At 55.7% G+C, this 57,671-nt stretch carries 55 protein-coding genes (2 of these 55 cut by a window edge); 13 read left to right on the top strand and 42 right to left on the bottom strand.

Translation table 11 applies throughout. The annotated features are described in order from the left end of the window. Window positions 1-509 carry the 3' portion of a tetratricopeptide repeat protein gene (locus SP99_RS01615; RefSeq protein ID WP_047957554.1) on the top strand. The gene continues 166 nt to the left of window position 1, outside the view, so only the last 509 of its 675 coding nucleotides appear in the window; its start codon lies off the left edge, out of view; the stop codon is at window positions 507-509. Window positions 510-589: 80 nt separating this feature from the next. Here SP99_RS01615 and gltP read toward each other — a convergent pair whose 3' ends face one another. After that, window positions 590-1,903, bottom strand: coding sequence for a glutamate/aspartate:proton symporter GltP (gene gltP, locus SP99_RS01610; RefSeq protein WP_045285544.1), 1,314 nt, complete (start codon window positions 1,901-1,903; stop codon window positions 590-592). Window positions 1,904-2,326: 423 nt separating this feature from the next. Between gltP and acs the strand changes: the two genes are divergently transcribed. The 3 genes from acs (at window position 2,327) to actP (ending at window position 6,382) form a co-directional block, all read left to right on the top strand. Then, a complete protein-coding gene (gene acs, locus SP99_RS01605) occupies window positions 2,327-4,285 on the top strand; it encodes an acetate--CoA ligase (protein WP_047957553.1) in 1,959 nt (652 codons plus the stop codon). Window positions 4,286-4,421: 136 nt separating this feature from the next. Then, a complete protein-coding gene (locus SP99_RS01600; RefSeq protein ID WP_025757861.1) occupies window positions 4,422-4,736 on the top strand; it encodes a DUF485 domain-containing protein in 315 nt (104 codons plus the stop codon). Next, window positions 4,733-6,382 carry a cation/acetate symporter ActP gene (actP, locus tag SP99_RS01595; protein WP_045285546.1) on the top strand — a complete coding sequence of 550 codons (1,650 nt, stop codon included), beginning with the start codon at window positions 4,733-4,735 and terminating at the stop codon, window positions 6,380-6,382. The genes SP99_RS01600 and actP overlap by 4 nt, the downstream gene beginning before the upstream one ends. Window positions 6,383-6,414: 32 nt before the next feature. Here actP and SP99_RS01590 read toward each other — a convergent pair whose 3' ends face one another. Together SP99_RS01590 and SP99_RS01585 are read right to left on the bottom strand one after the other, a co-directional pair. Further along, window positions 6,415-7,104, bottom strand: a complete 690-nt coding sequence (locus tag SP99_RS01590; RefSeq protein ID WP_025757859.1) for an LrgB family protein — start codon at window positions 7,102-7,104, stop codon at window positions 6,415-6,417. Then, the gene (locus SP99_RS01585) at window positions 7,097-7,507 is read right to left on the bottom strand and encodes a CidA/LrgA family protein (RefSeq protein ID WP_047957552.1); all 411 of its coding nucleotides are present in this window, start codon (window positions 7,505-7,507) and stop codon (window positions 7,097-7,099) included. The genes SP99_RS01590 and SP99_RS01585 overlap by 8 nt, the downstream gene beginning before the upstream one ends. Window positions 7,508-7,609: 102 nt before the next feature. On the opposite strand from SP99_RS01585, the gene SP99_RS01580 reads away from it, so the two are divergent. After that, entirely contained in the window at window positions 7,610-8,497 is an 888-nt protein-coding gene (locus SP99_RS01580) for a LysR family transcriptional regulator (RefSeq protein ID WP_025757856.1), read from the top strand. Window positions 8,498-8,578: 81 nt separating this feature from the next. Here SP99_RS01580 and SP99_RS01575 read toward each other — a convergent pair whose 3' ends face one another. From SP99_RS01575 to soxR, 4 genes are all read right to left on the bottom strand, one after another. Then, entirely contained in the window at window positions 8,579-10,225 is a 1,647-nt protein-coding gene (locus tag SP99_RS01575) for a Na+/H+ antiporter (RefSeq protein ID WP_025757855.1), read from the bottom strand. Window positions 10,226-10,375: 150 nt separating this feature from the next. Next, entirely contained in the window at window positions 10,376-11,725 is a 1,350-nt protein-coding gene (ghxP, locus tag SP99_RS01570; RefSeq protein WP_045285548.1) for a guanine/hypoxanthine transporter GhxP, read from the bottom strand. A gap of 295 nt (window positions 11,726-12,020) precedes the next feature. Next, a complete protein-coding gene (locus SP99_RS01565) occupies window positions 12,021-12,692 on the bottom strand; it encodes a glutathione S-transferase family protein (RefSeq protein ID WP_047957551.1) in 672 nt (223 codons plus the stop codon). Window positions 12,693-13,052: 360 nt separating this feature from the next. Next, window positions 13,053-13,511, bottom strand: a complete 459-nt coding sequence (gene soxR / locus SP99_RS01560; protein WP_025757852.1) for a redox-sensitive transcriptional activator SoxR — start codon at window positions 13,509-13,511, stop codon at window positions 13,053-13,055. A 98-nt stretch (window positions 13,512-13,609) separates the two neighbouring features. On the opposite strand from soxR, the gene soxS reads away from it, so the two are divergent. After that, entirely contained in the window at window positions 13,610-13,936 is a 327-nt protein-coding gene (gene soxS, locus SP99_RS01555) for a superoxide response transcriptional regulator SoxS (protein WP_013095071.1), read from the top strand. Between the two features lie 6 nt (window positions 13,937-13,942). Here the strand turns inward: soxS and SP99_RS01550 are convergent, their stop codons facing one another. Next, a complete protein-coding gene (locus tag SP99_RS01550; RefSeq protein ID WP_025757851.1) occupies window positions 13,943-15,508 on the bottom strand; it encodes an EAL domain-containing protein in 1,566 nt (521 codons plus the stop codon). Between the two features lie 339 nt (window positions 15,509-15,847). After that, window positions 15,848-17,248: a GGDEF domain-containing protein gene (locus SP99_RS01545; RefSeq protein WP_047957550.1), complete on the bottom strand. Its 1,401-nt coding sequence runs from the start codon at window positions 17,246-17,248 to the stop codon at window positions 15,848-15,850. A gap of 486 nt (window positions 17,249-17,734) precedes the next feature. On the opposite strand from SP99_RS01545, the gene SP99_RS01540 reads away from it, so the two are divergent. Continuing rightward, window positions 17,735-18,016 carry a YjcB family protein gene (locus SP99_RS01540; RefSeq protein WP_025757848.1) on the top strand — a complete coding sequence of 94 codons (282 nt, stop codon included), beginning with the start codon at window positions 17,735-17,737 and terminating at the stop codon, window positions 18,014-18,016. A gap of 61 nt (window positions 18,017-18,077) precedes the next feature. Here the strand turns inward: SP99_RS01540 and SP99_RS01535 are convergent, their stop codons facing one another. Both SP99_RS01535 and ssb1 read right to left on the bottom strand, forming a co-directional pair. Beyond that, window positions 18,078-18,713, bottom strand: a complete 636-nt coding sequence (locus tag SP99_RS01535) for a hypothetical protein (RefSeq protein WP_047957549.1) — start codon at window positions 18,711-18,713, stop codon at window positions 18,078-18,080. Window positions 18,714-18,829: 116 nt separating this feature from the next. Next, a complete protein-coding gene (gene ssb1, locus SP99_RS01530; protein ID WP_008503384.1) occupies window positions 18,830-19,354 on the bottom strand; it encodes a single-stranded DNA-binding protein SSB1 in 525 nt (174 codons plus the stop codon). 251 nt (window positions 19,355-19,605) lie between these two features. Between ssb1 and uvrA the strand changes: the two genes are divergently transcribed. Beyond that, window positions 19,606-22,428 carry an excinuclease ABC subunit UvrA gene (uvrA, locus tag SP99_RS01525; protein WP_047957548.1) on the top strand — a complete coding sequence of 941 codons (2,823 nt, stop codon included), beginning with the start codon at window positions 19,606-19,608 and terminating at the stop codon, window positions 22,426-22,428. A 35-nt stretch (window positions 22,429-22,463) separates the two neighbouring features. Here the strand turns inward: uvrA and SP99_RS01520 are convergent, their stop codons facing one another. The 8 genes from SP99_RS01520 to dnaB all read right to left on the bottom strand — a co-directional run bounded on the left by SP99_RS01520 (window position 22,464) and on the right by dnaB (window position 29,562). After that, complete coding sequence (locus SP99_RS01520; protein ID WP_047957547.1) at window positions 22,464-23,243, bottom strand: CBS domain-containing protein; 780 nt, start codon at window positions 23,241-23,243, stop codon at window positions 22,464-22,466. A 1-nt stretch (window position 23,244) separates the two neighbouring features. Continuing rightward, complete coding sequence (locus tag SP99_RS23000; protein ID WP_053060126.1) at window positions 23,245-23,778, bottom strand: CHAP domain-containing protein; 534 nt, start codon at window positions 23,776-23,778, stop codon at window positions 23,245-23,247. A gap of 97 nt (window positions 23,779-23,875) precedes the next feature. After that, window positions 23,876-24,229, bottom strand: a complete 354-nt coding sequence (locus SP99_RS01510) for an MmcQ/YjbR family DNA-binding protein (RefSeq protein ID WP_047957546.1) — start codon at window positions 24,227-24,229, stop codon at window positions 23,876-23,878. A gap of 2 nt (window positions 24,230-24,231) precedes the next feature. After that, on the bottom strand, window positions 24,232-24,648 hold the full coding sequence (locus SP99_RS01505) for a secondary thiamine-phosphate synthase enzyme YjbQ (RefSeq protein ID WP_045285553.1): 417 nt from the start codon (window positions 24,646-24,648) through the stop codon (window positions 24,232-24,234). 113 nt (window positions 24,649-24,761) lie between these two features. After that, window positions 24,762-25,475, bottom strand: a complete 714-nt coding sequence (aphA, locus tag SP99_RS01500; protein ID WP_047957545.1) for an acid phosphatase AphA — start codon at window positions 25,473-25,475, stop codon at window positions 24,762-24,764. 267 nt (window positions 25,476-25,742) lie between these two features. Then, on the bottom strand, window positions 25,743-26,936 hold the full coding sequence (gene tyrB, locus SP99_RS01495) for an aromatic amino acid transaminase (protein WP_047957544.1): 1,194 nt from the start codon (window positions 26,934-26,936) through the stop codon (window positions 25,743-25,745). A 117-nt stretch (window positions 26,937-27,053) separates the two neighbouring features. Next, entirely contained in the window at window positions 27,054-28,133 is a 1,080-nt protein-coding gene (gene alr / locus SP99_RS01490; protein ID WP_047957543.1) for an alanine racemase, read from the bottom strand. A 16-nt stretch (window positions 28,134-28,149) separates the two neighbouring features. After that, on the bottom strand, window positions 28,150-29,562 hold the full coding sequence (gene dnaB / locus SP99_RS01485) for a replicative DNA helicase (protein ID WP_025757838.1): 1,413 nt from the start codon (window positions 29,560-29,562) through the stop codon (window positions 28,150-28,152). Window positions 29,563-29,622: 60 nt separating this feature from the next. Here dnaB and SP99_RS01480 point away from each other — a divergent pair, with 60 nt between their 5' ends. Then, a complete protein-coding gene (locus tag SP99_RS01480) occupies window positions 29,623-30,606 on the top strand; it encodes a quinone oxidoreductase (protein ID WP_047957542.1) in 984 nt (327 codons plus the stop codon). Window positions 30,607-30,790: 184 nt separating this feature from the next. Here SP99_RS01480 and pspG read toward each other — a convergent pair whose 3' ends face one another. From pspG to SP99_RS01460, 4 genes are all read right to left on the bottom strand, one after another. Beyond that, complete coding sequence (pspG, locus tag SP99_RS01475; protein WP_025757837.1) at window positions 30,791-31,033, bottom strand: envelope stress response protein PspG; 243 nt, start codon at window positions 31,031-31,033, stop codon at window positions 30,791-30,793. A 136-nt stretch (window positions 31,034-31,169) separates the two neighbouring features. Beyond that, window positions 31,170-32,165 carry a tRNA dihydrouridine(20/20a) synthase DusA gene (dusA, locus tag SP99_RS01470; protein ID WP_045285556.1) on the bottom strand — a complete coding sequence of 332 codons (996 nt, stop codon included), beginning with the start codon at window positions 32,163-32,165 and terminating at the stop codon, window positions 31,170-31,172. An 82-nt stretch (window positions 32,166-32,247) separates the two neighbouring features. After that, complete coding sequence (locus SP99_RS01465) at window positions 32,248-33,558, bottom strand: conjugal transfer protein TraF (RefSeq protein WP_047957541.1); 1,311 nt, start codon at window positions 33,556-33,558, stop codon at window positions 32,248-32,250. Between the two features lie 172 nt (window positions 33,559-33,730). Next, a complete protein-coding gene (locus SP99_RS01460) occupies window positions 33,731-34,219 on the bottom strand; it encodes a cupin domain-containing protein (protein WP_025757833.1) in 489 nt (162 codons plus the stop codon). A 115-nt stretch (window positions 34,220-34,334) separates the two neighbouring features. Here SP99_RS01460 and zur point away from each other — a divergent pair, with 115 nt between their 5' ends. Continuing rightward, a complete protein-coding gene (gene zur / locus SP99_RS01455) occupies window positions 34,335-34,847 on the top strand; it encodes a zinc uptake transcriptional repressor Zur (RefSeq protein WP_025757832.1) in 513 nt (170 codons plus the stop codon). A 49-nt stretch (window positions 34,848-34,896) separates the two neighbouring features. Here zur and SP99_RS01450 read toward each other — a convergent pair whose 3' ends face one another. From SP99_RS01450 to SP99_RS01435, 4 genes are all read right to left on the bottom strand, one after another. Then, a complete protein-coding gene (locus SP99_RS01450; protein ID WP_014882139.1) occupies window positions 34,897-35,106 on the bottom strand; it encodes a CsbD family protein in 210 nt (69 codons plus the stop codon). 120 nt (window positions 35,107-35,226) lie between these two features. Continuing rightward, window positions 35,227-36,564 carry an MATE family efflux transporter DinF gene (dinF, locus tag SP99_RS01445; RefSeq protein WP_047957540.1) on the bottom strand — a complete coding sequence of 446 codons (1,338 nt, stop codon included), beginning with the start codon at window positions 36,562-36,564 and terminating at the stop codon, window positions 35,227-35,229. 62 nt (window positions 36,565-36,626) lie between these two features. Then, entirely contained in the window at window positions 36,627-37,235 is a 609-nt protein-coding gene (gene lexA / locus SP99_RS01440) for a transcriptional repressor LexA (protein WP_025757830.1), read from the bottom strand. 108 nt (window positions 37,236-37,343) lie between these two features. Next, window positions 37,344-37,712: a diacylglycerol kinase gene (locus SP99_RS01435; protein WP_047957539.1), complete on the bottom strand. Its 369-nt coding sequence runs from the start codon at window positions 37,710-37,712 to the stop codon at window positions 37,344-37,346. Window positions 37,713-37,866: 154 nt separating this feature from the next. Here SP99_RS01435 and plsB point away from each other — a divergent pair, with 154 nt between their 5' ends. Next, window positions 37,867-40,287: a glycerol-3-phosphate 1-O-acyltransferase PlsB gene (plsB, locus tag SP99_RS01430; RefSeq protein ID WP_025757827.1), complete on the top strand. Its 2,421-nt coding sequence runs from the start codon at window positions 37,867-37,869 to the stop codon at window positions 40,285-40,287. Between the two features lie 105 nt (window positions 40,288-40,392). Here the strand turns inward: plsB and gntU are convergent, their stop codons facing one another. The 5 genes from gntU to SP99_RS01405 all read right to left on the bottom strand — a co-directional run bounded on the left by gntU (window position 40,393) and on the right by SP99_RS01405 (window position 45,344). After that, window positions 40,393-41,733 carry a gluconate transporter gene (gene gntU / locus SP99_RS01425; RefSeq protein WP_045285558.1) on the bottom strand — a complete coding sequence of 447 codons (1,341 nt, stop codon included), beginning with the start codon at window positions 41,731-41,733 and terminating at the stop codon, window positions 40,393-40,395. Window positions 41,734-41,736: 3 nt separating this feature from the next. Then, complete coding sequence (gene gntK, locus SP99_RS01420; protein WP_008503362.1) at window positions 41,737-42,264, bottom strand: gluconokinase; 528 nt, start codon at window positions 42,262-42,264, stop codon at window positions 41,737-41,739. A gap of 126 nt (window positions 42,265-42,390) precedes the next feature. Next, window positions 42,391-43,386, bottom strand: coding sequence for a gluconate operon transcriptional repressor GntR (gene gntR / locus SP99_RS01415; RefSeq protein WP_025757824.1), 996 nt, complete (start codon window positions 43,384-43,386; stop codon window positions 42,391-42,393). Between the two features lie 101 nt (window positions 43,387-43,487). After that, complete coding sequence (locus SP99_RS01410; RefSeq protein WP_025757822.1) at window positions 43,488-44,183, bottom strand: pirin family protein; 696 nt, start codon at window positions 44,181-44,183, stop codon at window positions 43,488-43,490. A gap of 123 nt (window positions 44,184-44,306) precedes the next feature. Beyond that, window positions 44,307-45,344 carry an oxidoreductase gene (locus SP99_RS01405; RefSeq protein WP_047957538.1) on the bottom strand — a complete coding sequence of 346 codons (1,038 nt, stop codon included), beginning with the start codon at window positions 45,342-45,344 and terminating at the stop codon, window positions 44,307-44,309. 256 nt (window positions 45,345-45,600) lie between these two features. On the opposite strand from SP99_RS01405, the gene yhhY reads away from it, so the two are divergent. Then, a complete protein-coding gene (gene yhhY / locus SP99_RS01400; protein ID WP_047957537.1) occupies window positions 45,601-46,089 on the top strand; it encodes an N-acetyltransferase in 489 nt (162 codons plus the stop codon). A 48-nt stretch (window positions 46,090-46,137) separates the two neighbouring features. Here the strand turns inward: yhhY and ggt are convergent, their stop codons facing one another. Continuing rightward, window positions 46,138-47,883 carry a gamma-glutamyltransferase gene (gene ggt, locus SP99_RS01395; protein ID WP_176472248.1) on the bottom strand — a complete coding sequence of 582 codons (1,746 nt, stop codon included), beginning with the start codon at window positions 47,881-47,883 and terminating at the stop codon, window positions 46,138-46,140. Between the two features lie 123 nt (window positions 47,884-48,006). Between ggt and SP99_RS01390 the strand changes: the two genes are divergently transcribed. After that, complete coding sequence (locus tag SP99_RS01390; protein WP_047957536.1) at window positions 48,007-48,384, top strand: DUF2756 family protein; 378 nt, start codon at window positions 48,007-48,009, stop codon at window positions 48,382-48,384. Here SP99_RS01390 and ugpQ read toward each other — a convergent pair. The 9 genes from ugpQ to livH all read right to left on the bottom strand — a co-directional run. Beyond that, complete coding sequence (ugpQ, locus tag SP99_RS01385) at window positions 48,368-49,114, bottom strand: glycerophosphodiester phosphodiesterase (protein WP_047957535.1); 747 nt, start codon at window positions 49,112-49,114, stop codon at window positions 48,368-48,370. The two genes, SP99_RS01390 and ugpQ, sit on opposite strands and share 17 nt — an antisense overlap. After that, the gene (locus tag SP99_RS01380; protein WP_047957534.1) at window positions 49,111-50,181 is read right to left on the bottom strand and encodes a sn-glycerol-3-phosphate import ATP-binding protein UgpC; all 1,071 of its coding nucleotides are present in this window, start codon (window positions 50,179-50,181) and stop codon (window positions 49,111-49,113) included. Before SP99_RS01380 ends, ugpQ begins: the two co-directional genes overlap by 4 nt. Window position 50,182: 1 nt before the next feature. Then, a complete protein-coding gene (ugpE, locus tag SP99_RS01375) occupies window positions 50,183-51,028 on the bottom strand; it encodes a sn-glycerol-3-phosphate ABC transporter permease UgpE (protein ID WP_047957533.1) in 846 nt (281 codons plus the stop codon). Continuing rightward, complete coding sequence (gene ugpA / locus SP99_RS01370; RefSeq protein ID WP_023618241.1) at window positions 51,025-51,912, bottom strand: sn-glycerol-3-phosphate ABC transporter permease UgpA; 888 nt, start codon at window positions 51,910-51,912, stop codon at window positions 51,025-51,027. The genes ugpE and ugpA overlap by 4 nt, the downstream gene beginning before the upstream one ends. 156 nt (window positions 51,913-52,068) lie before the next feature. Further along, on the bottom strand, window positions 52,069-53,385 hold the full coding sequence (gene ugpB / locus SP99_RS01365; RefSeq protein ID WP_047957532.1) for a sn-glycerol-3-phosphate ABC transporter substrate-binding protein UgpB: 1,317 nt from the start codon (window positions 53,383-53,385) through the stop codon (window positions 52,069-52,071). Between the two features lie 692 nt (window positions 53,386-54,077). Beyond that, the gene (gene livF / locus SP99_RS01360; RefSeq protein ID WP_008500102.1) at window positions 54,078-54,791 is read right to left on the bottom strand and encodes a high-affinity branched-chain amino acid ABC transporter ATP-binding protein LivF; all 714 of its coding nucleotides are present in this window, start codon (window positions 54,789-54,791) and stop codon (window positions 54,078-54,080) included. A gap of 1 nt (window position 54,792) precedes the next feature. Next, complete coding sequence (gene livG / locus SP99_RS01355; protein WP_025757808.1) at window positions 54,793-55,557, bottom strand: high-affinity branched-chain amino acid ABC transporter ATP-binding protein LivG; 765 nt, start codon at window positions 55,555-55,557, stop codon at window positions 54,793-54,795. Next, window positions 55,554-56,831 (bottom strand): branched chain amino acid ABC transporter permease LivM, encoded by a 1,278-nt coding sequence (livM, locus tag SP99_RS01350; RefSeq protein ID WP_047957531.1) that lies wholly within the window; start codon window positions 56,829-56,831, stop codon window positions 55,554-55,556. The genes livG and livM overlap by 4 nt, the downstream gene beginning before the upstream one ends. Beyond that, window positions 56,828-57,671, bottom strand: partial view of a high-affinity branched-chain amino acid ABC transporter permease LivH gene (gene livH / locus SP99_RS01345; protein ID WP_025757805.1) — the 3' portion only. Its footprint extends 83 nt past the window's final position; the window shows 844 of its 927 coding nt (coding positions 84-927); its start codon lies beyond the right edge, outside the window; its stop codon occupies window positions 56,828-56,830. Before livH ends, livM begins: the two co-directional genes overlap by 4 nt.

Below are 57,671 nucleotides of genomic sequence, written 5' to 3'. Positions count from 1 at the left end.
CCGAGAAAGCCGCGAAAGGCGGGGATGTCGACGCCATGGGGTTGCTCTCGCAAATCCTCTTTACGCAGGGTAATTACGCGCAGGCCAAAGCCCTGGCCCAACAGGCGAACATTGCTGGCAGCAAACGCGGCGCGATCATGCTGGCGCGCATTCTGGTGAATACTCAGGCAGGCAAAACTGACTATCCCCAGGCCATCAAACTGCTGCAGACGGCCACCGAAGATATCGACAACGACTCGGCGGTCGATGCGCAACTGCTGCTGGGGCTAATTTATGCCAACGGCGTAGAGGTGGCACAGGATGACGTGCAGGCCGCCTCGTGGTTCAAGCGGAGTTCAGCCCTTTCGCGTACGGGCTACGCCGAGTACTGGGCAGGGATGTTGTTCAGACAGGGGGAGAAAGGCTTTATCACACCCAATAAACAGAAAGCACTGTACTGGTTGAACCTGAGCTGTACTGAAGGGTTTGATACGGGGTGCGAAGAGTTTGATGCGTTGAGCGGGGAATAATCTGCCGGGTGGCGGCTTCGCCTTACCCGGCCTACAAACCCCGTAGGCCCGGTAAGCGCAGCGCCACCGGGCTTTTTACCTTACCGATCGGCCGTCTTATCAAAACGACCCAGCACCTCGCGTTCATACGCCAGCGCTTTTTTACGATCGAATTTGTGTTCCCACTTGGCGATCACCAGCACCGCCAGCGCATTACCCACCACGTTCAGCGCCGTACGCGCCATGTCGAGGATACGGTCCACACCGGCGATAAACGCCAGACCTTCCAGCGGAATGCCGACGCTGCCCAGCGTCGCCAGCAGCACCACGAAGGAGACGCCCGGCACGCCCGCGATACCTTTTGAGGTAACCATCAGCGTCAGCACCAGCACGATCTCCTGCCACAGCGACAGGTCAATGCCGTACAGCTGCGCAATAAAGATAGCGGCGATACTCTGGTACAGCGTCGAACCGTCCAGGTTAAACGAGTAACCGGTAGGCACCACGAAGCTGGTAATCGAGGCCGGCGCACCATAGGCCTCCATCTTCTCAATAATGCGCGGCAGCACGCTCTCTGAGCTTGCCGTGGAGTAGGCCAGAATCAGCTCATCTTTGAGGATACGGATCAGGATCCAGATGCTCAGCCCGCACAGACGCGCCACAATCCCCAGCACCACCAGCGCAAAGAACAGGATGGCGAAATGCACCAGGATCACCAGCTTCGCCAGCGGCCACAGGGAGGCAAAACCGAAGTTCGCCACGGTGACGGCAATAAGCGCAAACACCCCGACCGGCGCGTAACGCATCACCATGTGGGTCACTTTAAACATGGTTTCGGAGATAGAGCGGAACACCGTTACCAGCGGTTCACGGTGCGTCGCCGGCAGCGAGGAGAGTCCCAGACCAAACAGCACGGAGAAGAAGATGATAGGCAACATCTCGCCCTTCGCCATCGACGCCACAATATTGGTCGGCACCAGCGACAGGATCGTCCCCATCAGGCCGTGCGCATGGCTTTGCACGTCAGCGGTTGTGCTTTGGTATTTCGAAATATCCACCGTTGCCAGTTGCGACATATCGATCCCGGAACCGGGCTGGAACACGTTCGCCATGGTGATACCGAGAACGATCGCGACCGTAGTGATCACTTCGAAATAGATAATGGTTTTCGCCCCGATGCGGCCTAACTGTTTTGCATCGCCAACGCCCGCAATACCGACCACCAGCGTCGAGATCACAATCGGTACCACAATCATCTTAATCAGATGAATAAAGATATCCCCTGCCGGAGAGAGCAGGTTGGCAATCAGCCATTCGCGGCTGTCGCTGTGATAGTGGAGGTAACTGCCCAGTAAGATGCCCAGCACAAGGGCTAGCAAGATCTGCCAGGCCAGGCTGACTTTAACGTTTTTCATAGAAACTGACTTCCTCAATGAAGCTCCTCAGTCACGCAATGTGAATGAATACGGAGACATACTGAAAGGGTATGCATTGTGTTGCGTTGGTTTATGGGATTTTTTAACGCGGCGTATGAGTATCATTTGCGCGGCCTGTTGCGCAAGCCTTAAAGAACGACGCATTTCACTCATAAAAGCGACGATGACGGGGGTTTGTTCTAATTCTGATAAATAACCGTTTGTTATAAAAACGCTTTTTTAAACATAAATGTGAATAATCGTCAGCATAAATTATTTTCCTTCAAACTTTCATTCGCTCATTTTTCAACCTGTTCAAACAATGCGTGATCTGCAGCCCAAATAATAAACAAAGCTTGTAAAGCCCCTACAATTAACGTTTTTGCGACATATTATTAACATCTTACAAGGAGAAAAAAAGCCATGAGCCAAATACACAAACATGACATTCCCGCAAACATTGCGGACCGTTGCCTGATCAACCCGGAGCAGTACCACGAGAAATATCAGCAATCTATCACCGCCCCGGACGCTTTCTGGGGTGAGCAGGGCCATATCCTGGACTGGATCAAACCCTATCAGAAGGTGAAGAACACCTCCTTTGCACCCGGCAATGTCTCCATTAAATGGTATGAAGATGGCACGCTGAACCTGGCGGCGAACTGCCTTGACCGCCACCTTGCCGAGCGCGGGAATGAGACGGCCATTATCTGGGAAGGCGATGATGCCTCGCAGAGCAAACACATTACCTATAAAGAACTGCACCGCGACGTGTGCCGCTTCGCCAACGTCCTGCTGGAAAGAGGCATTAAAAAAGGCGATGTGGTCGCGATCTATATGCCGATGGTGCCGGAAGCGGCGGTGGCCATGCTGGCCTGCGCCCGTATCGGCGCGATTCATTCCGTTATTTTCGGTGGCTTCTCGCCAGAAGCGGTTGCCGGCCGTATTGTCGATTCCAGTTCAAAGCTGGTGATCACCGCCGATGAAGGCGTGCGTGCAGGGCGCAGTATCCCGCTGAAGAAAAATGTCGACGAAGCGCTGAAAAACCCGAACGTTAAAACGGTAAGTAACGTTATTGTCCTGAAGCGCACCGGCGGCAAAATCGACTGGAACGAGGGGCGTGACCTGTGGTGGAGCGATCTGATTGAGAACGCCAGTGACCAGCATCAGCCGGAAGAGATGAACGCGGAAGATCCGCTCTTCATTCTTTATACCTCCGGTTCAACCGGCAAACCGAAAGGGGTGTTGCACACCACCGGCGGCTATCTGGTCTATGCGGCCACCACTTTCAAATACGTCTTCGACTACCATCCTGGCGACATCTACTGGTGTACCGCCGACGTGGGCTGGGTGACGGGACACAGTTACCTGCTGTATGGCCCTTTGGCCTGTGGCGCAACCACGCTGATGTTTGAAGGCGTGCCAAACTGGCCGACCCCGGCGCGGATGTGTCAGGTCGTCGACAAACATCAGGTCAACATCCTCTACACCGCCCCAACGGCGATCCGCGCCTTAATGGCGGAAGGGGATAAAGCCATTGAAGGCACAGACCGTTCTTCATTGCGCATTCTCGGGTCCGTCGGCGAGCCTATCAACCCGGAAGCCTGGGAGTGGTACTGGAAAAAAATCGGTAACGAGAAATGCCCGGTGATGGACACCTGGTGGCAGACCGAAACCGGCGGCTTTATGATCACCCCGATGCCGGGTGCCACACAGCTGAAAGCCGGTTCCGCCACCCGTCCGTTCTTCGGCGTGCAGCCTGCGCTGGTGGATAACGAAGGTCATCCTCTGGAAGGGGCCACCGAAGGCAACCTGGTGATCGTCGACTCCTGGCCGGGCCAGGCGCGTACCCTGTTCGGCGACCACGATCGCTTCGAGCAGACCTACTTCTCGACCTTCAAAAACATGTACTTCAGCGGCGACGGCGCGCGTCGTGACGAAGATGGCTATTACTGGATCACCGGACGCGTGGACGACGTACTGAACGTCTCCGGCCACCGTCTTGGCACCGCGGAGATTGAATCTGCCCTGGTCTCACATCCGAAAATTGCCGAGGCGGCCGTGGTGGGTATTCCGCACAACATCAAAGGCCAGGCAATTTACGCATACGTCACCCTGAACCACGGGGAAGAACCGTCGCCAGAGCTGTATACCGAGGTGCGCAACTGGGTCCGTAAAGAGATTGGCCCGCTTGCCACGCCGGACGTGCTGCACTGGACCGATTCGCTGCCGAAAACCCGCTCCGGAAAAATCATGCGTCGTATTTTGCGCAAAATCGCGGCGGGAGATACCAGCAATCTCGGTGATACCTCAACGCTCGCGGATCCTGGCGTGGTGGAAAAACTGCTCGAAGAGAAGCAGGCCATCGCAATGCCATCATAATGTTTTCTCCCTCTCCCTGCGGGAGAGGGCCGGGGTGAGGGCATCAGACCGCACCTTCCCCCCCTCACCCTAACCCTCTCCCCACAGGGGAGAGGGAACTAAAAACAAACCCACCTTACCTCTGGAGAACTCTGTGATGAATAACGATATTTGTCAGCAGATAGAGAATAGTGCGCACTACAGGGAGCTCGTCGATAAGCGGCAACGGTTTGCCTTCATTCTTTCCATCATCATGCTGATTATCTACGTCGGCTTTATTCTGCTGATCGCCTTTGCGCCGCACTGGCTGGGTACCCCGCTGCACGAGGGCACCAGCGTGACGCGCGGTATTCCCATCGGGATTGGCGTGATTGTGGTTTCATTTGTGCTGACCGGCGTCTACGTCTGGCGCGCGAACGGTGAATTCGATCGTCTTAATAAAGCGGTACTGCAAGAGGTAAAAGCATCATGAAGCGCGTCCTGACGGCGCTAGCCGCCACACTTCCCTTTGCCGCCCACGCGGCAGATGCCATTACCGGCGAGGTACAGCGCCAGCCAACCAACTGGCAGGCGATTGTGATGTTCCTGATTTTCGTCGTGCTGACGCTGTATATCACATACTGGGCGTCGAAACGCGTGCGCTCCCGTAACGACTACTACACCGCAGGCGGCAACATTACCGGTTTCCAGAACGGACTGGCGATTGCGGGAGACTTTATGTCCGCGGCCTCGTTCCTCGGGATTTCTGCGCTGGTGTACACCTCCGGCTATGACGGCCTGATCTACTCCCTCGGCTTCCTCGTCGGCTGGCCGATCATTCTGTTCCTGATCGCCGAACGCTTGCGCAACCTGGGCCGCTATACCTTCGCAGACGTGGCCTCATACCGTCTGAAGCAGGGGCCGATTCGCTCCCTCTCCGCCTGCGGTTCGCTGGTGGTGGTGGCGCTGTACCTGATTGCGCAGATGGTCGGCGCGGGTAAACTGATTGAACTGCTGTTCGGCCTGAACTACCACGTCGCGGTTGTGCTGGTTGGCGTCCTGATGGTGATGTACGTCCTGTTCGGCGGCATGCTGGCGACCACCTGGGTGCAGATTATCAAAGCGGTTCTGCTGCTGTTCGGCGCCAGCTTTATGGCCTTTATGGTGATGAAGCACGTCGGGTTCAGCTTCAATAACCTGTTTACCGAAGCGATGGCGGTCCACCCGAAAGGGGAAGCCATCATGAGTCCGGGGGGGCTGGTGAAAGACCCGATTTCTGCCCTGTCCCTCGGTCTGGGCCTGATGTTCGGTACCGCTGGCCTGCCTCACATCCTGATGCGCTTCTTCACCGTGAGCGATGCGCGAGAAGCGCGTAAGAGCGTCTTCTACGCCACCGGTTTCATGGGTTACTTCTATATCCTGACCTTTATCATCGGCTTTGGCGCCATCATGCTGGTGGGGGCGAATCCGGCGTTTAAAGACGCGGCGGGTGCGCTGATTGGCGGGAACAACATGGCAGCGGTGCACTTGGCTGATGCGGTGGGGGGCAACCTGTTCCTCGGCTTTATCTCGGCCGTGGCTTTCGCCACCATTCTTGCGGTGGTGGCAGGTTTAACCCTCGCAGGCGCGTCTGCGGTGTCGCACGACCTCTACGCCAACGTCTTCCGTAAAGGGGCAAGCGAACGAGATGAGCTGAAAGTCTCTAAAATCACCGTGCTGGTGCTGGGCGTGGTCGCCATTCTGCTGGGCATTCTGTTCGAGAAGCAGAACATCGCCTTTATGGTGGGGCTGGCCTTCTCCATTGCCGCAAGCTGTAACTTCCCAATCATTCTGCTCTCCATGTACTGGTCAAAACTGACCACCCGTGGGGCGATGATTGGCGGCTGGCTGGGGCTGTTGACGGCAGTGATCCTGATGATTCTGGGTCCGACCATCTGGGTGCAAATCCTCGGTCACGCCAGCGCCATCTTCCCGTACGAATACCCGGCGCTGTTCTCAATCGCCGTGGCGTTCATCGGTATCTGGTTCTTCTCGGCCACTGACAACTCGCCGGAGGGTAACCTGGAGCGTGAGAAATTCCGCGCCCAGTTTATCCGTTCACAAACCGGTCTCGGCGTTGAGCAGGGCCGCGCGCACTAAGCCATTCTCCCCGGTCGTTCTGGCCGGGGAGCTTAAAACATCACCCACGCCACCAGCGGCGCAATCAGCACCATCACCACGCCTGAAAGCATCATCACCAGGCTTGCCACTACGCCCTCCTGCTGACCCAGTTCATACGAACGTGCCGTGCCCGCGCCGTGCGACGCCGCGCCAAACCCTGCGCCTTTGGCCATCCCTTCCCGAATAGAAAGCCGCAGAAAGAGCATATCGCCGACCGCCATCCCAAAAACGCCCGTCACCACCACGAACAGCGCCACCAGATCCGGCTGCCCACCAAGCGGTTTCGCGGCCGCCAGCGCAAACGGCGTGGTCACCGAACGCACGGCCAGGCTGCGCTGAATTTCATCGGGCAGCGTAAACAGCCGTGCCAGCCAGACGGAGCTACAGACCGCCACCACCGTGGCGGTGAGCACGCCTGCGCTGAGCGACATCCAGTGGCGTTTGATGATCGCCAGGTTGTCGTAAACGGGAACGGCAAAGGCGATGGTCGCCGGGCCAAGCAGCCACAGCAGCCAGTGGGATTCACCAATGTAGTCCTGCCAGGAGATATGACCAAAGACCAACATCAGCACCAGCAGGATTGGTGTGAAGACCAGCGGCATCAGCGGCAGAGCATGAAAACGGCGATACAGCCGCTTGTTGGCGAAGTAGATCCCCAGCGTAGCAATCAGGCACAGGACGCTTATCTGAAAGTTAGTCATGTTTGTGCCTGCAGATTTCAAAGCGATAGACTTTATCCACCACCCAGGCGGTCGCCCCCAGCACCATCAGCGTACTCAGTGCGATGACCACGAAGATGCGCCAGCCGTCCACCATCAGCAGTTGGGCATAGTTCACCACCGCCACCACGGCAGGGACAAAAAACAGCAGCATCTCTGCTAACAGCCAGCGCGCGCCGGCGCGTACCCAGTTAAGGGGGATCACGCGACAGAGGATAAGCGTCAGCATCAGCAGCATCCCCACCAGGTTGGCAGGCAGCGGCAGATGGAGCCAGCCGACAAGATATTCAGCGAAAACGAACAATCCCGCGTAGAGCAGTACCTGAACCGGTACCTGGAGTCGTTGTACAACGGCAGGCGTAACACGGCTTAACGCCACGGCCATGGGGGTTTTCCTCAAAAATGAGACGAGGCGCCAGTATAGTGAGCGCACGGTGTGGACTGAAATGAATTAAAATCATCACAGGTATAGTTTCGAGGAATAATCATGGACATAAGAACGCTGCGCTATTTTGTCGAAGTGGTTCGCCAGCAAAGTTTTACCCGCGCAGCGGAGAAGTTGTTTGTTACCCAGCCCACCATCAGCAAGATGCTGAAAAACCTCGAAGATGAACTGAACTGTACCCTGCTGATCCGCGACGGGCGCAAGCTGTTGCTGACCGACACCGGACGCGTGGTGTTCGAACGCGGGCTGGCGATTCTGGCGGAGTTCCGCCAGCTGGAAGCGGAGCTGGATGATATAAATCACCTGACGAAAGGGGTGCTGCGCCTCGGCATTCCACCGATGGTGGGAATGATGATGGCCGGGCCGATAAGCCTGTTTCGCCAGCGTTACCCCGGCGTTGAGCTGAAGATTTCGGAGTTTGGTGGGTTAACCGTACAGCAGGCCGTCACCAACGGTGAGCTCGATGTGGCAATGACCGCCCTCCCCGTTGAGGAAGAGAGCGGTCTGGCGACGCTTCCGCTCTTTAGCCACCCGCTGTGCGTGCTGGTTCCCCGCTCCGGCGACTGGCTGAAGAGAGACTCGGTGAAGCCTGAATTGCTCGGTGAGCACCCTCTGTTGATCTACAACGAAGACTTCGCCTTAAGCCGACAGCTGATGACGCTGTTTCAACACCATAACGTTAAGCCGCGCATTGCAGTGCGCAGCGGCCAGTGGGATTTCCTGGCGGCGATGGTGCAGGCAGGCGTAGGCATTGCCATCCTGCCGCAGCCGATATGCGAACGTCTGGATAAAAACACGCTGCGCTGGATCCCTCTGGAGAGCGACCTGCACTGGCAACTGGGGATGATCTGGCGTGAAGGGGTCTATTTGTCCCAGAGTGCGCAGGCGTGGTTGCAGTGTTGTGAGGGGTTTTGGGTGCGGTCTGAATAGTGCCGGGTGGCGGCTTCGCCTTACCCGGCCTACGGTTCGGACGTAGGCCCGGGAAGCGCAGCGCCACCGGGCAAAAGCGTGCTACTGATTCTCTATCAACAGCGCTTCCAGCAGGTCCAGATCGTGTAACAGCTTTTGCAGCGTCTCGTTGCTGATCTGGCGCGTGGCGCGCAGATGGTACAGCTCGGCACGCTCTGAGCGCAGCGCCGCCAGGCGGAACCGGCGCTCCAGGTTCTCCTCCTGCAGCGAGCTTTCCACGTCGTTACGCCCATCGGCGCGGCGACGCAGGTTACCAATCACCCGGGAACTGACTTCCGTCAGCAGCTGATTGTCGATGTTCTCTTCCGCATCCGCAGCCAGACGCTCTTCCATTTTTTGAATCGCGACAATCGCCACTTCAGCGGTGGCCGCACGCGCGATACGCTCCTCTTTGTGCTGCTGAGTCGAGTCCCCCGCGTCAATATGCTGCAGCAAAATCGGCAGCATAATCACGCCGACAAACAGGGAGAACAGGATCACGCCCGCCGCCAGGAACACCAGCTCGTAACGCGCCGGGAAGACATCCCCCGTGGGCAGCAACAGCGGAATGGAGAGCACACCGGCGAGGGTGATCGCCCCGCGCACGCCGGCAAAAGAGGCAATCAGCAGCTCACGCGTGGTCCACGAGCCGAACTCCATCGGTTTTTTCTTCAGGAAGCGCACGCTGAACTTTTTCATCGTCCACAGCCAGCCGAAACGCACCAGCATCAGCGCCAGGTAAATCAGCACGATGTCGGTAAACAGCATCCAGACCTCAACGTTCGGGTCGGCTTCGGCCGCCACCAGCGAGGATTCCATAATGCCCGGCAACTGCAGGCCCAACAGCAGGAACACCATGCCGTTAAAGACAAATTCCAGCATGGCCCAGGTGCTGTTGGCACGCAGGCGCATGGCCAGCGGCGCGCGGCGCATCACGCCGGAGCGGGTGATGGTCATCCCTGCCGCAACCGCCGCCAGAATGCCCGACACGCCAATATGTTCAGCAATCAGATAAGAGGCAAACGGCAGCAGGAACAGCAGCACAATCTGCGTCGCCGGCTCATCGCCGCCCCAGCGGCTGAGGAAGCGCAATGAGCGGCCGTACAACCAGCTCACCACGAAGCCTGCCAGGATCCCGCCAATGGCCACCTTAAAGAACTCCAGGGTCGCGCCGCCGACGGTAAAGACCATCGTCCCCATCGCCACGGCCACGGCAAATTTCAGGGCGACCAGACCGGAGGCGTCATTCATCAGCGCCTCACCCTGTAAAATCCCCATGATTTTCTTCGGAATACGGCCTTCACCCACAATGCCGGACAGCGCCACGGCATCGGTTGGCGACAGCACGGCGGCCAGCGCAAAAGCCGGAATTAATGGGATGCCTGGTACGGCCCAGTAGATGAGAAAACCAATCCCGACCACGGTGACCACCACCAGCGCCAGCGCCAGGCCCAGGATCTCTCGTCCGTGCTCAAGGAACTCACGCGTCGGCGTTTTCCAGCCATCGGCAAACAGCAGTGGCGGGATAAACAGCACGAGGAACAGTTCGGGGTCAAATTCCACGTGCAGGCCAAACGTCGGCCACGCCAGCAGCGCGCCGATGGCAATTTGCATTAATGGCAGGGGGACCTGAAAGGGCAGTACGCGTGTAACCACCCCGGATAGCGAGACCACAAGGGTCATGATGAGTATTGTGAAGAAGATTTCCATGCGTTCCCTGTTTGCTGTGTTGCTTATTTACTACGGAAGGCGTCGTGCCTTTTATTCTATCTTCCCCAGAGTAACGTAAAAGGCAACAGGATGAGTCCTGAAAATAAAAACGGGCGGCCTGAGCCACCCGTTTTCGCATCAAAGGACAACTCAGATTGCCCAGCCGCCCGCGTAGAACGCCACCAGCGCAACGGCAATAACCACGGTACCCACGTTCAGCTTGCGCCACTCACCGGAGACCACTCGGCCAATCACCAGCGACGCGAAGCCGATCATAATGCCGGTCACGATGTTACAGGTCAGCACGATAAACACCGCGGTAATCAGACCTGACATGGCGTCGACGAAATCCGCGAAGTCGATTTTCGCCACGTTGCTCAGCATCAGCAGGCCAACGTACATCAGCGCTGGCGCGGTCGCGTAGGCCGGAACCAGATAGGAGAGTGGCGAGAGGAACAGGATCAGCATGAACAGCACGCCAACGGTGATCGCTGTCAGGCCGGTTTTACCGCCTGCCGCCGTGCCCGCTGCGGACTCGATATACACTGCCGCAGGCGCCGCGCCCACCAGGCCAGAGAAGACGCTGCTCAGGGAGTCGGTGGTCAGCGCTTTGCCACCATCAATAATCTGGCCGTCTTTATCCAGCAGGTTTGCCTGCCCCGCAACCGCACGGATGGTCCCGGTCGCATCAAACACGGCGGTCATCACCAGCGCCAGCACGCTTGGCAGGATCACCGGGTTCAGCGCGCCAACGATATCCAGGCTGCCAATCAGGGAATTGCCTTTATCATCGCTCAGCGACGGCATGGCGAAAATGCCGGAGAAGTGAACATTCGGATCGAAAATCAGGCCGACAATGGAGACGCCGATAATCGTCAGCAGAATGCCGCCCGGGACTTTCAGTTTTTCCAGACCGATAATCACCGCCAGGCCGATCAGCGACATAATCACCGGGAAGCTGGCGAAATGACCCAGCGCCACCGGCAGACCGTCCAGCGGGTTCTTGATGACCAGACCGACGCCGTTGGCGGCGATCAGCAGCAGGAACAGGCCGATACCGATGCCGGTACCGTGCGCCACGCCCTGCGGCAGGTTGCGCAAGATCCAGCTACGGATACCGGTCGCTGAAATAACGGTAAACAGCACGCCCATCAGGAACACGGCACCCAGCGCAACCGGGACGCTGATCTGCTGGCCCAGCACCAGGCTGAACGCGGTAAACGCGGTCAGAGAGATGGCGCAACCAATCGCCAGCGGCAGGTTCGCCCACAGGCCCATCACGATAGAGCCGACACCGGCCACCAGACAGGTCGCCACAAAGACCGCCGCGGGCGGGAAGCCCGCTTTGCCCAGCATGCCCGGCACCACGATGACGGAGTAAACCATCGCCAGAAACGTTGTCAAACCGGCAACGATTTCCTGGCGCACGGTGCTGCCGCGAGCCGAAATTTTAAACATGGCGTCAAGTGAACCGCCAGTACGCGCAGATGGCGTAGACATAGAAAACATCCCCTGAGAGTTTTTTAGGAAGTCTGTAAGCAAGGTGGAGACGCCGCTGCCAGCTAAACGTCAAATCCTTGTGTTGCGTTTGCGACGAAAGGGCGTCGCAAAAAAAAGCAAACGTTTAGCTCCGCACTTACAAACGGGTGGTCAAATTAAGGCAAACGATTATCCAGCCTAATACCCGCCCTTTTCAACTGAACTTTATCGTTTTTCGCTAAAATTCACTTATGACGCTGAAGAAATAAACAGAGGATGCGCAAACGTTATCGTTTATGCGCAATGTGTTTACATTTCAATCCTCACCCGGGATAGATAGCGGGCCACCCTTCTCCAGGGTTTTTTGCCAGCCCGGGCTGTTCTCCACCTTTGTCTTCCATGCCTGAATATGCGGCAGGTTGTTAATACCGCCGCGTGCCAGCAGGGCAAAGATCGGAAAGCTCATCTGAATGTCGGCCATACTGAGCGCTTTCCCGGCAAACCAGCTGTTTTCAGCAAGATGTGATTCAATAAAGCGCGCATGGGTTTCCAGCTGACGGTTGAGATACGCTTTCTGCACCCCTTGCCCCAGCGCTTTCCCCAGGGTTCTGATACCAAACGGCACGGGTGGCTTGCCGAGACTATTAAAGACCAGCTTCATTAACAGCAGCGGCATCAGCGATCCTTCCGCGTAATGCAGCCAGAAGCGGTACTGCACCTTATGGGCCGGATCTAAAGGCTTAAGCCGGGACTCGGGATCGTACGTTTCCTGCAGGTATTCCAGAATGGCGCCGGACTCGGCAAGGATCAGTCCGTTATCTTCAATAACCGGTGATTTGCCCAGCGGATGCACCTTTTTCAGGGAGGCCGGTGCCAGCATGTTCTTTTCCCGCTGGTAGTGAACGATCTCATACGGCAGCGCGAGTTCTTCCAGCGCCCAGATCACGCGGTGCGAGCGCGACTGGTTGAGGTGGTGTACCGTGAGCATGGTTTTCTCCTGTTATTCATACTTTTTAACTATAGAAAATCGAACAACACCGCGAAAAAAATTCGGCTAAAAAAGCGTGGGGGCGGCTGGCGAAAAAACGGGTCTTGCATAGAATTAAAGTGTCAGCACAATCCGGAACCTCCCCAACCAGCTCGACACGAGGGGTGCTGATGTCGGGGGAAACCCTCCCGTGAACCAGCGGGATAGAGTGAAAGACAAAGACCGGGAAAAACTAAAGCGCCCTTATGTGGCGCTTTAGTTCTTTATTATGCTTTTTGCCGGGTGGCGCTTCGCTTACCCGGCCTGGGTTCTCGGTTTTGCAGGCCGGGTAAGGCGCAGCCGACACCCGGCAAACCGATCTCAATCCTCTTCCAGCAACCGCGCCCCCGTCCCCTGCTCGCCCAGCCTGTCTCCCGGGTTACGCAGCGGACAATCGCTACGCGACAAACACCCGCAGCCAATGCAGCCATCCAGTTCATCACGCAGGGCGACCAGCGTATGGATACGCCTGTCCAGCTCTTCACGCCACTGGGATGACAGCTCTTTCCACTCTTTCGGGCTCAGCGTATGCCCTTCCGGCAGTACGCCAAAGGCTTCGCCAATCGTGGCCAGGGGAATACCGATTCGTTGCGCAATTTTGATAATCGCCACGTAGCGGAGCACGTCGCGGGTGTAGCGCCGCTGGTTTCCGGCGTTACGAATGCTTTTAATTAACCCTTTGCTTTCATAGAAGTGGAGCGCCGACACGGCAACACCGCTTCGCTTAGCCACTTCACCGGGGGTTAAAAGCGCTTTTATTCGCGGCAATCTCTTTTCCATAAAACCTCTTTACCTCAAGTTAACTTGAGGAATTATACTCCCCCGCAGAGAAAACGACGAATTAACCGAGATAGTTGTATCTACAGAGGGGCAACCTTATGTCGCATCAGCAGATTATTCAGACGCTTATTGAATGGATTGATGAACATATCGACCAACCGTTGAACATTGATGTGGTCGCTAAAAAGTCGGGCTATTCGAAATGGTATTTACAGCGAATGTTCCGCACGGTTATGCATCAGACGCTGGGTGAGTACATCCGTCAGCGCAGACTGCTGCTGGCGGCGCAGGCGTTACGCTCAACGCAGCGGCCGATATTTGATATCGCGATGGATCTTGGCTACGTGTCGCAACAGACCTTTTCCCGCGTATTTCGCCGTGAGTTTGACCGCACGCCGAGCGATTATCGCCACCAGTTGAACTAAGTACGATCAATGCAAAGGTTGCTGCTGCCAGGTCATAAATTCCTGGGGCGGCATCGCTTTCGCGAAGTGCCATCCCTGACAGTACTGGACGCCGCGCTTCAGCAGCCAGCTTACCTGCTCTGCCGTCTCAACCCCTTCCGCAATGGTTTTAAGCCGCAGACTCTGAGCCATCTCGATGATGTGTTCGGCGATCAGGTGGCTGGTGCTGTTGGTGGTTAAGGTATCGATAAACGATTTATCGATTTTCAGAATATCCACGTTCAGCGAATAAAGGTTATGCAGGTTCGAGTAACCGGTACCGAAATCATCGATCGCGACTTCATAGCCCGCCTGACGGAAAGCCTGAATCACCGGCGTGGTTTTGGGGACATCGATAAAACCGCGTTCCGTCACTTCTATTTTGATTTGCTGGGCACGGACGGCGTAGTGGCGGGCCTTGTCAGAAATCATAGCAATCAGCCGCGAGGAGTGAAAATCCGTGGCCGACAGGTTAATTGAAATATAGAGATGCGGATGCCCGGCCAGGAAATGGCCCAGATCGCTGAACACCTCCTCAACGACATAGTCCGTGATCCGCTCGCTCATGCCCTCTTTTTCCGCCAGCGGGATAAATTCCGCCGGGCTCATCACCTGCCCGTTAAAACCCGGCCAGCGTAACAACGCTTCCGCGCCCACACACTGATTATTCTTAATATCAATAATCGGCTGATAGTGTACGCAAAGCTGACGCTTGTTCAGCGCCCGGTGCAACAAGCGCCCTGGCGAATTAAGCTCACGATGGGTACGGGACCATACCAGCAAAATAATCATGCTGCAGATCATGCCCAGCGGCAGCGTCAGCGTCGCCTGATGATAAAGCGTTTCATAAAAGCGTTTATTCGATGTCGACACAATCGCCGCAATCGGTCTTTTGGGCGATTTTACGACCGTATAAAAACGGTTATCTTTTTGAAATACCGATTCCTTATCCCGAATCATCGAATTTAATAACGACACGTTGGCTTTCTGGCTAACGGAAAAGAACGCATTGGTAACCGTGTCGTATACTCCCCATGAAAGGGAATGATCTTCGGACATGACTTCGCTGTATGAAAGTGGATTAACCACCACCACATAATTTCCGCGCTGCATATATGTCATTTTATAGCCAGTATAAAATGGGGTATCGCGATAATAATAGATAGCGACGTCAGGTTTCCGGGTGTAATTAGCAACGGGAATGGCGTAGGGATGATCCGGTGTAAAAACGGTCGAACAAAGAAAATTCTGACCTTCCGCATAAATTAAATCGGCAACAAACAGGCGGCCACGAACCACGTTCAACATATATTGACGGTGTTCCGGCGTACAACGCTCACCCTGATATTTTGTAGCCTCAATCCGGGCCAGATCAACCTGCTGAATAACCAGCTCGGTTTTGTCTAAAGCCAGTTCAGCAAAGGTGCGTAGCTGGGCGCTTGTTTCTGATACGGCTCTTAGCTGGGCAAACCATAGCGCAAGCATCACCGGCAGCATAACTACCATGATGATCCCTACCACCCTGAGCATCTTGCGCCGTGCGCTACGATTCATTTCCCGCCCTATATCCCTGCATGTTGTACGCCTGTAGTAATGAAGGCCGGATGCTTTGTTAAACAGGTGATTACGTTGCATGAATCATGCGAAGTTAGCAACTGACTTTTAGTATTAAAAATCTTAAATTTCGTTATGACGATAATATTTTCCCGTAAGTGAAACTGTAAGTATTCGTTCCGTTTCAATTAAGGAAAATAATTATCCAGCCCGTAAGCGCGGTGGGAAGATAACACAACAGACGATCGTTGATTAAGCCAAACTTGTGACAGCACGAAAAAAACACAACCCCATCATGACATTTTATGCTATTTGTTTGGGCGTATTTTGTGCATTGATTTATAAATAATCAGCCACCACCGTTTTTCCTCGCCCCGAATGCTTGGCCTCATATAATGCTTTATCGGCACGCCTCAGTAAGGCCGAAGTATCCCGCTGTCCCCCACAGACTTCGACAACGCCAGCACTAAACGACAGCGACAGCTTTCTCTCACCCACAACCAGCGGGTGAGTTTGCAGAAAGGTGCGCAGCCTGGCGGACAACTGCGCAGCGCCATTGCCGTCAGAGTGCGCCAGCAAAAGCAAAAACTCTTCTCCTCCCACGCGCCCTAACGCTGACTCTGAGGGCGCTAACTCACGGATCGCGTTACAAAAGTGAAGGAGCGCCGCATCGCCCACCGGGTGACCCCACTCATCGTTGATCTGCTTGAAAAAATCCAGGTCAAACATCAGGACACAAAAGTGGCTGTTAACCTCCTGCCGGGTACTGGCCGCCAGCGCAAGCTCCAGCTGCTGCAAAATCGCCGAACGGTTAAAGCAGCCGGTAAGATCGTCGGTGGTGGCTTTTACCTCCAGCTCCTGCTCAGCTTTTTTCCGCTCGGTAATGTCCAGCCCAATATTGAGGATAGAGTTGTCCGGCAACAGAATGTTGGACCACAGTACCGTCAGCCGGGTGCCGTCTTTGCGCAGCGGATGCCATTCATACATATCTTTAAGCGGTGAGACATTGACCGACTCCCTGACCCGCCGCCGCTCTTCAGGGTCGGGATAAAACAGCGCAAGCGGATCGGCATATTCAGCGATCTCCGCCATCGTCCAGCCGAACACTTTTTCACATTCGGCATTCCATAGCACGCAGCGGTTAAATTTATCGAAAGAGTTCATCAACACCGGGGCCCGTTCAAACAGGGTCTTATATTGCGTCACGACGCGCTGCATTTCCTGAGCGGTTTTCTCCCGGGCAATAATTTCCGCGAAATAGTCTTTTAATTTTTCGACCAGCACCACGACGATATTTTTCAGAACCGGCAGAGAATAGAGTCGTTCATCAAACCCTAAAAAGAAATAGCCGCTGCAGTGCCAGTTATGGGTCGAAAGTTTGCACAGTACCCCGCTTTGCAGCTGCGCATAACCGGGATGCTGAGGAGGAAATAACGCGCGGCCAATATTTTCTTTCCAGTAAACCACCCGCCACGAACGATGATGCCGCTCAAGCAGAGTGCCCGCGAGGAAATCGGCGACCTCGAAGGGATGGCAGGTCATCTCCCCGGCGCTGACCACACGCTGCAGGCCGTCATCACCATTTACGCTGACCCAGGCAAGGCTTGCGCCCAGGGCGCGGCTGATGGTCTCCAGCATGTCGGCCAGTGAACATTGGGCATGAAGCTGGGGCATCAGCTTTGCCAGCGCATGCAGCGCCTGCATGCTGTCATTAATAATCTCACGTCGGTTTTCTTTCATTTTTTTCGCTGTTTATCAGGCGATAAACCGGACGCAACTTTCTTCAGATTCGAAATGTCGTCATACCAACGCCACAAGCTGGAACTCAGCGCAGCGAATTAAAACAACGTTGTGTGTAATTAAATACGTACAAATAAATAAAAAACAATAAAATTCAAAAACCTGAAAGGTTAGCTGCGAGTAAAATTAATTGTCCACTCAAGCATAAGCCATAGGGATATGGCTGTAAACGTTATACAACGCGCCCTCTTTTGCATCGATTTTGCTATCTCAATGAATTCATTATAAAGAGTACGGGGAATGAGAGCTTAGCCTGCAAAGATATATTTTCTCCCAGCCGAATACGGTTACAGGCAGCGAGGAATCCCTCTTTTTCATCAGCCCGGGACTGGCGAATAAAACAGCAAACGTGATATAGTTCACACATCTTATGTAACGAAAAAATCTGTTTCATTCAGTTCGTCTGTTTTGTAGAGGATGGGTTTTATGGCAACCATTACTACCAGCATGGTTCTCTTGCGCTGGCCTTTGTTGAGTGCGGTACTGATGTTTTTAGCCAGCACGCTGAACATTCAATTTCGTAAATCTGACTACACGGGCCTTGCTGTCATCAGTACGCTGTTAGGACTGGGCGCGGCCTGTTGGTTTGCAACAGGTCTGCTTGGCATTACCCTGCTGGATATGGCCGCCGTCTGGGAAAATATCAAAGTGGTGATGGTTGAAGCGATGAGCCACACGCCACCAGACTGGCCGATGGTCATTACCTGATGGTCGTTTTATAACAAGATGTTAAGAGCCTCTTTTACGAGGCTTTTTTATTTTCAGGGCTTCAGTCCATAACAGGCAGCGGGAATTTACTGATAATCGCCAGGCGGTTCTGGTGGTGTTCTTCATCTCCCCAAAGCCAGTCAACCTGGTTGCCAATATCGCTGTCCCTCTTAATTGGCCTCATTTCACAGGTGATCATGTCGTAGGCATACAAATGATGACCGCTGGCGATGGCGTCGTACAGCCGAGATTGCCAGAAGCTCATACCGTCACGCGTCTGGTGACGATCTGTGATAATGACGTTGTATTTTTCCAGTAAGTATTGGGAAAACACTTTGCCAGGCAGATCGCGTAACACGCCACGATGCGACGGTTTGGGCGACCGCCATATCAGGATTTGCGTTACCGGCATGTAGTTTAAGAAGGCATCTTTCTGATAAATCACGCGATTGTAGTAAACAATCTCTTTGGTGATTTCATTAACTAAGGCCAGTTCAAAATGCTCGTTAGGAATACCCGCAATACGATTTTCAGCCCTGACAAAATGATAGCCTGGAGGGAATGGGCCAAAACTCAGCTCATCATCGACTGATGCTCGAAGGGAAATCTCATTCAGCAACGTCGTATTATGGCTGTCCACAGTCAGCATTGAGAATGTTTTCTGGACGTCAGCAGGATCAAAGAGTTGTTGTGGCATAGCACCTCGCGGACGATATTATTCAGACAACATTTACACCGTTATGCATGTAATTATCAACCACCGGGTAATATAAGAAGCCCTGCGACAGCAGGGCTTTTGTTAGAGGCTGGAAATCAGAACGGAATGTCGTCGTCGAAATCCATTGGCGGTTCGTTAGACGGCGCCGGCGCAGACTGCTGCTGCGGACGAGACTGTGCGCCGCCGCTGAACTGGTTGCCGCCCTGTGGCTGCTGAGGCTGACCCCAACCGCCCTGCTGCTGGCCACCACCTGCTGGTGCGCCACCGCCCTGACGGCCACCCAGCATCTGCATGGTGCCACCGACGTTAACCACCACTTCAGTGGTGTACTTCTCAGCACCGGACTGATCGGTCCATTTGCGGGTACGCAGCTGGCCTTCGATATACACCTGAGAACCTTTACGCAGATACTCACCGGCCACTTCTGCCAGTTTGCCAAACAGCACAACGCGGTGCCATTCGGTCTGCTCTTTCATCTCACCGGTCGCTTTATCACGCCAGGATTCGGAAGTAGCCAGCGTAATGTTGGCAACTGCGCCACCACTCGGCATGTAGCGTACTTCCGGGTCCTGGCCCAGATTACCGACGAGAATCACCTTGTTTACGCCTCTGCTGGCCATGTTCGTGTCTCCTGAATACGTTTCTTAATAGTGTAAACGCGCGAGTGTACCATTTCCATGCTGCATTTTGATAGCTGCGAGATGGATTCCAGAGTTCTCGTGCGAACATAACATTGTTACACAGTCAGTCAGAAAATGCATTCCAATACTGTATATTCAAACAGGTCAAATTGTGTCATAATTAGCCGTTTCTGACAGCCGTTTGTCCTTCAAACAAACCAGGCAATCCGTGTTCCAACCGGGAAAGGTGAATGGATAAGATCGAAGTTCGGGGCGCCCGCACCCACAATCTCAAGAATATCAACCTCATAATCCCTCGCGACAAACTCATTGTCGTGACCGGGCTTTCGGGGTCTGGCAAATCCTCACTGGCTTTCGACACTCTGTATGCCGAAGGACAGCGTCGTTACGTTGAATCACTCTCTGCGTACGCGCGTCAGTTCCTGTCGCTGATGGAAAAACCGGATGTCGACCACATTGAAGGCTTGTCTCCTGCTATCTCTATTGAGCAGAAGTCCACCTCGCATAACCCGCGCTCAACGGTCGGTACCATTACCGAAATTCATGACTACCTGCGTCTGCTGTATGCCCGCGTGGGTGAGCCGCGCTGCCCGGACCACGACGTCCCGCTGGCGGCACAGACCGTGAGCCAGATGGTGGATAACGTGCTGTCGCAGCCGGAAGGCAAACGCCTGATGCTGCTGGCGCCGATCATCAAAGAGCGTAAGGGCGAGCACACCAAAACGCTGGAAAACCTGGCAAGCCAGGGCTATATCCGCGCCCGTATTGATGGCGAGGTGTGTGACCTGTCCGATCCCCCTAAGCTGGAGCTGCAGAAGAAGCACACTATTGAAGTGGTGATTGACCGCTTTAAGGTGCGTGACGATCTCGCCACGCGTCTGGCGGAATCGTTTGAAACCGCGCTGGAACTCTCCGGCGGTACCGCCGTGGTCTCCGACATGGACGACCCGCAGGCGGAAGAGCTGCTCTTCTCCGCCAACTTTGCCTGTCCGATTTGCGGCTACAGCATGCGCGAGCTGGAACCGCGCCTGTTCTCATTCAACAACCCGGCGGGCGCCTGCCCGACGTGTGACGGCCTGGGTGTGCAGCAGTATTTTGACCCGGATCGTGTGATCCAGAATCCGGAGCTGTCGCTTGCGGGCGGCGCGATCCGCGGCTGGGATAAGCGTAACTTCTACTACTTCCAGATGCTTAAATCGCTGGCAGAGCACTATAAGTTCGACGTGGAAGCGCCGTGGGCCAGCCTGAGCCCGAACGTGCACAAAGTGATCCTGTTCGGTTCCGGTAAAGAGAACATCGAGTTCAAATATATGAACGATCGCGGCGACACCTCCGTACGTCGCCACCCTTTCGAAGGGGTGCTGCACAATATGGAGCGCCGCTACAAAGAGACGGAATCCAGCGCGGTACGCGAAGAGCTGGCGAAGTTCATCAGCAACCGCTCCTGCGCCACCTGTGACGGCACCCGTCTGCGTCGCGAAGCGCGCCACGTGTTTGTGGAAAACACCGCACTGCCGACCATCTCAGACATGAGCATCGGTCACGCAATGGACTTCTTCAACAATCTGAAGCTCTCTGGCCAGCGCGCGAAAATCGCCGAAAAAGTGCTGAAAGAGATCGGCGATCGTCTGAAGTTCCTGGTCAACGTTGGCCTGAACTACCTGACGCTTTCCCGCTCGGCAGAAACGCTCTCCGGCGGTGAAGCCCAACGTATCCGTCTGGCAAGCCAGATTGGCGCAGGCCTGGTCGGCGTCATGTACGTGCTTGATGAGCCGTCCATCGGCCTTCACCAGCGCGACAACGAGCGTCTGCTCGGTACCCTTATTCATCTGCGTAACCTCGGCAATACGGTGATTGTGGTTGAGCATGATGAAGATGCGATCCGTGCTGCCGACCATGTTATCGACATCGGCCCGGGCGCGGGCGTACACGGCGGCCAGGTGGTCGCGGAAGGCACCCTGAAAGACATTATGGCAGTGCCAGAATCGTTAACCGGCCAGTACATGAGCGGCAAGCGCAAGATTGAGGTGCCGAAGCAGCGCGTGGCGGCGAATCCGGAGAAAGTGCTTAAGCTCACCGGCGCGCGCGGCAACAACCTGAAAGACGTCACCCTGACGCTGCCGGTTGGCCTGTTTACCTGTATTACTGGCGTATCCGGTTCCGGTAAATCGACGCTAATCAACGATACGCTGTTCCCGATTGCGCAGACGGCGCTGAACGGCGCGACGCTGGCCGAACCGGCACCGTACCGTGATATCCAGGGGCTGGAGCATTTCGATAAGGTTATCGACATTGATCAGAGCCCGATTGGCCGGACCCCGCGTTCCAACCCGGCGACCTATACCGGCGTCTTTACGCCCGTACGTGAGCTGTTTGCAGGCGTTCCGGAAGCGCGTTCGCGCGGCTATACGCCAGGTCGTTTCAGCTTTAACGTTCGCGGCGGCCGCTGTGAGGCGTGTCAGGGCGACGGCGTGATCAAGGTGGAGATGCATTTCCTGCCGGATATCTACGTGCCGTGCGACCAGTGCAAAGGCAAACGCTATAACCGCGAAACACTGGAGATTAAGTACAAAGGCAAAACGATCCACGAAGTGCTGGACATGACCATCGAAGAGGCGCGTGAGTTCTTTGATGCCGTACCTGCGCTGGCGCGTAAGCTGCAGACGCTGATGGACGTCGGTCTGACCTACATTCGTCTGGGGCAGTCCGCCACCACGCTGTCAGGGGGTGAAGCGCAGCGCGTGAAGCTGGCGCGTGAGTTGTCCAAACGCGGTACCGGTCAGACGCTGTATATCCTGGATGAGCCGACCACCGGTCTGCACTTTGCCGATATCCAGCAGCTGCTCGACGTTCTGCATCAGCTTCGCGATCAGGGCAACACCATTGTGGTCATTGAACACAACCTGGACGTGATTAAAACCGCGGACTGGATTGTCGATCTCGGCCCGGAAGGCGGCAGCGGCGGCGGTGAAATCCTTGTCTCCGGCACCCCAGAGACCGTTGCAGAGTGCGAAGCCTCGCACACCGCGCGCTTCCTCAAGCCATTGCTGTAATCAGTTGCATAACCACAGCCGGAAGGCTGTGGTTATCAAACCCGACTTTTCTCTTCTATCATCGTATTGGTAATCCATCCCAATGCGGCAGCATCTCTTTCTCCGTTCAATGTCACAATGACATCCTGACATTCTCTGTCCTGATCGATCTGTTTTTTTGCTTCCAGCAACGTCGCTTTTGCCCCTACCACGCCAAAACGGGTGAAAAGAATGCCATAGGTCGGATCATTGATTAAATCTTGCAATGTGGGATCCTGGAGGGTTCTGTTACGAGCAATAAATTCGGTGATCATACTTTGGTGGATAATATATTTTATCACACCGTTTTCATCCAAAATGGGTAGACGCGTAATGTTTCTATCTTTCATTTTCCCGTCTAATAAATCATGATACAATTTTATGTCGGCATAGTTAACGTTCCTTTGCATAACCACAAACTTTTCATCCATGGGATACATAACCTGACTAACAAAAATAGTTTTTAATTTATCATCCCCAGCTAAGGCTATCGCAATATCCTGTGCGTGTTCTGTGACAGCTTTCAAGCTATCACGAGAAAAGTAGAATGCAATTATAGTACTAATCCATGCAGAAATTACTGGCAAGAAAATCATAATAAGATCTTTAACCAAAGGAAAGATATCTTTTAGAGAAGCGTCGCTATCATGTTTATAAAGAACTATTAACGCAATAAACAGAAGAAAAATAATAATTCCTAATCCGCCAGAAAGAACAAGCCCTCCTATCCTTTGCCGGGGTAACGAAGCCTCGCTCTGCGATGCAGCGTCTACAGGAGTAGATGGCGAATTGTCCATGTTACACCACCTGGATGCCAGGGATACGGATATAACACCTGACGAGTGAAGGGTGTCTTGTCTTTTCCCACACACCATCACCAGAAGTGCTGTCTCTGTCACCGAGTCCGTTAGTGTTACCTTCTACGGTAAGAATATCATCATTAATAGCCAATTGATCCCTTTTCACAATTCCAATATGAGAGAAATCATAGACAACAAAATCGCCCTTCTGAGCATTATGTCCTTTTGAAAGAACAGTGAGTCCTTTTTGCTGCGCCCATTTCTCCCAACCAAATGCGCTCGCATCACGGCAGCGCCATTTATCCGCCAGAGAAAATGTCGCAATATTCAACCGCTGTCGAACCTCTTCCTCCTTCAACCACTCCTGCATAATCCAACAGGTAAATGCAGCACACCATGGCCATGCACCAGGTTGCAACCAGGTGGCCCCTTGATATTCCACTATTCTGGCACCTGTGTTATTTACGACACCTTCACGGGTACCTATTTCTTTATCAGCAATGTCTACGAGCCTATTAATTATCGAGTCCATAATTACCTCCACTATGACAGTAGAGGTAATTATATGAGGGTGGCGGCTATCGTCTTTCACCCAATTTTATTAATTACATCCATTCATCATACGACTTCTATATGGATATTTTACGCTGAACGTCCTCAGGCAACATATCAACCGCCTGCTTATAAGACGCGTCAACCAGATAGTATATTTGTGAGCCTGGCAGCGACCCGTCAAGATAGACGGTACTCCAGTGAGCTTTATTGAGATGCTTGCTTGGCCGCACGTCATGGTGCTGCTGGCGTAACAAATCGGCCAGTTCCGGGCTGGTTTTCAGCGACGCCGCTGGACGCCCCTCAACCTCTTTCACCATCGCAAACAGGACGTCCCCCACTTTAATCTGGGTGGCTTTCCAGTCGCTATGAACGCTCTGCTCCGCGCCTGGTTTACTCATGCAGTACTGAAGTAGCTCCGAAATTGTCATCTTTATTCCCCTTGTAGCGTGGCGATAATTTTACGCGAACCACCGTGAATACGATGCTCTCCCAGCCAGATCCCCTGCCATGTTCCCAGCATTAGCCGCCCATGGTGTACCGGCAACATCAGCGATACGCCCAGCAGGGAAGATTTGATATGTGAAGGCATGTCATCGTCGCCCTCATAGTCGTGCTCATAAGGCGCGTTGTCCGGAACGGTCTTCAGAAAATGGTGCTCCATGTCAGACCGGACGGTGGGATCGCAATTTTCATTAAGCGTGAGAGAGGCAGACGTGTGCTGAAGCAGCAAATGCAGCAAACCCGTTTTGACCCGCGACAGGTCGCGGATTTGCCCGATGACTTCATCCGTCACCAGGTGAAATCCGCGTGGTTTAGCGCTTAACGTCAGGGTCTGTTGATACCACATGTGCTGCTCCGTAATGAAAGATGAATCTTTCTAAGTGTGCAGCAAGAAGACGAAAGGTAAAACCCGCAGCAGCGAGATTTGACTAAAAAAGAGTCAAAGCCGCTGCCTGGGGCTTAATACTCCGAGTTGACGATCACCTCTTCGCCAAACTTTCCGGCCATCGGCAGCGGTCGATAGGTCGAGTTAGAAGCGCGTAACACTCTGATCCCTCTGGCCCCGACGTCATGCGCAGCGGTAATGTCGTTATCTGAATCACCGTAGAACAGTTTGATATTTTTCATTTCCAGCCACTGGGTTTTGGTGTTTTGCCCTTCTTTGTCACCCGCAAAGATCACCGGGTTCATGTTGGCCGCCGGGATCATGAAATCATCCTGCAGGGTTTTAGAGACGGTTTCCGTTTTGGTCTGACTACGTCCGGTGACAAAGTAAATGCTGTCGCCGCGCTTCACGTGCATGGCGATAAGCGCGCGGGCCACCTCTTTCGGGATGCTGAATTCGTCCCAGCCGTTGTTCATTTTTTCCCAGAATTCGGGGTTTTTCAGATACGCTTCGCTGTCGGGAGAATACATTTTTTTGCCGCGCCAGAATCCCGGGCTGGAGAACAGAACGGTATCGTCAATATCGAAGCCCACGGCCATTGGCGGACGCCCCATCAGGCTGTTCTCGATCTGGGCCACGGAAACCCAGTGAATGGGTGCCTGTTCAGCAAGAATGGCAGCGGTGGTGCCGGTGTAAAGCGGCGTCGGGGCGGAAGCGCGCGCGACGACAGCACTGTTAAGCGAGAACAATAAGCAGGCGGCGCTGAGCGCCAGTGTGATCTTGCGCATATTTTCCCCTGAATATTCAGTTCGTTATCGTTTTATTTTGAGCGAATGGTCAAAAACTTTCCGACCATAACCCCAGCGGGAGGTGAAGGAAAGGAGTTTTTACTTATGAAGTCGAATAAAAAGAAGACGATCACAAAGCACAGAAGAGGCGTGTAGGCCCGGTAAGCGCAGCGCCACCGGGCGAAATTTTACACTGGTGCAAACAAAAAAGCCGGGTGGCGGCTACGCCTTACCCGGCCTACACAGGGCATACACGTAAGTAAATACTCACATTACAGCGGCAAATGCCTGCGCTACACGATGCACGTTGCTGGCATTGAGACCTGCCACGCACATACGCCCGCTGGCAATCAGATAGACGCCAAACTCTTCACGCAGGCGATCGACCTGAGCGGCGCTCAGTCCGGTGTAGCTGAACATCCCGCGCTGTTTCAGCAGATAGTCAAAGTTATGCCCCGGCACAGCCTCTTTCAGCACGTTAACCAGTTCCTGACGCATCGACAGAATACGCTTACGCATGGATTCCACTTCAGCAAGCCAGTTAGCTTTCAGCTGCTCATCACCGAGAACGGTCGCCACCACCTGCGCACCAAAGTTTGGCGGGCTGGAGTAGATACGGCGCACCGTCGCCTTCAGTTGCCCCAGTACACGGCCCGCCGCTTCGGCGTCTTCGCACACCACGGAAAGGCCACCGACGCGCTCGCCGTACAGGGAGAAGATTTTCGAGAAGGAGTTACTCACCAGTGCAGGCAGCCCGGCGCTGGCAACGGCGCGGATCGCGTAGGCATCCTCTTCCATCCCTGCGCCAAAGCCCTGATAGGCAATATCGAGGAACGGGATCAGATTGCGCGCTTTCAGCACCTCAATCACTGCATCCCATTGAGCATTTGTCAGGTCTGCACCGGTCGGGTTATGACAGCACGGATGCAGCAGGACGATACTGCGCTCCGGCAGCGTATTCAGTTTTTCCAGCAGCGCCTCAACGCGCACGCCGTTGGTTTCGCTGTCGAACCACGGGTAGGTCGCCACCTTAAATCCTGCGCCTTCAAAAATCGCTACGTGGTTTTCCCACGTTGGGTCGCTGACCCACACTCCCGAATCCGGGAAATATTTTTTCAGAAAGTCGGCACCCACTTTAAGCGCACCCGACCCGCCCAGCGTCTGGATGGTCGCCACCCGTTTTTGCGCCAGCACGGCGTGATCGGCACCAAACAGCAGCGGCGCGATGGTGTTGCGGTAGCTGTTGAGCCCTTCCATCGGCAAATATAGCGACGCACCGTGCGGCGAGGCGTTCAGACGCGCTTCGGCTTCAGCGACGGCTTTCAACTGAGGAATAATGCCATCCTCGTTGTAATACAGGCCAATGCTGAGGTTCACTTTATCGCTGCGAGGATCTTCTTTGAAACGCTCCATTAAGGAGAGAATGGGGTCGCCGGCGTAGGCGTCAACTTTCTGAAACACGCGATGTCTCCGGAATTCGATGAGGCAGGGAATTCAACAATAAACCGGAAGTGGGAGAAGATCGAGTGGATGTTAATAAAGTTGAAGTGAGGTTATTGGCCTCACTTCATTGTCGGTTCAATCGATGTATTTCATCGCCACCCTTGATGTCAGGCGCGTGATAAGTTCGTAAGCACTCACTTTTGTCATTTCAGCAATGCGTTCAACAGGCAACCCTTCGCCCCACATCACCACATCGTCGCCGGGTTTATCCTGGGCGTCGGGCCCCAGATCGACGCAGATCATGTCCATCGCCACCCGACCCACAATCTTCACTTCGCGGCCGTTGACCAGAACCGGCGTACCGGACGGCGCGGCGCGCGGATAGCCGTCGCCATAGCCCATCGCCACGACGCCGAGACGGGTATCACGCTCGCTGGTCCAGGTGCCGCCGTAACCTACCGGCTCACCCGCTTTGTGTTCGCGCACAGCAATCAGATTAGACACCAGAGACATCACCGGCTGGAAACCCAGGTCCGGTCCCCAGGGTTTGTTCTCCAGCGGCGACACGCCGTAAAGAATGATGCCCGGGCGAGCCCAGTCGAGGTGCGACTGAGGCCACAGTAAAATTCCGCCGGATGCCGCAATGGATCGCATCCCGGGCTTGCCTTCGCAGAAGGTGGTAAAGATATCCAGCTGCCGCTCGGTCTCACCGCACTCGGGCTCATCGGCGCGGGCGAAGTGGCTGACAATATTCACCGGTTGACGCACGTTTTTGCACCGGCACAAACGCTGGTAAAACGCGTCCGCGTTCTCCGGACGCACGCCCAGACGGTGCATACCCGTGTCGAGCTTCATCCACACGGTGACCGGCTCGCTTAGCTCGGCGGTTTCCAGTGCGGCGAGCTGCTCTTCGTTATGCACCGCCGTGTGAAGATGCTGGTCAGCAATGGTCGGCAAATCTGCGGCTTCGAAAAAACCTTCCAGCAGCAGAATCGGTTGCGTGATCCCCCCCGCGCGCAGGCGGAGAGCTTCTTCAAGACGGGCGACGCCAAAGGCGTCGGCATCGGGGAGCGTTCGCGCGGTCTCGAGAAGACCGTGTCCGTAAGCGTTCGCTTTCACGACTGCAACGAGCTTGCTGGCGGGTGCCAGTTCACGCAGACGTTGCAGGTTGTGTCGCAGAGCGCGGCGGTTGATGACGACTGTTGCCGCTTGCATTTGAATTCCTTAGAAATTACTCATCATCATATTGAGGACCGGCATAGTTGTCGAAACGCGACCACTGGCCGTTAAAGGTCAGACGCACCGTCCCGATCGGGCCGTTACGTTGTTTACCAATAATAATTTCGGCGATCCCTTTCAGGTCGCTGTTCTCGTGATAAACCTCATCACGGTAGATGAACATGATTAAGTCCGCATCCTGCTCGATGGAGCCGGATTCACGCAGGTCGGAGTTGACCGGACGTTTGTCGGCACGTTGTTCCAGGGAGCGGTTAAGCTGCGACAGCGCCACGACCGGCACGTGCAGCTCTTTGGCTAACGCCTTGAGCGAGCGGGAAATCTCGGCGATTTCCAGCGTACGGTTGTCGGAAAGCGACGGCACGCGCATCAACTGAAGGTAGTCGATCATGATAAGACCAATGCCGCCGTGCTCGCGGGCGATACGGCGCGCGCGGGAACGGACTTCCGTCGGCGTCAGGCCGGAGGAGTCATCAATATAGATGTTACGTTTTTCCAGCAGAATGCCCATGGTGCCGGAGATGCGCGCCCAGTCCTCATCGTCAAGCTGACCGGTACGGATGCGGGTCTGGTCCACGCGCGACAGCGATGCCAGAGAACGCATCATGATCTGCTCGGAGGGCATCTCAAGACTAAAGATGAGTACCGGCTTGTCCTGCAACATCGCCGCGTTTTCGACGAGGTTCATCGCAAAGGTCGTTTTACCCATCGACGGACGCGCGGCGACGATAATCAAATCTGACGGCTGCAGGCCGGCGGTTTTCTTGTTGAGATCGTCATAGCCGGTGTTCACCCCGGTCACACCGTCATGCGGCTGCTGGAACAGCTGTTCGATACGGGCGACGGTGGCGTCAAGGACATCGGCGATATTTTTTGGGCCTTCGTCTTTATTGGCGCGGCTTTCGGCGATTTTAAAGACGCGGGACTCCGCGAGGTCGAGCAGATCTTCGCTGGTACGGCCCTGCGGATCAAAACCGGCTTCGGCGATCTCATTCGCCACCGAGATCATCTCGCGGACAACCGCACGTTCGCGCACAATGTCGGCGTAGGCGCTGATGTTCGCCGCACTTGGCGTGTTTTTCGATAATTCTGCCAGATAGGCGAACCCGCCGACGCTGTCCAGTTGACCCTGACGCTCCAGCGATTCCGCGAGCGTGATCAGGTCAATCGGGCTGCCCGACTCCTGCAGACGCGCCATTTCGGTAAAGATATGACGGTGCGGACGGGTGTAGAAATCTTCAGACACCACGCGCTCAGCGACGTCGTCCCAGCGTTCGTTATCCAGCATTAAACCGCCCAACACCGACTGTTCCGCTTCAATCGAGTGCGGCGGGACCTTTAACCCTGCGACCTGGTAATCACGCTCGCGAGGTTCAGTCTGTTTGTTGAAGGGTTTGTTTCCTGCCATAGTGAATGGAGTTACCGAGATAAAGAGTGGGTCGAAAGATTACCACATTCTGGAGGAAGCATGGCAACACGTATTGAATTTCACAAGCATGGTGGCCCTGACGTACTCAAAGCGGTGGAGTTCATCCCCGCCGCGCCTGGCGAAAATGAAGTGCAGGTCGAAAACAAAGCCATCGGCATAAATTATATCGATACCTATATTCGCGGCGGCCTCTACCCGCCTCCGTCACTGCCGAGCGGGCTGGGTACCGAGGCGGCCGGTATCGTCAGCAAAGTGGGCAGCGCGGTTAAGCATCTTAAGGAGGGCGATCGCGTGGTGTATGCGCAATCGGCTCTTGGGGCTTACAGCTCCGTCCATAACGTCCCGGCGGATAAAGCCGCCCTGCTGCCCAACGCCATCACCTTTGAGCAGGCGGCGGCCTCGTTCCTGAAGGGGTTGACCGTTTACTACCTGCTGCGCAAAACCTATGAAATAAAACCCGACGAGCAGTTCCTGTTTCATGCCGCGGCGGGTGGCGTCGGGCTTATCGCCTGCCAGTGGGCAAAAGCACTGGGCGCGAAACTGATCGGTACCGTGGGCAATGCGCAAAAAGCGCAGCGCGCGCTGCAGGCGGGCGCCTGGCAGGTCATTAACTACCGTGAAGAGAGCATTACCGAACGGCTGAAAGAGATAACCAACGGCAAAAAAGTCCGCGTCGTGTATGACTCTGTAGGGAAAGATACCTGGGAAGCCTCGCTGGATTGTCTGCAGCGTCGTGGGCTGATGGTCAGCTTCGGGAATGCGTCAGGCGCGGTGACCGGGGTAAATCTCGGCATTCTGAATCAGAAAGGCTCGCTGTACGTCACGCGCCCATCCCTGCAGGGTTACATCACCAACCGGGAAGAGCTGGAGGAAGCCAGTAACGAGCTGTTCTCGCTGATCGCCAGCGGGGTGATAAAAGTGGATGTGGCAGAGGCGCAGAAATATCCGCTAATCGATGCGCAGCGCGCACATGAGGTGCTGGAGAGTCGGGCCACGCAGGGGTCGAGTTTGCTGATTCCCTGAGCCCTGAAAAGAAATTGGGCTTCCTTAAGGAAGCCCTTTCTTTTTTTAGTTCGGCTGTATGTAGGGTACAGCTCGATGAATTCTTTAGCGGCAGCCATAGTGACAGATTCGATAAGTAAATCCTATTCTGTTCTAAGCCCTGCTGCCGGAAAAGTTACAAGTATGTGACGAACCCCTCAATACCTTAGTAACGAAAGCGGTTATTGCGCTGATAAGTGGGCAGTTTTGGTGATTTTATCGCCCGTATCACCCACACCACCGCAATGGCCAGCAGTAACCACGGCAACAGCTTGATCGTCAGGGCAAATAACCCGCCGATAACCATCACCACCGTCGCCACGACGATAGCCGCCAGAATGCCGAGCAGCGACACACCTGTCGCTAACAGCATGACAAAAAAGCCAATCACAAAAAGTAGTTCCAGCATGGTGCTCTCCCACGAGTTCCTGAGTAATGCAACAGGCATTACAAAATCCATGCCAAATCTAATCTCTTGTTCTTAAAGCAAAACGCCCCGCGAGACGTCGCAGGGCGTGGTGAATTTGACGAACTTTTAGCGAAAATTATCGCTTATCAGCCACCAGTCGCAGCGCATGCTCCAGCACATCGATATCGGCGCCGGCTTTATGTGCGTTCTCGCTCAGGTAGCGACGCCACTGACGCGCGCCCGGAATCCCCTGGAACAGGCCGAGCATATGGCGGGTAATGTGGCCGAGATATGTGCCGTTGCTCAGCTCGCGCTCAATGTAAGGATACATGGCACGCACGACGGCAACCGGGTCAGTGTCTGCGCCTGCGATACCAAAGATTTCCCGATCGACCGACGCCAGAATGCCCGGATTCTGATACGCCTCGCGCCCGACCATCACGCCATCCATATGTTCAAGGTGCGCTTTCGCCTCTTCCAGCGACTTAATGCCGCCGTTGATCGACATCGTCAGGTGCGGGAAATCACGCTTCAGCTGATACACGCGAGGATAGTCCAGCGGTGGAATTTCACGGTTCTCTTTTGGGCTAAGGCCAGAAAGCCAGGCTTTACGCGCGTGGATGATAAACATCTCGCATTCGCCTTTCCCGGAAACCGTATTGATAAAATCGCACAGGAATTCGTAGCTGTCCTGGTCGTCAATGCCGATGCGGGTTTTGACCGTCACCGGGATGGAGACCACGTCGCGCATCGCCTTGATACAGTCTGCCACCAGCTGAGCGTTCCCCATCAGGCACGCGCCGAACATGCCGTTTTGCACGCGATCGGACGGGCAGCCGACGTTGAGGTTGATCTCGTCGTAGCCGCGCGCTTCTGCCAGCTTCGCGCACTGCGCCAGCGCGGCCGGATCGCTGCCGCCCAGCTGCAGGGCAACCGGATGCTCTTCCTCGCTATAGGCCAGATAGTCGCCCTTGCCGTGAATGATTGCGCCCGTGGTCACCATCTCGGTGTACAGCAGCGTATGGCGGGAGAGCTGACGCAGGAAGTAGCGGCAGTGTCTGTCCGTCCAGTCGAGCATCGGCGCAATGGAAAAACGGTGTGCGGGAAAAACAGTCTGTAATTCTGACGACATGGCGAAGTTTTAAGCATCTGGTGGAAAAGGGGCGCTACTATAGCACAAAGAAAAGCCGGAGGCGCAGCGCCTCCGGTGGACTTTAGAACGTCATGCTCAGCTGAGCCCCTGCCCCCCAGGTCTCGTCTTCGCCGTACAGACCCATCAGGTCAACATGCACGGTGCTAAACGGCGCGAAACCGACACCGCCGGTAAAGACATTGCTGTCGTTACCCTTCACGTCTGCGCGATAACCCGCCCGCACCGCCAGCCAGCTCAGCGGCGTGACTTCGGCACCGACACCAACATACTGTGACGTATCTTCGCTCTTGAAGCCCTTGGTTTCCGTCAGATCACCATCGGCGGTCAGCGTCACCAGATCGTTGTGCCAGGCGGCCCCGGCGGTCACCAGCGGACGGATCTGGTAGGTGTCTTTATAGCTCACCACTTCTCCCGTACGCCCGTTGCGGATACGGATATCTTTGGTGTCGATATCACGCGACATCAGGTTTTGTCCGCTCACGCCGACGGTCCAGTTTTCGCCGAAATCGGCCGCAATCCCGGCATCCACGTTGAAGCCCGTATCGTCTGTACGGTAGCGGCTGTCGTTCCACTTATTACTGTCGTAATCGTAGATTGAGGTCGTGTAGTTATAGACCCAGGTTTTTTGCAGTTTTGGCGTCACGCCCACGGAAACCGGAACGCCGCCAAGATCGAACTGACGGGCAATGGCAACGCCATAGTCGGACACAATTGCCGCCCGGCCAGAGGCCGTTGAGTTGAGGTTTTTGGTGATTTGGTCCGTGCCGTTCAGCGCAGCATCCAGCGCGATGCCGGCCGCGACCGCATCACTGTTTTGAATACCGCGGAGGTAATCAATATCCTGCTGGTCGATCGACGAACTCACCCGACCATGGGCGTAGCCTTTCGCCATAAACGCCACAGAAAGGACATCGTTAGGGATACTCACGGCAATGCCTGCCCCTGCCGTAGCGCGTGCGGTCTTGCCCTTGAGATAGTCCAGCTCATCGGCAAGATCTTTTGCCGCGCCCTGGAACTGGTTAATAGAACCTAATGGATTGGTGATAATTTCAACCGGTGTAAGATTATCCACCACATCCTTATAGTGATTAATTTTGTCGTTGATATTATCAATCTCGTCCTGAAGATTGTCTTCATCCGTGATCTGCGCGCCAACCGAAGGCAATATGACCGTCACATCATCGTCCGGTTTTGCCTTTGCCAGCAGCGCGGGGTTGATTAACGCCCCACTGCCATAGCTTCCCGAAGCCACGCCGGTGCCACCCATTGCGTCGCTGCGTGATTCTGTCCAGGTATTGGCTGCTCCCGCCTGATTTGCCATAAACAAGGAGACAGCAATGCTAACCACCGAAAATTTAAAATTTTTTTTCACAGTATGCCCGTTATAGTCTGTTATGAAATAACCCCTGTCTGTTATCACCCAAACAGGAACGAACTATTGCTGTGAATAAGTAGTAAAAGACCCGCTAATTCTTTCCCTAAGTAAAACTTCCTTACGGCCTGTTGTAATTTGTGACGGCCCTCAATATTTATAGAAGAGGAAATTATTTTTTCCCAGGTTTTCCATCATGCGGCCCAAAAAACTGGGGAGGATGGTCTACCCAGCGATCTTGCCGCGTGGCGGCGTACTCGGGGTTGAGTGGATAGTAGATACGGTTGTGCTTCTTGTTAGCCTCGCCAACGACCAGTAACCGAACCTCTTCGTCCGTGTTATTGATAAAGGTATGACAGATGCCGGTTCCGGCAGGAAAGCCCACGCTGTCGCCAGGCTCCAGCTTCCACAAGTAGCCATTAATCCAGGCTTCAGGGTAGCCTTCAATCACGTAAATGAACTCTTCTTCATCGCTTTCCGCGTGGGGATAGGATGTCCTGCGTCCTGGCGGCAAACGCTCATGATGGATGCCAATGCGCCCGAGCCCGAGCTTGCGGGCCAGCGGCGCACCGATGGAAAACAGCTCATCGCTGTCGGGGTAAGTCGAGTCATCCGCACCTTCAACATCACGCCAGTGCCGAATACAGTCAGGTCTTTTCATTGTTTATCTCCCGGTTTGCGATGGGTCAGGTATAGCACAGACTGGCCGATCTCGGTGTTTTTAGCAGAACATGATAAAGTGAGGGTTTTCCGTCCTATAACATCCGGGGTGCTAAATGGATAAGTCCACAAAAGAGCTGTTAGCGCAGGCCGAAAAGCTGTGCGCGCAACGCAATGTGCGCCTGACTCCGCAGCGCCTTGAAGTGTTGCGCTTGATGAGTCTGCAACAGGGTGCCATCAGCGCCTACGATCTGCTCGACCTGCTCCGCGAAAGCGAGCCGCAGGCAAAGCCACCGACGGTCTATCGCGCGCTGGATTTCCTGCTGGAACAAGGGTTTGTGCATAAAGTCGAATCCACAAACAGCTATGTGCTGTGTCATCTGTTCGATCAGCCTACCCACACCTCGGCGATGTTTATTTGTGACCGCTGCGGCGTGGTGAAAGAAGAAGGTGCGGAAGGTGTGGAAGACATTATGCATACGCTGGCCGCTAAAATGGGCTTTGCCCTGCGCCATAACGTAATTGAGGCACACGGTCTGTGCTCAGCGTGTGTAGAAGTGGAAGCCTGTCGACATCAGGACGCATGTCAGCACGACCACTCGATTCTGGTAAAGAAAAAGCCGCGTTAGCAGCAAAAGAAAAGGCGGCTTTTAAGCCGCCTCAGTGGGTTATTCAGCGTTACCAGCGGTAATCGTTACGGGTTTCCCAGTCTTTGACTTCGTTTTCCGCCTGGTCTTTTGCGTAGCCGTAACGCTCCTGAATTTTACCGACAAGCTGGTCGCGTTTACCTTCAATGACGGTCATATCGTCATCCGTCAGCTTACCCCACTGTTCTTTCGCTTTACCTTTGAACTGCTTCCAGTTGCCGCCGATTTCGTCTTTATTCATCATCGTGTCCTCTTCGTTAAGCGTCGGGTCGTAACGTCCGTTACGTTCTTTTCTGCTGGACGTGATAATTATTGTAGTTAAGGATTCCGCTGTTAGTTTCATATTCGGAATCTTTAACCGTCACGATATATCGTGGCGTGAGGGGAACCAGGTATTGTTTTGCCAGTGTCGGCGCCAGATAAACGCCAGCGATAACCCGCGCAGCGAGAGAAAGACGGCCAACGCCAGCCATAAACCGTGGTTACCAAGCCACGGAAGCGTCAGCAGCGTCAGGCCAAACCCGGCCGCCGCGACAGCCATGCTGTTACGCATTTCGGCTCCGCGCGTCGCGCCGATAAACATGCCGTCCAGCAGATAACACCAGACACCCACCACCGGCAAAATGACCTGCCAGATGAGATAATGGCTCGCCAGTTCGCGCAGTGCCGGCAGAGAGGTGAGTAACGCGATAATCTGTTCGCCAAAGCAGGCGTAAATCAGCGCGAATGCCAGCGCCACCAGACCCGACTGTCGACAGGCCGCCCGCCAGACATCCTGCAGATGCCCGCTTTCGCGTGCGCCATACGCCTGCCCCGAATGCGCTTCAACCGCATAGGCAAAGCCGTCCAGCGCATAGGCGGTAAAGGTCAGCAGCGTCATCAGGACGGCATTAACCGCAACAATGTCCGGCCCAAGCCGTGCGCCAAAGACCGTCAGTGCCCCAAAGCAGAGTTGAAGCAGCAATGAACGCAGCATGATGTCACGGTTGAGCGCCAGCAGTTTGCGAACATTGCCGCGCCAGGCGGTTTTGAGCAGCGCAAGGGAGATCCCGCGCATCACCAGCACACGCCAGACCATCCACAGACCAATAATAAAGGTCCCGTATTCGGCAATCGCCGTCGCCAGGGCGGCCCCCTGCACGTTCATCTGCAGCCCCATTACCAGCCAGACATCCAGCACAATGTTGAGCAGGTTCCCCACCACCAGCAGAATGACAGGCGCACGGGCATACTGGACGCCCAGGAGCCACCCCAGCAGAACCAGATTAGCCAGCGAGGCGGGCGCGCTAAGCCAGCGGATTTCAAGAAAACGCCGCGCCTGTTCCAGTACTGCCTCGCTGCCGCCAACGATATGGAGTGCAAGGTCAATCAGGGGAGCGCGCAGTAAAACGATCAACGCCCCTGCGCCAAGCGCAAGCATCATCGGCTGAACCAGCGCACGCGCCAGACGCAACGGATCTTTTGCACCGTAGGCCTGCGCGGTAAGGCCGGTCGTACTCATGCGCAAAAAGAGCAACAGCATGAACAGAAAGCTGGTTGCCGTTGCGCCAATCGCCACGCCGCCAAGATAAACAGGCGAATCCAGATGACCAATAACGGCGGTATCAACCAACCCCAGCAAGGGCACGGTGATATTGGAGAAAATCATCGGCAAAGCAAGACGCCACAATGCCTTATCGGATGCCGTCAGCAGTGACATGAAAATACCGGAAGTGGGAAATGAATCAGGCTACAGCGGAACTGTAGCCTGTCAGGAAAAGATTAAAGCCATTCACCGTTGCGAATCACCCCAACCGCCAGTCCTTCGATAGAGAAGTTCTGTTCACGGAGGTCCACCACAATCGGGGAGAACTCGCTGTTCTCAGGCAGTAACTGTACGGTGTTACCCTGTTTTTTCAGACGCTTGACGGTCACTTCATCATCAATACGTGCGACCACAACCTGACCGTTTCGCACATCCTGCGTTTTGTGAACCGCAAGCAGATCGCCATCGAGAATGCCGATGTCTTTCATCGACATACCGCTTACGCGCAGCAGGAAATCAGCGCTCGGTTTGAACATGCCAGGATCGACCTGGTAATGGCCTTCAATATGCTGCTGGGCCAGTAAAGGCTCACCTGCAGCAACACGCCCCACCAGCGGAATGCCCGTCTCTTCTTCCACCAGCAGGCGGATACCCCGCGACGCGCCCGAAACAATCTCAATGACACCCTTACGCGCCAGCGCTTTCAGGTGTTCTTCGGCAGCATTCGGAGAACGGAAGCCCAGACGCTGCGCGATTTCCGCACGCGTGGGTGGCATACCCGTCTGGCCGATATGATCCCGAATGAGATCAAACACCTCTTGCTGCCTGGTCGTTAACGCTTTCATTCCGCCCCCTGGGTGTATATACAGTTATGCTGTGAGTATATACAGTCAAAGGCGATTTTGGAACCAAAAACTGCACAAAAAACCAGGGACTTAATTATTCCTCGAGGCTCATCGGAAATGTGACCAAAGCAGCGTGACCCAGGTGATAACGGCAGTGATAATCGCCAGCAACACGGCAGCAGAGCCCATGTCTTTTGCCCGGCCTGAAAGTTCGTGGAAATCAGAGCCGATACGATCCACAACGGCCTCAATAGCGCTATTCAGAATTTCCACTATCATCACCAACAATACGGATCCGATCAGAAGAACGCGCGTTATCGCATCAATATCAAGGAAACAGGCGATAATCACCGCGACAATCGCGGCGATGCCCTCCTGGCGGAAGGCAGCTTCGTTGACCCACGCGGCGCGAAAACCTTTCCAGGAGTAGCCAGCAGCTTTGATGATTCGGGTTAACCCAGTGGTATTATTGGCCATTAAAAGAACCTTTTTTAAAAAAGAGCGTCAGTAACAGGGGCCGTAACGCGTTTCGCTACAGCCTGAAGTATGACGGGTAACAACAGAAATTTTGCGCGCTTTCTGTTATCCTTGCGCCGCAATTGCATTATTAACCAGAGGCTTTACATCGTTTATGTCCGGCTGGCCACGAATTTACTACAAATTACTTAATTTACCATTAAGCATCCTGGTAAAAAGCAAGTCTATCCCAGCAGAACCCGCGCTGGAATTGGGGCTCGATACGTCTCGTCCCATTATGTATGTTTTGCCTTATAACTCGAAGGCAGACTTACTGACGCTTCGCGCCCAGTGTCTGGCGCATGACTTACCTGACCCGCTTGAACCGCTGGAAGTTGACGGTACGCTGCTGCCGCGCTACGTGTTCATCCACGGTGGGCCGCGTGTGTTTACCTATTACACGCCAAAGGAAGAGTCCATCAAGCTGTTCCATGACTATCTCGACCTGCACCGCAGCAATCCTGACCTGGATGTACAGATGGTGCCGGTGTCGGTGATGTTTGGTCGCCGCCCGGGCCGCGAAAAAGGGGAAGAGAACCCACCGTTGCGCATGCTTAACGGCATCCAGAAGTTCTTTGCGGTCTCCTGGCTGGGACGCGACAGTTTCGTCCGTTTCTCCCCTTCCGTGTCGCTGCGTCGAATGGCGGACGAGCACGGCACCGACAAGATCATCGCGCAAAAACTGGCGCGCGTGGCGCGTATGCACTTCGCCCGTCAGCGCCTGGCTGCCGTCGGGCCACGTCTCCCGGCGCGTCAGGATCTGTTCAACAAATTGTTGGCCTCTAAAGCGATTGCCCGCGCCGTTGAAGACGAAGCGCGCAGCAAGAAAATTTCGCATGAGAAAGCCCAGCAGAACGCCATTGCGCTGATGGAAGAGATCGCCGCGAACTTCTCTTACGAGATGATTCGTCTTTCCGACCGTATTCTCGGCTTTACCTGGAACCGCCTCTATCAGGGCATCAACGTTCATAATGCCGAGCGTGTACGTCAGCTGGCGCATGATGGCCATGAGATTGTCTATGTTCCCTGCCACCGCAGCCACATGGACTACCTGCTTCTGTCTTATGTGCTCTATCACCAGGGGCTGGTGCCGCCGCACATCGCTGCCGGGATTAACCTGAACTTCTGGCCAGCAGGCCCGATTTTCCGCCGCCTGGGTGCCTTCTTTATTCGTCGTACCTTCAAGGGCAACAAGCTCTACTCCACCGTATTCCGTGAATATCTGGGCGAGCTGTTCAGCCGTGGCTATTCCGTGGAGTACTTCGTGGAGGGCGGTCGTTCCCGTACCGGGCGTCTGCTCGATCCGAAAACCGGCACGCTGTCGATGACCATCCAGGCGATGCTGCGGGGAGGAACCCGTCCCATCACGCTGGTGCCAATCTACATTGGCTATGAGCACGTGATGGAAGTCGGAACTTACGCCAAAGAGCTGCGTGGGGCCACCAAAGAGAAAGAGAGCCTGCCGCAGATGCTGCGTGGCCTGAGCAAGTTACGCAACCTCGGCCAGGGCTACGTCAACTTTGGCGAGCCGATGCCGCTGATGACGTACCTGAACCACCACGTTCCGGAGTGGCGCGAGTCCATTGACCCTATCGAAGCAGTTCGTCCGGCCTGGCTGACGCCAACGGTCAACGGCATCGCCTCTGAGTTGATGGTGCGCATTAACAACGCCGGTGCGGCTAACGCCATGAACCTGTGCTGTACGGCGCTTCTGGCTTCACGCCAACGTTCGCTAACCCGTGAACAGCTGACAGAGCAGCTGGATTGCTATCTGGATATGATGCGCAACGTGCCGTATTCGGTTGATTCAACCGTGCCTTCTGCAACGGCCAGTGAGCTTATCGATCACGCGTTGCAGATGAACAAGTTCGAAGTCGAAAAAGACACCATAGGCGACATCATCATTCTGCCGCGCGAGCAGGCCGTGCTGATGACGTACTACCGTAACAACATCACCCACATGCTGATGCTGCCGTCGCTCATGGCGGCCATTATTACCCAGCATCGTCGCATCTCGCGCCAGGCGCTGTTGCACCACGTTGAGACACTCTACCCGATGCTGAAAGCGGAGCTGTTCCTGCGCTGGAGCAAAGACGAGTTGGCGGGCGTGCTGGATAAGCTGACCGAAGAGCTGCGTCGTCAGGGGTTGATCACCGTGACAAATGACGAGCTGCACATCAATCCGTCACGCTCCCGTACCCTGCAGCTGCTGGCGGCCGGTGCGCGCGAAACGCTGCAGCGCTACGCCATTACGTTCTGGCTGCTGAGTGCGAACCCGTCCATCAACCGCGGTACGCTGGAGAAAGAGAGCCGGACGCTGGCACAACGCCTGTCCGTGCTGCACGGCATTAACGCGCCTGAATTCTTCGACAAAGCGGTCTTCAGCTCCCTGGTTCTGACGCTGCGTGATGAAGGCTATATCAGTGATACGGGTGATGCCGAGCCGGAAGAGACGCTGAAGGTTTACCAGATGCTGGCAGAGCTGATCACCTCAGACGTGCGCCTGACGATTGAGAGCGCCACGCAGGGCGAGTAATACAATGCCGGGTTATGGCCCGGCCTGACGCCCTGGATAATAAAAAGGCCCGGTAAGCGCTAACGCTACCGGGCCTTTTTTTTGAGCTTTGTTAACGCATCGCGTTTAGCTCAACAGCGTAAACGCAATCATCCCGACAATCGCACCCGTTGTGCCAAGAATGGTTTCCATCAGCGTCCAGGTTTTCAGGGTCTGTGCTTCGGTGGCCCCGGTGAATTTACCGAACAGCCAGAATCCGGCATCGTTAACGTGAGAGACCACAATCGAACCGCCCGCGATACAGACAGAGAGCGCAGCCATCTGTGCACCAGAGTAGTTGAGCTGTTCAATCACCGGCATCACCAGACCCACGGCGGTTAAACACGCCACGGTTGCGGAACCCTGGATGATACGCACCGCCGCCGCCAGCACGAAACAGGTGACTGCAATCGGTAGCCCCATCCCGGTCAGCGCTTCGCCCAGCGCAGGGCCGACGCCAGAATCCACCAGCACCTGTTTGAACACGCCGCCGGCACCGATCACCAGCAGGATAATACCCGCTGGCTGCAGCGCAGCACCGCAGATTTCCATCACCCGGTCTTTCGCCATTCCCTGACGCATCGCCAGGCCGTAAATCGCTACCAGACAGGCCACCAGGATCGCCGTGAACGGATGACCAATAAACTCAAACCACTCATACGCGGTAGAGCCCACCGGCACAAAGCGCGCGGCGATGGTTTTCAGGCCCACGAGAACCAGCGGCAGCAGGATCAGCGACAGACTGAAACCAAAGGAGGGCATTTTGCCTTCGCCCAGGTGCGGCTCGGTGACGTCATCCGGGATGTGCAGTTCAACGTAACGGCTGATGAAGTTGCCCCACAGCGGGCCAGCAATAATCATCCCCGGGATCGCCGCACACAGGCCAATCAGGATCATCCAGCCAAAGTCAGCATGCATCTGGGAGGCCAGCAGCATTGGCGCGGGCCCGGGTAGCAGAAACGCTGCCGCTGCCGCCACGCCCGCAAACAGCGGAATCACCAGCTTCACGAGGTTAGTGCCGGTATGGCGCGCCATAGAGAACGCCACGCTAATCAGCAGCACCACGGCAACCTCAAAGAACAGCGGCAGCGCGCAGATCAGTCCCGCCAGACCTATCGCATAATGTGCGCGGCTGTGGCCGAAGGATTTCAGCATCTTGACGGCAATCTGATCGACCGCGCCCGTCTCGTGCAAAATCTTGCCAAACATGGCGCCCAGCGCGACCACAATCGCCAGGAAGCCCAGCGTGCCACCCATCCCTTTTTCCATTGTCGCGGCGATCTTGTCGAGCGGCATACCGGAAAAGAGACCTGCACCAATAGAAACCACCATCAAAGCAACAAAAGCATGCATACGTGCCTTCATCACTAAAAACAGCAGCAGCAATACGGAACCTACTGCTGTCAAAACTAGCGTTAATGTACTCAAAACTTACTGCCTTTTATTAATGACCTCGATGGTGCTGGCAACAACACCCTCCAGTGACTGATCGATATCAACCACTAAGACGTCTTTCTCATCTTCACCCGGCTCCTGCAGCGCTTCGAACTGCGTCACCAGCATCTGCGTTTTGAAGAAGTGACCTTTACGCGCCTTCAGGCGGCTTTCAATCACCTCGAAGTCACCTTTCAGGTAGATGAACGAGAGGTTCGGATTGCCGTCACGCAGCAGATCGCGATAGGTTTTTTTCAGCGCGGAGCAGACGATCAGGGAAACTTTGTTGGTGCGCTGCATGGCGAACGCGGCGTCATTCAGCGCCTGCAACCACGGTTTGCGGTCGTCGTCGTTCAGCGGCTCGCCGGAGGCCATTTTCATGATGTTGCTGCGCGGATGAAGGAAGTCGCCATCAAGAAACGCAGCCTGGAGTTGATGCGCCACTTCGCTGGCTACGGCTGATTTCCCGCTACCGGAAACGCCCATCAGGACGTAAACGTGGTGATCATGATTAGTCGTGCTCAAAGGGTGTCCCTCAGTCAATTGTTACGGGTAACAGTTATCGGTAACATTGTCCTGCCGGGGCAAAAGAGAAGCAATATCCAAACGTGCGCGAAGTGAATAAGTGTGAGCTACTTCAAATTTGTCGATTCAAATAGATCCACCCGGTGACAAGGTGAAACCTAAATCTAACATTTTCGGCGTAACCGTCTCACCCCGAATGCGCGCCAGCAGGCGTTCTGCACCAATGCGCCCCATGCGTTCACGCGGCGTCAGAACGCTCGCCAGACGCGGCTCCATCACCTGGCCAATGTCGTGGCCGTGGAAACCGGCGATGGCCATATCGTCAGGGATCTTCAGACCCAGACGCTGGCACTCAAACGCCGCGCCGACCGCAAGGTCATCGTTGGTACAGAAAATACCGTCCAGTTGCGGATACTCGCGTCGTGCCTGACGCATCAGCTCAATACCCGAGGTGTAGGAAGAGGACTGCTCCACCATCACGCTGTACGGGGTTAAGTTTGCGTCGAGCATCGCCTGCTCGTATCCCTTCTGTTTGATGATAGTACGTTCATCAAGACGCGCACCCAGATAGGCGATATGACGATGTCCGCGGGCGATGATTGCCGCTGTCATCTGCCGCGCCGCTTCGAAGTTATCAAAGCCGACGGCGATATCGAGGCACGGCGACTGGCTGTCCATGAGCTCCACCACCGGAATACCGGCGACTTCAATCATCTTCAGCGTGCGGGGAGTGTGAGTACGTTCGGTTAAAATCAGGCCGTCGATGTTCCAGGAAAGCATCGATTCAAGACGCTCCTCTTCCAGTTCCGGCTTGTACCCGTAGTGGGCGAGCATGGTCTGGTAACCAAAGGCGTCGGTGACGCTTTCAATGCCGCGCAGCACTTCGGCAAACACCTGGTTGGTTAAAGAAGGCAGGAGGACGCCCACCGCACGGCTGGTCGCATTGGAGAGGATATCGGGCGCACGGTTGGGGATATAACCCAGTTCATCAAGGGCAGCGGCAATCTTGCCACGCAACGCCACGGAAACCTGCTCCGGGTTACGTAAAAAACGGCTGACCGTCATTTTGGTCACACCGACGCGATCGGCGACATCCTGAAGTACGGGGCGTTTCTTTTTCATCGTCCTGAGAAATCTTGAAGAGAGAGATTTGCTCAGTTTATCACGGACAAAGCCCATCCTTCCCCTGTCAAAGGGAAGGATGGGTATTTATTTATGTTTTATTACACTGGCGGCAGGTCAAACAGCAGAATTTCACTTTCGCTGTCGGCATGCACGGAGAGCGCCTGCTCATCCCAGACTGCCAGACCATCGGCGGTTGTCGCTTTCGTACCGTTGATGGAGACTTCACCTTTCACCACCTGGATCCAGACGCGGCGGTTAGCGGCAATCTGGTGTACAGACTGTTCATCTTTCGCCAGCGCCCAGCGGTACAACTCCATATCCTGATGTACTTTCAGGGATCCGTCGCGCGCATCCGGGGACAGTACCAGCTGTTTGCCCTGTTTCGCGTCAAAGCGGCGCTGCTCATAGCGCGGCGTGATGCCGGTCTCTTCTGGAATGATCCAGATTTGATACAGGTGCAGTTTTTCCGTTTTGCTCGGGTTGTACTCGGAGTGACGAACCCCGGTACCCGCGCTCATAATCTGGAACTCGCCCGCCGGAACCTGCTCTTTGTTGCCCATGCTGTCCTGGTGCTCCACCGCGCCTTCCAGCACATAGGTGAGGATTTCCATGTCTTTGTGCGGATGGGTACCGAAGCCCTGGCCTGCATCAATGACATCATCGTTAATCACGCGCAGTGCGGAGAAGCCCATGAAATTCGGGTCGTAGTAGTCGGCAAACGAGAATGAATGCCATGAGTCCAGCCAGCCATGATTCGCGTGACCACGTTCGTTTGCTTTGCGTAAGTAGATCATTGTTTTCACCCTCAGTTCGTTTCGATGGAGTAAGTGTGGACGCAAACGGTCTGGGATCATAGAGGGTGAAAATTGACTCCTCTGTTCAAAAATTATGAACAAGCGCAGAGGAGTCATTTTTGCTTATTTCGCGAGGGTTACCGTGGCAGGAGAAGCCTGTTCAAAGGCCCGTTCAAGGATTTCAAGGTTGGTCAGAACGTCAGATTCCTTGACGTAATTCGGCGTGCCGCGAGTCAGGGTCGAAAACAGTGCGTCATAGACGCAGCCATAGTCGCCGGTTTCTGGCGTAAGCTCTTCTCGGACCGTCACGCCCTCAGCGTTGACGTACTCCAGCACGCCAACCGAATCATCCGCCGCAAAGCCCGGTTCACCCGGCATGATGTTGGCCTTCAGGCTGGTCTCCTGCTGGTCAATGCCGTACTTAATGAACGAACCTTTGGTGCCGTGAACGATAAATTTCGGATAGTCGATTTTCACCAGATGACTGGTCTTAACGATGGCTTTGAGGTCGCCGTAAAACAGCTGCGCTTCAAGGGTGTCATCCGGGTTGGCTTTGTTGCGCAGGCTGCGAATGTCGTACGCCACGTGGTCAGGGCGACCAAACAGGGAGATGATCTGGTCCATAGTATGGACGCCAAGACCGTAGAAGGATCCGTCCTGCGGCAGGCCGGGCTGGGTTTCCGCCACCGGACGGTAGTAGTCGAAGTGGCTTTCGATTTCCACGATCTCGCCCAGCTTGCCGCTCTCAATCGCTTTTTTCGCCGTCAGGAAGCAACTGTCAAAGCGTCGGTTCTGATACGGCGTGACGGTCAGGCCTTTGCTTTTCGCCAGCGCGAATAGCGCCTTCGCTTCGGCGATAGTCGGGGTGAAGGGCTTTTCTACCAGCACGTTTTTTCCCGCTTCGAGCGCGCGTTTCGCATAGTCAAAATGGCTGTCAGCATGGGTACAGACGACGACCAGGTTAACCTGCGGGTCGCCCAGCACCTCATCCAGATCGCTGGTGAAATGAATATGGGAATACTGCGGGGATTGCTCTTCAGGCTTCGCGCGGCGACGGTAGATATGCGCCACATGCCAGCTGTCTTTACGGTTGAGGACATACGGAAGGTGATAGCGGGTGGTGCTTTTACCAAATCCAATAAATGCGCAATGTAGTGTCATGGCTCAGTCCTTTTGGAAGGTTACTGAGTCTAACCATAACAAAAAAAAAGCCAGCTAAAAGCTGGCTAAAGTAATACTGGAAGCAATGTGAGCAATGTCGTGCTTTCAGGTTCCCGTAGCGGTCTTCCTGAATGCAAAGCAATAATAATCATTCTCATTCGCACTTGTCCAATACTTTTTGCAAAAAATAGCGGTTGACTCAAATTTTAAACTCATTGATGTTGGAAAGGACATTTAACTGACTGAGGAACAAGGAATGAGTGAGATAGTGATACGCCATGCGGAACCGAAAGATTATGACGCCATTCGTCAGATCCACGCCCAGCCGGAGGTGTACCACAACACACTACAGGTTCCTCATCCCTCTGAGCAGATGTGGCAAGAACGGCTATCCGACCAGCCCGGCATCAAGCAGCTCGTCGCCTGCATAGACGATCAAGTCGCCGGCCATCTGTGCATCGCCGTCGCGCAACGCCCGCGCCGCAGCCATGTGGCTGATTTTGGGATTTGTGTCGGCGCGCAGTGGCAAAACCGGGGCGTTGCCAGCGCGCTGATGCGCACCATGATTGATATGTGCGATAACTGGCTGCGCGTTGACCGCATTGAGCTGACGGTGTTTGTTGATAACGAACCGGCGATTGCGGTGTACAAAAAACACGGGTTCGAAATTGAAGGCACCGGCAAGCGCTATGCCCTGCGCAACGGTGAATATGTTGACGCGTATTATATGGCGAGAATGAAGTGACACATTCCCCTCTCCCCAATGGGGAGAGGGTTAGGGTGAGGGGAACCGTTAATACCCCGCCGTTAAATCATCCACAGAACGCGGGTCTGACGCGCCAAACAGCGCCCCGTCTGGACCCACCATAATGCTCTGGGTACTGCCCATCGCCTCTTTCACCGCCACCTTCTGTCCGCGCTGCTCCAGCAGTTTAAGGGTGTCCGGGCTAAAGCCCTTCTCGACGCGCAGTTCATCCGGTAGCCACTGGTGATGGAAACGTGGCGCATTGGTCGCTTCCGCGACGTTCATCCCAAAGTCGATACTGTTCACCACCATCTGCAGCACGGTGGTGATAATCCGGCTGCCGCCCGGACTGCCCGTCACCAGCCAGGTCTTACCGTCTTTCACCACGATAGTGGGCGACATGGACGACAGCGGGCGTTTCTTCGGCCCTACCGCGTTCGCATCGCCGCCGACCAGCCCGTAGACGTTCGGCACGCCCGGCTTGGCGGAGAAGTCGTCCATCTCGTTGTTGAGCAGAATGCCGCTGTTGCCCGCCACGATCCCGGTACCAAACGTGGTATTGAGCGTATAGGTCACTGCGACCGCGTTACCGTCTTTATCCACCACCGAGAAGTGGGTGGTCTGATTGCTCTCGTACGGTGCCAGCTTGCCGGGGCGGATCTCGCTCGATGGCTTAGCTTTATTGATATCAATCTGATCGGCAATGGATTTGGCATACGCCTTGTTGGTCAGCGCCTGCCACGGCACCTTCACGAAGTCCGGGTCGCCGAGGTACTCCGACCGGTCAGCGTAGGCGCGTTTCTCCGCTTCCGCCATTATCTGCATGGCATCCGCACTGCCGAAGCCGAACTTGTGCATATCAAAGTTTTCGAGAATGTTGAGGATCTGCACGATGTGAATGCCCCCGGAAGACGGCGGTGGCATGGAGAAGACCTCGTAGCCGCGATAGGTTCCGCTAATCGGCTCGCGCTCTACCGCTTTGTACTCCGCCAGGTCCGCTTTGGTGATGAGCCCGCCGTTCTTTTGCATCTCTTGCGCAATCTGGTCGGCAATCGCCCCTTTATAGAACGCGTCCGGACCGTGCTCCGCAATCAGCTCCAGGCTTTTGGCAAGGTTCTTCTGCACCAGCTTATCGCCCTTCTTCAGCGGCTCGCCGTCTTTCCAGAAGATAGCCTTACTGTTCTCGTGATGGGGAATGACTTCGCTGCCGTAGGTTTTGAGGTCGTCGGCCAGGGCGTCATTCACGATAAAACCTTCCCGCGCCAGTTTTATCGCAGGCTGGACCACTTTATTCAGCGGCATCGTGCCGTATTTTTCCAGCGCCAGCGAGAAGCCCGCAACGGTGCCCGGTGTGCCGGAGGCGAGATGCGACGTCAGGGATTTTTTACTGTCGGGGTTACCCTGATCGTCGAGGAACATATCGCGGGAAGCCTGAGCAGGCGCCATCTCGCGAAAGTCGATGGCGGTGGTTTTCCCGTCTTTGGTGCGCAGCATCATAAAGCCGCCACCGCCCAGGTTCCCGGCCTGTGGATGCGTCACCGCCAGCGCGTAGCCGACCGCCACCGCGGCATCCACCGCATTACCGCCCTGCTTAAGAATATCGACGCCCACTTTCGTTGCCAGCGCATCCACAGAGGCCACCATGCCATGCGTTGCCCGCACGGGATGAAAGACATCTTCCTCCACGCCGTAAGAGACCGGAGGCGCCGCTGGCGGGTTGGCCGCCACGCTAAATGTGCCGCCTGCCATCAGCGCAGCGATGGCGACCCAGCGCAAAAACGTTGGTTTCATCATTATTGTTCTCCAGGTGAAGGGATCCATATTCCCCGCTTAAGCCTGGTTCACAACTCCTAAAAAATCATCGTCATGGTGAAATCAGGGTAAACTTAAGAGAGACCTCAAGAGGAGGAAATGACAATGAAACGCTTGATGATTCTTACGGCGCTGATCCCATTTGCCGCGCTCGCACAGCCACTCAATACGATGAATAACCCGAACCAGCCGGGTTACGTTATCCCGAGCCAGCAGCGTATGCAGACCGAGATGATGAGCCAGCAGCAACAGCAAAAAGGGATGCTGAACCAGCAGCTAAGAACCCAGACCCAGCTGCAGCAGCAGAGTCTGCAAAATCAGATGAACGCCAACACCCAGCGCGTGCAGCAGGGCCAGGTCCGCGAGCAGCCGCTGCCCAATAAAAACGGCGGGATGTTAGGTGGCATGACGTCGTCAGGCAGCGGGCAGCAGCATATGCTGCCGCCGCAGTCGAATGGCAGTATGCTTAATCCGCAGAACTAAAGTCCGGACCGATCAGGTCAATCGCATCGGTACAGATGCAGTCCACGCCCCAGCGCAGCAGCTCGGCCGCACGCTGGGGTTTGTTGACGGTGTAGACCAGAATATGCAGCCCTTCCGCTTTCAACATCTTCACCCGCGCCTCATCCAGCAGCTTGTGGTTAAGGTGAATAGACACGCAGCCTAAACGCGTCGTCAGCTCGCGCCAGTCTTCACGCCACTCGTCGAGCAATAGCCCGCGCGGCAGCGCCGGTACGGCTGCCTGTGCGGCTTCCAGCGCGTCGATTTCAAACGAAGAGAGCAGCGGTGGCGTCATCCCTTCCCACAGCTCGCGCGCGGCAAGAGCAATCACCTTGCCCGTCAGCGGCCCGGTGCCGGTGGTCGGTTTAATTTCGATATTGGCCATCATGCCGTGCTGGCGGCAGCGGTCGGCCACTTCCGCCAGCAGCGGCAGCGGCTCGCCCTTAAATTCGCCGCTGTACCAGCTTCCGGCGTCCACTTTCAGCAGATCGCGCCACGGCAGTTCACCCGCCACGCCCCAGCCGTTGCTGGTGCGCTCAAGGTTATCGTCGTGCAGCAGGAAAATTTCGCCGTCTTTTGACAGCTTAGCGTCGAACTCGATCATCGTGTGGCCGTAGCGCGCACCAACATCGATTGCCGCCAGGGTGTTCTCCGGCGCCAGTTTACCGCCGCCCCGGTGGGCGACGATGTGGGGATAAGGCCAGTTGCTCATACTCGTTGTCCTGTTTCACCGTCAAATAAGTGCAGGTGATTTTCCGGCAGATGCAGCCACAGCGTGCTGCCCGCTTTCGGGCGCTCCTGATGCGCAAGACGCACCACCATTTTTTGCTCGCCCCAGCGCCCGTGCGCGAGGTTATCCGCGCCCAGCATCTCCAGCGTATCCATCACCAGCGGCACGCCGCCGTCCGCCTGTGAGGTTAAACCGATATGCTCCGGGCGGATACCGAGCGTCATCTTACGCCCGGCGTAGCCACGATAGTACCAGTTGATGGGCAATGCCATCCCGCTTTCCAACTCAAAGTGCGTGCCCGAGTTGCTGATGCGGCCTTCCAGCAGGTTCATCGCCGGGCTGCCGATAAAGCTCGCCACAAAGCGGGTCGCCGGTTTTTCATAGACTTCCACCGGGGTGCCAATCTGCTCAGCGATGCCTTTGTTCATCACCATCACCCGCTGGGCCAGCGTCATGGCTTCGACCTGATCGTGGGTAACGTACAGGGAGGTGGTTTTCAGACGACGATGCAGCTGCTGCAGCTCAAGACGCATCTGCACACGCAGCTTGGCGTCCAGGTTAGAGAGGGGTTCATCGAACAGGAACACCGCCGGATCGCGCACAATAGCGCGCCCCATCGCCACGCGCTGCCGCTGGCCGCCGGAGAGCTCGCGCGGACGGCGCTTCAGCAGGCCATCCAGCTCCAGAATACGCGCCGCCTCTTTCACGCGCTCCGCAATATGACCTTGGCCCATGCCGCGGATTTTCAGCCCCCAGGCCATGTTCTCTTCCACGCTCATGTGCGGGTACAGCGCATAGTTCTGGAACACCATCGCGATGCCGCGGTCTTTCGGCTCCATCTCGGTCACGCGCTGGCGGTCAATCCAGATATCGCCAGAGGTCACGCGCTCCAGCCCCGCCACCATGCGCAGCAGGGTGGATTTGCCGCAGCCGGACGGGCCGACCATGACGATGAATTCCCCGTCCACCACGTCGAGCGTGAGCGGCTGGATCACCTGGGTTTTGCCGTCCCAGCTTTTGGTTACTGCCTGAAGTTTTAAACCTGCCATTTTATTTCTCGCTATCGACCAGGCCGCGGACAAACGCACGCTGCATGGCTAAAACAATGACTACGGGTGGGATAAGGGTGAGCAGCATCGCCGCCATCACCTGGTTCCAGAGGGTGGTGCCTTCGCCGGTGGCAATCATGCCTTTGATGCCCGCCACGGCAGTGCCGAGGTTGACGTCCTGAATAATCAGCAGCGGCCACAGGTACTGGTTCCAGCCGTAGATAAAGGTGATCACAAACAGCGCCGCAAGGTTGGTTTTCGACAGCGGCAGCACGATGTCGCGGAAGAAGCGCATCGGTGAGGCGCCATCGATCCGCGCGGCTTCAATCAGCTCGTCCGGCAGGGTCATAAAGAACTGGCGGAACAGGAAGGTGGCCGTCGCCGAGGCCATCAGCGGCAGGGTTAAGCCCGCATAGCTGTCCAGCATCTTGAGGTTGGCGATCACTTCCACCGTCGGGAAGATACGTACTTCCACCGGCAGCATTAGGGTGATGAAAATCATCCAAAAGAACAGGTTACGCAGCGGAAAGCGGAACCAGACGATGGCGAAGGCCGAGAGCATCGATACCGTGATTTTTCCGACCGTAATGCCAAACGCCATGATGAAGCTGTTGAGCATCATCAGCCAGAACGGCGCGCTGTTGGCCCCCACGCCCTGGGTCCAGATGGTTTTCATGTTCTCGAGCAAATGCGTGCCTGGGATCAGCGTCATCGGCGTGTCGAACACCGCTTTGGTGTCCAGCGTGGCGGCGACAAACGCCACGTACAGCGGGAACAGGATGACGATGATCCCCAGAATCAGCATGGTGTGGCTGAAAATCGTCAGCCCGCGACGGTTCTCAATCATTGGTAGCGCACCTTACTTTCAACATAGCGGAACTGCACCACCGTAAGGATGATGACGAGGAACATCAGCACGACGGACTGCGCGGCGGAGGCTGAGAGATCCAGCCCGGCGAACCCTTCGCGATAGATCTTATAAATCAGCGTGGTGGTCGCCTGTACCGGGCCGCCGGCGGTGGCGGCGTCGATCACCGGGAAGGTGTCGAAAAAGGCGTACACGAGGTTCACCACCAGCAGGAAAAAACTCACCGGGGCGATCAGCGGCAGTGACAGCCGGAAGAAGCGACGAATCGGCCCTGCGCCGTCGATCGCCGCGGCTTCCACCAGCGAACGGGGAATAGACTGCAGCGCGGCAAAGAAGAACAGGAAGTTGTAGCTGATCTGCTTCCAAACCGAGGCAAACACCACCAGGAACATGGCCTGGCCGCTGTTCTGGGCGTGGTTCCAGTCGTAGCCAAACTCTGCCAGGAAATGGGTAATCAACCCGCGACCGGGGTTAAACAGGAAGATCCACAGCACGGCGGCGACGGCAGGCGCCACGGCGTACGGCAGCAGCATCAGGGTCTGATACAGACGGCTGCCGCGCACGACATAATCTACCAGCGCGGCGAAGAACAACGAGGCGACAAGCCCGCTGACGGTGACCAGCGCGCTGAACTTCATCGTCGTCCAGAAGGAATCCAGGTAGTAGCTGTCATGGAACAGCGCGGTAAAGTTGTCCAGGCCAACAAACTGGCTGGAAAGCCCGAACGGATCGACGCTTTGTACCGAGTACCACAGCGCTTCGCCCGCAGGCCAGATAAAGAAGATAACGGTGATGACCAGCTGCGGCGCGACCAACAGGTACGGCAGCCAGCGGGAACGAAACACCGGACGGGATGAGGACATTGAGATTGGGTTCCTGAACAATGCCGGGTGGCGGCTACGCCTTACCCGGCCTACGGTTTCGGTTTTCTCCCTCTCCCCGTGGGAGAGGGTTGGGGTGAGGGCATCAGGCCGCATTCATCCGTAGGCCCGGATCGCTACGCGTCACCGGGCATTTTTTTACGATTTGGTCGACTGCTCAAAGCGGCGCAGCAGCTGATTCCCGCGCTCTACCGCGGAATCCAGCGCCTGCTGTGGCGTTTTCTTCCCGGTCCACACGCTTTCCAGCTCTTCATCCACGATGGTGCGGATCTGCGGCATATTGCCCAGGCGCAGGCCTTTGGTGAACGGCAACGGCGGCTTGTTCAGCATCTGGCGCGTCGCGATATCTGCGCCCGGGTTCTTGCTGTAGAAGCCCTGCTCGCGGGTCAGGTCATAGGCCGCTTTAGTGATCGGCAGATAGCCGGTCTTCTGGTGCCATTCGGCGGCGTTTTCCGGCTTCGCCAGGAAGTCGAGGAACTCGGCCACCCCTTTGTAGGTGCCCTTGTCTTTACCCTGCATCACCCACAGGCTTGCCCCGCCGATGATGGCGTTCTGCGGCGCGCCTTTCACGTCAGCGTCGTACGGCATCATGCCCACGCCGTAGTTGAATTTGGCGTAGTGACGGATATCCGCCAGCGAGCCGGAAGAGGCGGTGGTAATGGCGCAGTCACCGTTGTAGAACTTCTCGGTGGATTCATCTTTACGCCCGAAGTAGCTGAAGTCGCCCTTCTTGTTGAGTTCTTCAAGCTGCGCGATGTGCTTCACCTGCTCTGGCTTGTTGAATTCCAGTACCGCATCGGTGCCGTCGAAGCCGTTATTTTTGGTGGCAACCGGCAGGCCGTGCCAGGCGCTGAAGTTTTCAATCTGGATCCAGCCCTGCCAGCCGCTGGCGTAGCCGCACTTCATCCCTGCCGCTTTCAGCTTCGCGGTATATTCAGCCAGATCCTGCCAGGTTTTTGGCGGCTGCTCCGGGTCTAAACCGGCTTTTTTGAAGGCATCTTTGTTGTAGTAGAGCACCGGCGTAGAGCTGTTAAACGGCTGAGACAGCAGATGGCCGCTTTTGGAATCCGTGTAGTATCCCGCCACGGTTGGTACGAACCGGGATTCGTCGAAGTTGATACCCGCTTCTTTGAACACTTCATAGACCGGCTTGATGGCTTTCGAGGCCATCATGGTCGCGGTACCCACTTCATAAACCTGTAACAACGCAGGGGCGTTACCGGTACGGAAGGCGGCAATGCCTGCGCTCAGGCTCTGCTCGTAGTTCCCTTTGTACACCGGCACAATTTTGTAATCCGGATGGGTGTCGTTGAAACGCTGCGCCAGGGAGTCAACTTCTTTACCCAACTCCCCTTCCATGGAATGCCAGAACGAAATGGTCGTCACAGCCATTGCGTTCGTCGCAAAAGCCAGACCCAGTGCCAGACCCAAAGCTGTGTGTCGTAACGATGTCATTGTCATCTCTCTTATTGTGCCGGATGCGCGATATCACGCGTTTTATGCTCGCGAGGTAACATGACATGCTCGAATGACAGAAAAATAACTGTTTGTTTACAGATAAGTGACAACAAAAGGTCAGGGGGATGATGGTTGTGTGAAGGGGATTGGATGAGATATTTAGGTGCGGTCTGGTGCCCTCACCCCGCCCCTCTCCCACAGGGCTGAGGAATCCCCAGTAATTTTTTTACCGAAAGCGACGAAGGTTATTTCAGGAAAATGAATGAATTACAGCGATGCCCTGGTCCGGCTGTAAATCGCCGAGGCGTTTCCGTAAGGCCGGGGCGAGGCGCAGGGATGCGCCGAGAGGGCGTGGCCTGCAGGGATGCAGGCTCATGCCCGACCCGATAGCCTGAAGGAATAAGCTGAGGGAACCGCGAAGCGGCGATTTACCGCCGGGAGCCCGGGTCGCCAGGGCGGCGGCGATTGAGCCGCCATGGCACGTTCACAGGCCATGCCGTTACAAAGTAGCAAGGAACATAAAGTGAACGGAATAACCTCCACAGCCGTATGTTCCCCCTCACCCCAGCCCTCTCCCTCAAGGGAGAGGGGGTCGTCTGCGCAGACATTATTTTGTGGGGATCCCTCAGCCCACAGGGAGAGGGAGAAAACACTAAAAATGGCAACGTGCGTTGCCATTTTGCTTTTACCTATCCCCCTAAATACGCACTCCGCACCGCTTCGTTCGCCAGCAGCGCGTCGCCAGTATCCTCAAGCACCACACGGCCGTTCTCCAGCACGTAGCCACGGTCAGCCAGCTTCAGCGCCTGGTTGGCGTTCTGCTCGACGAGGAAGATAGTCATCCCCTCTTTACGCAGCTGTTCGATGGTATCGAAGATCTGCTGGATGATGATCGGTGCCAGACCGAGCGACGGTTCGTCCAGCAGCAGCAGACGCGGCTGGCTCATCAGCGCGCGGCCGATCGCCAGCATCTGCTGTTCACCGCCGGACATGGTGCCCGCACGCTGGATGCGGCGCTCCCACAGACGCGGGAAGAGTTCGTACACCCACTTGATGCGGGTCTGATATTCATCGCGGTGGGCGAAGAAACCGCCCATCGCCAGGTTCTCTTCCACCGTCATACGCGAGAACACGCGACGTCCTTCCGGCACAATCGCCACCGCCTCACGCATGATTCTGGCGGTCTGCCAGTCGGTAATGTCTTTGCCATCGAACACAATCCGCCCGCTGGTGGCGCGCGGGTCGCCGCACAGGGTGCCGAGCAGCGTGGTTTTACCCGCGCCGTTGGCCCCGATCAGGGTCACGATTTCCCCCTGGTTGATATGCAGGCTGACGTCGTGCAGCGCCTGGATCTTACCGTAGTGCGCATTGACCTTATCGAACGTTAACATCGCTTTTTCCATCTTATGCCTCACCAAGGTATGCGCGGATCACGTCCGGGTTGTTGCGGATCTCTTCCGGCGTGCCGTTTGCCAGCGGCGTGCCCTGGTTGACCACGTAGATACGGTCAGAAATGCCCATCACCAGCTTCATGTCATGCTCAATCAGCAGAATGGTGGTGTCGTGATGATCGCGCAGTTCGGCAATCAGCTCGTCCAGCTCTTTGGTCTCTTTCGGGTTAAGCCCTGCTGCCGGTTCGTCGAGCATCAGGATTTCCGGCTGGGTCACCATGCAGCGCACAATTTCAAGGCGGCGCTGGTCGCCGTAGGCGAGGTTGCTCGCCTGACGGTTGGCGTGCTGCAGCAGGCCAATTCGGTCGAGCCAGGTGGCGGCACGGTCGAGCGCTTCATCCTGCGCGCGGCGGAACGCCGGGGTTTTCAGCAGGCCGGAGAACAGCCCGGTTTTCAGCTGCTGATGTTGTGCTACCAGCAGGTTCTCAATCACCGTCATTTCGCGGAACAGACGTACGTGCTGGAAGGTACGCACCACGCCCATGCGGGCAATCTGCTGACCCGGTAAACCTTCGAGATGCTGGTCGCGCAGCATGATGGTGCCGCCCGTCGGCTTATAGAAACCGGTCAGGCAGTTAAAGACCGTGGTTTTCCCCGCGCCGTTCGGGCCAATCAGGGAGACGATCTCTTTCTTGTGCAGATCCAGATTTACGTTATTGACCGCCAGCAGGCCGCCAAAACGCATCATCAGACCGTTAACGGATAATAAAGGCTTCATGCCTGCTCTCCTTTCGCTTGCCCGTTCTTCAGCTTCAGCTGTGGACGGGTCATCGGCAGCAGGCCCTGCGGACGCCAGATCATCATCAGCACCATCAAACCACCCAGCATCAGCATGCTGTATTCGTTAAAGTCACGCATCAGCTCACGCGAGACCACCAGCAGAATGGCCGCCAGAATAACGGCAAACTGCGAGCCCATCCCACCGAGCACCACAATCGCCAGCACAAAGGCGGATTCGGCAAAGGTGAACGATTCCGGGCTGACGAAGCCCTGACGTGCGGCAAACAGCGTCCCGGCAAAACCGGCAAACGCGGCGCTGATGGTAAACGCGGTCAGCTTGATGCGGGTCGGGTTCAGGCCCAGAGAACGGCAGGCGATCTCATCTTCGCGCAGCGCTTCCCACGCACGGCCCAGCGGCATACGCAGCAGGCGGTTAATCACGAACAGGGTAATCACCACCAGCAGCAGCGCCACCAGATAGAGCCAGATAACGCGGTCGGACGGATCATATTTCACGCCAAAGAAGTTGCTGAAGGTGTCCCAGCCGCCTTCACGGGCGGTACGGCTGAACTCCAGACCGAAGAAGGTCGGTTTCGGGATCTGGCTGATCCCGTTCGGGCCACCGGTCACTTCGGTGTTGTTGAGCAGCAGGATACGGACGATTTCACCGAAGCCTAAGGTCACAATCGCCAGGTAGTCACCACGCAGGCGCAGCACCGGGAAGCCAAGCAGGAAACCGGCGCCGGCAGAGACCAGCCCCGCCAGCGGCAGACAGGTCCAGAAGCCGAGGCCGTAATAGTGGTTCAGCAGCGCAAACGTGTAGGCACCGATGGCGTAGAAGCCGCCGTAGCCCAGCACCAGCAGGCCGGAAAGCCCCACCACCACGTTCAGACCCAGACCGAGTATCACGTAGATCATGGTCAGGGTGGCGATATCCACCGTGCCGCGGGAGACCACGAACGGCCACGCCACCGCGGCCACCAGCAGCGCCACGAGGAACAGCTTCTGCTTAACGGTCGAACCGTCAATTGCCGGCAGAACAAACTTCGGCCCGGAGACGCCTTTCAGCGTCTTCTGAAACAGCGGACGCAGCAGCTGGAACAGGAAGACGACCGCCGTGCCGATAAATACCCACTGCCAGCGAATGTCGGCAGCGGTGTCGACCACCAGCTTAGTGCCGTTCAGCTCTAACTGAACGCCCATAAAGACGCCCGCCAGCACGAAGAACATGGCGGCAGAGAGCAGCGCCATTGCAAAATGCATCGGTTTCATACTTTCTCTACCTCCGGACGGCCCAGAATACCGGTAGGCATCACCAGCAGAACCAGAATCAGCAGGGCAAACGACACCACATCTTTATACTCAGTGCTCAGATACGCCGAGGAGAGCGCTTCCGCCACGCCCAGGATCAGGCCGCCAATCATTGCCCCCGGAATACTGCCGATACCGCCCAGCACCGCCGCGGTAAAGGCTTTCATCCCGGCCATAAAGCCGATGTACGGGTTAATCACGCCGTAGAACTGGCCGAGCAGAACCCCGGCAACGGCCGCCATCGCGGCACCGATCACAAAGGTGAGGGCAATGACGCGGTCGGTGTTGATCCCCAGCAGGCTCGCCATCTTCAGGTCTTCCGCGCAGGCGCGGCAGGCGCGTCCCATGCGCGAGTAACGGATGAACAGCGTCAGGGCGAGCATCGCAATGAAGGTCACCACCCAGATAACCAGCTGCATGGTGGTGATAGAGGCAGAGAAGTTTTCGCTGGCCCCCACAACCCACTGGCCGTTAAACAGGCTTGGCAACGCCACGTCGCGCGAGCCTTCGGTCAGGCTGACGTAGTTTTGCAGGAAGATGGACATCCCAATCGCGGAGATGAGCGCAATCAGGCGCTTGGAGCTGCGCACCGGCCGGTAGGCCACGCGTTCGATGCTCCAGCCGTAGGCGCTGGCAATCACAATCGCGCCGACAAACCCGGCGGCGACCAGCAGCCAGCTGCTGTCGATGCCCATCATCATCAGCGCGGCGATGATCATAAAGGAGACATAGCTACCGATCATGTACACCTCGCCGTGGGCGAAGTTGATCATGCCGATAATGCCGTAAACCATCGTATAG

Origin of the sequence: Enterobacter sp. BIDMC92 (assembly GCF_001030225.1) — a bacterium.
Taxonomy (GTDB): domain Bacteria; phylum Pseudomonadota; class Gammaproteobacteria; order Enterobacterales; family Enterobacteriaceae; genus Enterobacter; species Enterobacter sichuanensis.
This window is presented reverse-complemented; position numbering and strand designations above follow the sequence as displayed.

Coding starts and splice junctions, on each gene's coding strand:
- gltP (WP_045285544.1), bottom strand. CDS start 1,903: ATGAAAAACGTTAAAGTCAGCCTGGCCTGGCAGATCTTGCTAGCCCTT.
- acs (WP_047957553.1), top strand. CDS start 2,327: ATGAGCCAAATACACAAACATGACATTCCCGCAAACATTGCGGACCGT.
- SP99_RS01600 (WP_025757861.1), top strand. CDS start 4,422: ATGAATAACGATATTTGTCAGCAGATAGAGAATAGTGCGCACTACAGG.
- actP (WP_045285546.1), top strand. CDS start 4,733: ATGAAGCGCGTCCTGACGGCGCTAGCCGCCACACTTCCCTTTGCCGCC.
- SP99_RS01590 (WP_025757859.1), bottom strand. CDS start 7,104: ATGACTAACTTTCAGATAAGCGTCCTGTGCCTGATTGCTACGCTGGGG.
- SP99_RS01585 (WP_047957552.1), bottom strand. CDS start 7,507: ATGGCCGTGGCGTTAAGCCGTGTTACGCCTGCCGTTGTACAACGACTC.
- SP99_RS01580 (WP_025757856.1), top strand. CDS start 7,610: ATGGACATAAGAACGCTGCGCTATTTTGTCGAAGTGGTTCGCCAGCAA.
- SP99_RS01575 (WP_025757855.1), bottom strand. CDS start 10,225: ATGGAAATCTTCTTCACAATACTCATCATGACCCTTGTGGTCTCGCTA.
- ghxP (WP_045285548.1), bottom strand. CDS start 11,725: ATGTCTACGCCATCTGCGCGTACTGGCGGTTCACTTGACGCCATGTTT.
- SP99_RS01565 (WP_047957551.1), bottom strand. CDS start 12,692: ATGCTCACGGTACACCACCTCAACCAGTCGCGCTCGCACCGCGTGATC.
- soxR (WP_025757852.1), bottom strand. CDS start 13,511: ATGGAAAAGAGATTGCCGCGAATAAAAGCGCTTTTAACCCCCGGTGAA.
- soxS (WP_013095071.1), top strand. CDS start 13,610: ATGTCGCATCAGCAGATTATTCAGACGCTTATTGAATGGATTGATGAA.
- SP99_RS01550 (WP_025757851.1), bottom strand. CDS start 15,508: ATGAATCGTAGCGCACGGCGCAAGATGCTCAGGGTGGTAGGGATCATC.
- SP99_RS01545 (WP_047957550.1), bottom strand. CDS start 17,248: ATGAAAGAAAACCGACGTGAGATTATTAATGACAGCATGCAGGCGCTG.
- SP99_RS01540 (WP_025757848.1), top strand. CDS start 17,735: ATGGCAACCATTACTACCAGCATGGTTCTCTTGCGCTGGCCTTTGTTG.
- SP99_RS01535 (WP_047957549.1), bottom strand. CDS start 18,713: ATGCCACAACAACTCTTTGATCCTGCTGACGTCCAGAAAACATTCTCA.
- ssb1 (WP_008503384.1), bottom strand. CDS start 19,354: ATGGCCAGCAGAGGCGTAAACAAGGTGATTCTCGTCGGTAATCTGGGC.
- uvrA (WP_047957548.1), top strand. CDS start 19,606: ATGGATAAGATCGAAGTTCGGGGCGCCCGCACCCACAATCTCAAGAAT.
- SP99_RS01520 (WP_047957547.1), bottom strand. CDS start 23,243: ATGGACAATTCGCCATCTACTCCTGTAGACGCTGCATCGCAGAGCGAG.
- SP99_RS23000 (WP_053060126.1), bottom strand. CDS start 23,778: ATGGACTCGATAATTAATAGGCTCGTAGACATTGCTGATAAAGAAATA.
- SP99_RS01510 (WP_047957546.1), bottom strand. CDS start 24,229: ATGACAATTTCGGAGCTACTTCAGTACTGCATGAGTAAACCAGGCGCG.
- SP99_RS01505 (WP_045285553.1), bottom strand. CDS start 24,648: ATGTGGTATCAACAGACCCTGACGTTAAGCGCTAAACCACGCGGATTT.
- aphA (WP_047957545.1), bottom strand. CDS start 25,475: ATGCGCAAGATCACACTGGCGCTCAGCGCCGCCTGCTTATTGTTCTCG.
- alr (WP_047957543.1), bottom strand. CDS start 28,133: ATGCAAGCGGCAACAGTCGTCATCAACCGCCGCGCTCTGCGACACAAC.
- dnaB (WP_025757838.1), bottom strand. CDS start 29,562: ATGGCAGGAAACAAACCCTTCAACAAACAGACTGAACCTCGCGAGCGT.
- SP99_RS01480 (WP_047957542.1), top strand. CDS start 29,623: ATGGCAACACGTATTGAATTTCACAAGCATGGTGGCCCTGACGTACTC.
- pspG (WP_025757837.1), bottom strand. CDS start 31,033: ATGCTGGAACTACTTTTTGTGATTGGCTTTTTTGTCATGCTGTTAGCG.
- dusA (WP_045285556.1), bottom strand. CDS start 32,165: ATGTCGTCAGAATTACAGACTGTTTTTCCCGCACACCGTTTTTCCATT.
- SP99_RS01460 (WP_025757833.1), bottom strand. CDS start 34,219: ATGAAAAGACCTGACTGTATTCGGCACTGGCGTGATGTTGAAGGTGCG.
- zur (WP_025757832.1), top strand. CDS start 34,335: ATGGATAAGTCCACAAAAGAGCTGTTAGCGCAGGCCGAAAAGCTGTGC.
- SP99_RS01450 (WP_014882139.1), bottom strand. CDS start 35,106: ATGAATAAAGACGAAATCGGCGGCAACTGGAAGCAGTTCAAAGGTAAA.
- dinF (WP_047957540.1), bottom strand. CDS start 36,564: ATGTCACTGCTGACGGCATCCGATAAGGCATTGTGGCGTCTTGCTTTG.
- lexA (WP_025757830.1), bottom strand. CDS start 37,235: ATGAAAGCGTTAACGACCAGGCAGCAAGAGGTGTTTGATCTCATTCGG.
- SP99_RS01435 (WP_047957539.1), bottom strand. CDS start 37,712: ATGGCCAATAATACCACTGGGTTAACCCGAATCATCAAAGCTGCTGGC.
- plsB (WP_025757827.1), top strand. CDS start 37,867: ATGTCCGGCTGGCCACGAATTTACTACAAATTACTTAATTTACCATTA.
- gntR (WP_025757824.1), bottom strand. CDS start 43,386: ATGAAAAAGAAACGCCCCGTACTTCAGGATGTCGCCGATCGCGTCGGT.
- SP99_RS01410 (WP_025757822.1), bottom strand. CDS start 44,183: ATGATCTACTTACGCAAAGCAAACGAACGTGGTCACGCGAATCATGGC.
- SP99_RS01405 (WP_047957538.1), bottom strand. CDS start 45,344: ATGACACTACATTGCGCATTTATTGGATTTGGTAAAAGCACCACCCGC.
- yhhY (WP_047957537.1), top strand. CDS start 45,601: ATGAGTGAGATAGTGATACGCCATGCGGAACCGAAAGATTATGACGCC.
- ggt (WP_176472248.1), bottom strand. CDS start 47,883: ATGATGAAACCAACGTTTTTGCGCTGGGTCGCCATCGCTGCGCTGATG.
- SP99_RS01390 (WP_047957536.1), top strand. CDS start 48,007: ATGAAACGCTTGATGATTCTTACGGCGCTGATCCCATTTGCCGCGCTC.
- ugpQ (WP_047957535.1), bottom strand. CDS start 49,114: ATGAGCAACTGGCCTTATCCCCACATCGTCGCCCACCGGGGCGGCGGT.
- SP99_RS01380 (WP_047957534.1), bottom strand. CDS start 50,181: ATGGCAGGTTTAAAACTTCAGGCAGTAACCAAAAGCTGGGACGGCAAA.
- ugpE (WP_047957533.1), bottom strand. CDS start 51,028: ATGATTGAGAACCGTCGCGGGCTGACGATTTTCAGCCACACCATGCTG.
- ugpA (WP_023618241.1), bottom strand. CDS start 51,912: ATGTCCTCATCCCGTCCGGTGTTTCGTTCCCGCTGGCTGCCGTACCTG.
- ugpB (WP_047957532.1), bottom strand. CDS start 53,385: ATGACATCGTTACGACACACAGCTTTGGGTCTGGCACTGGGTCTGGCT.
- livF (WP_008500102.1), bottom strand. CDS start 54,791: ATGGAAAAAGCGATGTTAACGTTCGATAAGGTCAATGCGCACTACGGT.
- livG (WP_025757808.1), bottom strand. CDS start 55,557: ATGAAGCCTTTATTATCCGTTAACGGTCTGATGATGCGTTTTGGCGGC.
- livM (WP_047957531.1), bottom strand. CDS start 56,831: ATGAAACCGATGCATTTTGCAATGGCGCTGCTCTCTGCCGCCATGTTC.